General features: G+C 71.9%; 55 protein-coding genes, 1 tRNA gene and 2 pseudogenes (1 of these 58 cut by a window edge). 31 read left to right on the top strand and 27 right to left on the bottom strand.

The features are described from left to right. Positions 1 to 119: the beginning of a nucleotidyltransferase family protein gene (locus ACIA3K_RS25710; protein ID WP_396804239.1), read on the bottom strand. It extends 463 nt beyond the left edge of the window; only the first 119 of its 582 coding nucleotides appear in the window; it begins with the start codon at positions 117 to 119; its stop codon lies beyond the left edge, outside the window. A 116-nt stretch (positions 120 to 235) separates the two neighbouring features. On the opposite strand from ACIA3K_RS25710, the gene ACIA3K_RS25705 reads away from it, so the two are divergent. The 5 genes from ACIA3K_RS25705 to ACIA3K_RS25685 all read left to right on the top strand — a co-directional run bounded on the left by ACIA3K_RS25705 (position 236) and on the right by ACIA3K_RS25685 (position 5037). Then, the gene (locus tag ACIA3K_RS25705) at positions 236 to 928 is read left to right on the top strand and encodes a TMEM175 family protein (RefSeq protein ID WP_396804238.1); all 693 of its coding nucleotides are present in this window, start codon (positions 236 to 238) and stop codon (positions 926 to 928) included. A 74-nt stretch (positions 929 to 1002) separates the two neighbouring features. After that, complete coding sequence (locus tag ACIA3K_RS25700; RefSeq protein ID WP_355052239.1) at positions 1003 to 1419, top strand: CBS domain-containing protein; 417 nt, start codon at positions 1003 to 1005, stop codon at positions 1417 to 1419. Between the two features lie 340 nt (positions 1420 to 1759). Then, positions 1760 to 2131, top strand: coding sequence for an SCP2 sterol-binding domain-containing protein (locus tag ACIA3K_RS25695; protein WP_396804237.1), 372 nt, complete (start codon positions 1760 to 1762; stop codon positions 2129 to 2131). Next, the gene (locus ACIA3K_RS25690; RefSeq protein ID WP_396804236.1) at positions 2131 to 4191 is read left to right on the top strand and encodes a glycogen debranching N-terminal domain-containing protein; all 2061 of its coding nucleotides are present in this window, start codon (positions 2131 to 2133) and stop codon (positions 4189 to 4191) included. Before ACIA3K_RS25695 ends, ACIA3K_RS25690 begins: the two co-directional genes overlap by 1 nt. Positions 4192 to 4284: 93 nt before the next feature. Then, positions 4285 to 5037, top strand: a complete 753-nt coding sequence (locus ACIA3K_RS25685; RefSeq protein WP_396804235.1) for a lysophospholipid acyltransferase family protein — start codon at positions 4285 to 4287, stop codon at positions 5035 to 5037. 18 nt (positions 5038 to 5055) lie between these two features. Here the strand turns inward: ACIA3K_RS25685 and ACIA3K_RS25680 are convergent, their stop codons facing one another. The 5 genes from ACIA3K_RS25680 to ACIA3K_RS25660 all read right to left on the bottom strand — a co-directional run bounded on the left by ACIA3K_RS25680 (position 5056) and on the right by ACIA3K_RS25660 (position 9403). Beyond that, positions 5056 to 5763, bottom strand: coding sequence for a hypothetical protein (locus tag ACIA3K_RS25680; protein ID WP_396804234.1), 708 nt, complete (start codon positions 5761 to 5763; stop codon positions 5056 to 5058). A 71-nt stretch (positions 5764 to 5834) separates the two neighbouring features. Then, positions 5835 to 6548 (bottom strand): response regulator transcription factor, encoded by a 714-nt coding sequence (locus ACIA3K_RS25675; RefSeq protein ID WP_355052244.1) that lies wholly within the window; start codon positions 6546 to 6548, stop codon positions 5835 to 5837. Beyond that, positions 6521 to 7720, bottom strand: coding sequence for a hypothetical protein (locus ACIA3K_RS25670; protein ID WP_396804233.1), 1200 nt, complete (start codon positions 7718 to 7720; stop codon positions 6521 to 6523). The genes ACIA3K_RS25675 and ACIA3K_RS25670 overlap by 28 nt, the downstream gene beginning before the upstream one ends. Next, the gene (locus ACIA3K_RS25665) at positions 7710 to 8888 is read right to left on the bottom strand and encodes a sensor histidine kinase (RefSeq protein WP_396804232.1); all 1179 of its coding nucleotides are present in this window, start codon (positions 8886 to 8888) and stop codon (positions 7710 to 7712) included. Before ACIA3K_RS25665 ends, ACIA3K_RS25670 begins: the two co-directional genes overlap by 11 nt. Before the next feature lie 119 nt (positions 8889 to 9007). After that, entirely contained in the window at positions 9008 to 9403 is a 396-nt protein-coding gene (locus tag ACIA3K_RS25660; RefSeq protein ID WP_396804231.1) for a VOC family protein, read from the bottom strand. A gap of 124 nt (positions 9404 to 9527) precedes the next feature. On the opposite strand from ACIA3K_RS25660, the gene ACIA3K_RS25655 reads away from it, so the two are divergent. Beyond that, positions 9528 to 10538 carry a hypothetical protein gene (locus ACIA3K_RS25655; RefSeq protein WP_396804230.1) on the top strand — a complete coding sequence of 337 codons (1011 nt, stop codon included), beginning with the start codon at positions 9528 to 9530 and terminating at the stop codon, positions 10536 to 10538. Between the two features lie 6 nt (positions 10539 to 10544). Here ACIA3K_RS25655 and ACIA3K_RS25650 read toward each other — a convergent pair whose 3' ends face one another. From ACIA3K_RS25650 to ACIA3K_RS25635, 4 genes are all read right to left on the bottom strand, one after another. After that, a complete protein-coding gene (locus tag ACIA3K_RS25650; RefSeq protein ID WP_396804229.1) occupies positions 10545 to 11438 on the bottom strand; it encodes a septum formation family protein in 894 nt (297 codons plus the stop codon). Between the two features lie 92 nt (positions 11439 to 11530). Next, positions 11531 to 12556: a hypothetical protein gene (locus tag ACIA3K_RS25645; protein WP_396804228.1), complete on the bottom strand. Its 1026-nt coding sequence runs from the start codon at positions 12554 to 12556 to the stop codon at positions 11531 to 11533. After that, positions 12556 to 13053, bottom strand: a complete 498-nt coding sequence (locus tag ACIA3K_RS25640; protein WP_396804227.1) for a SigE family RNA polymerase sigma factor — start codon at positions 13051 to 13053, stop codon at positions 12556 to 12558. The genes ACIA3K_RS25645 and ACIA3K_RS25640 overlap by 1 nt, the downstream gene beginning before the upstream one ends. Positions 13054 to 13100: 47 nt before the next feature. Beyond that, on the bottom strand, positions 13101 to 13331 hold the full coding sequence (locus tag ACIA3K_RS25635; protein WP_396804226.1) for a GntR family transcriptional regulator: 231 nt from the start codon (positions 13329 to 13331) through the stop codon (positions 13101 to 13103). Positions 13332 to 13840: 509 nt separating this feature from the next. On the opposite strand from ACIA3K_RS25635, the gene ACIA3K_RS25630 reads away from it, so the two are divergent. The 5 genes from ACIA3K_RS25630 (at position 13841) to ACIA3K_RS25610 (ending at position 16603) form a co-directional block, all read left to right on the top strand. Then, positions 13841 to 14146, top strand: a complete 306-nt coding sequence (locus tag ACIA3K_RS25630; RefSeq protein WP_396804225.1) for a hypothetical protein — start codon at positions 13841 to 13843, stop codon at positions 14144 to 14146. A gap of 396 nt (positions 14147 to 14542) precedes the next feature. Further along, complete coding sequence (locus ACIA3K_RS25625) at positions 14543 to 15286, top strand: hypothetical protein (RefSeq protein ID WP_396804224.1); 744 nt, start codon at positions 14543 to 14545, stop codon at positions 15284 to 15286. Between the two features lie 161 nt (positions 15287 to 15447). Next, positions 15448 to 15711, top strand: coding sequence for a GntR family transcriptional regulator (locus ACIA3K_RS25620; RefSeq protein WP_396804223.1), 264 nt, complete (start codon positions 15448 to 15450; stop codon positions 15709 to 15711). A gap of 69 nt (positions 15712 to 15780) precedes the next feature. Then, complete coding sequence (locus tag ACIA3K_RS25615; RefSeq protein WP_396804222.1) at positions 15781 to 16194, top strand: contact-dependent growth inhibition system immunity protein; 414 nt, start codon at positions 15781 to 15783, stop codon at positions 16192 to 16194. A 76-nt stretch (positions 16195 to 16270) separates the two neighbouring features. Next, on the top strand, positions 16271 to 16603 hold the full coding sequence (locus tag ACIA3K_RS25610) for a hypothetical protein (protein ID WP_396804221.1): 333 nt from the start codon (positions 16271 to 16273) through the stop codon (positions 16601 to 16603). Positions 16604 to 16622: 19 nt separating this feature from the next. Here ACIA3K_RS25610 and ACIA3K_RS25605 read toward each other — a convergent pair whose 3' ends face one another. Continuing rightward, positions 16623 to 17186: a dihydrofolate reductase family protein gene (locus tag ACIA3K_RS25605; protein ID WP_396804220.1), complete on the bottom strand. Its 564-nt coding sequence runs from the start codon at positions 17184 to 17186 to the stop codon at positions 16623 to 16625. Between the two features lie 172 nt (positions 17187 to 17358). Here ACIA3K_RS25605 and ACIA3K_RS25600 point away from each other — a divergent pair, with 172 nt between their 5' ends. Then, complete coding sequence (locus ACIA3K_RS25600) at positions 17359 to 17619, top strand: hypothetical protein (RefSeq protein ID WP_396804219.1); 261 nt, start codon at positions 17359 to 17361, stop codon at positions 17617 to 17619. 34 nt (positions 17620 to 17653) lie between these two features. On the opposite strand, the gene ACIA3K_RS25595 is transcribed toward ACIA3K_RS25600, so the two are convergent. The 3 genes from ACIA3K_RS25595 to ACIA3K_RS25585 form a co-directional block, all read right to left on the bottom strand. After that, the gene (locus ACIA3K_RS25595) at positions 17654 to 18034 is read right to left on the bottom strand and encodes a VOC family protein (protein WP_396804306.1); all 381 of its coding nucleotides are present in this window, start codon (positions 18032 to 18034) and stop codon (positions 17654 to 17656) included. An 86-nt stretch (positions 18035 to 18120) separates the two neighbouring features. Beyond that, positions 18121 to 18489, bottom strand: a complete 369-nt coding sequence (locus tag ACIA3K_RS25590) for a hypothetical protein (protein WP_396804218.1) — start codon at positions 18487 to 18489, stop codon at positions 18121 to 18123. A 346-nt stretch (positions 18490 to 18835) separates the two neighbouring features. After that, positions 18836 to 18911 (bottom strand) — tRNA-Arg (locus ACIA3K_RS25585). Between the two features lie 157 nt (positions 18912 to 19068). On the opposite strand from ACIA3K_RS25585, the gene ACIA3K_RS25580 reads away from it, so the two are divergent. After that, positions 19069 to 19752, top strand: coding sequence for a hypothetical protein (locus ACIA3K_RS25580; RefSeq protein WP_396804217.1), 684 nt, complete (start codon positions 19069 to 19071; stop codon positions 19750 to 19752). A gap of 15 nt (positions 19753 to 19767) precedes the next feature. Here the strand turns inward: ACIA3K_RS25580 and ACIA3K_RS25575 are convergent, their stop codons facing one another. Next, complete coding sequence (locus ACIA3K_RS25575; RefSeq protein WP_396804216.1) at positions 19768 to 20820, bottom strand: alpha/beta hydrolase; 1053 nt, start codon at positions 20818 to 20820, stop codon at positions 19768 to 19770. A gap of 192 nt (positions 20821 to 21012) precedes the next feature. Further along, positions 21013 to 21432, bottom strand: coding sequence for an HPF/RaiA family ribosome-associated protein (locus tag ACIA3K_RS25570; protein ID WP_357395295.1), 420 nt, complete (start codon positions 21430 to 21432; stop codon positions 21013 to 21015). 305 nt (positions 21433 to 21737) lie between these two features. On the opposite strand from ACIA3K_RS25570, the gene ACIA3K_RS25565 reads away from it, so the two are divergent. From ACIA3K_RS25565 to ACIA3K_RS25555, 3 genes and pseudogenes are all read left to right on the top strand, one after another. Continuing rightward, positions 21738 to 22454 (top strand): single-stranded DNA-binding protein, encoded by a 717-nt coding sequence (locus ACIA3K_RS25565; protein ID WP_396804215.1) that lies wholly within the window; start codon positions 21738 to 21740, stop codon positions 22452 to 22454. Between the two features lie 218 nt (positions 22455 to 22672). Continuing rightward, positions 22673 to 23647 (top strand): annotated as a pseudogene (locus tag ACIA3K_RS25560) (cobalamin biosynthesis protein); the annotation flags it as partial. 203 nt (positions 23648 to 23850) lie between these two features. Continuing rightward, positions 23851 to 25392 (top strand): cobyric acid synthase, encoded by a 1542-nt coding sequence (locus ACIA3K_RS25555; protein ID WP_396804214.1) that lies wholly within the window; start codon positions 23851 to 23853, stop codon positions 25390 to 25392. Positions 25393 to 25524: 132 nt separating this feature from the next. Here ACIA3K_RS25555 and ACIA3K_RS25550 read toward each other — a convergent pair whose 3' ends face one another. Next, on the bottom strand, positions 25525 to 25926 hold the full coding sequence (locus ACIA3K_RS25550) for a rhodanese-like domain-containing protein (RefSeq protein WP_396804305.1): 402 nt from the start codon (positions 25924 to 25926) through the stop codon (positions 25525 to 25527). Positions 25927 to 26316: 390 nt separating this feature from the next. Here ACIA3K_RS25550 and ACIA3K_RS25545 point away from each other — a divergent pair. From ACIA3K_RS25545 to ACIA3K_RS25530, 4 genes and pseudogenes are all read left to right on the top strand, one after another. Beyond that, positions 26317 to 27020 (top strand): annotated as a pseudogene (locus ACIA3K_RS25545) (uridine kinase); the annotation flags it as partial. Then, a complete protein-coding gene (locus ACIA3K_RS25540) occupies positions 27010 to 28353 on the top strand; it encodes a dipeptidase (RefSeq protein ID WP_396804304.1) in 1344 nt (447 codons plus the stop codon). The pseudogene ACIA3K_RS25545 and the gene ACIA3K_RS25540, both read left to right, overlap by 11 nt. A gap of 71 nt (positions 28354 to 28424) precedes the next feature. After that, positions 28425 to 28631: a hypothetical protein gene (locus tag ACIA3K_RS25535; protein ID WP_030333429.1), complete on the top strand. Its 207-nt coding sequence runs from the start codon at positions 28425 to 28427 to the stop codon at positions 28629 to 28631. Between the two features lie 110 nt (positions 28632 to 28741). After that, the gene (locus ACIA3K_RS25530) at positions 28742 to 30334 is read left to right on the top strand and encodes an ATP-dependent DNA ligase (protein WP_396804213.1); all 1593 of its coding nucleotides are present in this window, start codon (positions 28742 to 28744) and stop codon (positions 30332 to 30334) included. Positions 30335 to 30388: 54 nt separating this feature from the next. On the opposite strand, the gene ACIA3K_RS25525 is transcribed toward ACIA3K_RS25530, so the two are convergent. Next, positions 30389 to 31210 carry an SURF1 family protein gene (locus ACIA3K_RS25525; RefSeq protein ID WP_396804212.1) on the bottom strand — a complete coding sequence of 274 codons (822 nt, stop codon included), beginning with the start codon at positions 31208 to 31210 and terminating at the stop codon, positions 30389 to 30391. Positions 31211 to 31383: 173 nt separating this feature from the next. Between ACIA3K_RS25525 and ACIA3K_RS25520 the strand changes: the two genes are divergently transcribed. Continuing rightward, a complete protein-coding gene (locus ACIA3K_RS25520) occupies positions 31384 to 32781 on the top strand; it encodes a cobyrinate a,c-diamide synthase (protein WP_396804211.1) in 1398 nt (465 codons plus the stop codon). Further along, positions 32778 to 33347, top strand: a complete 570-nt coding sequence (locus ACIA3K_RS25515; protein ID WP_396804210.1) for a GNAT family N-acetyltransferase — start codon at positions 32778 to 32780, stop codon at positions 33345 to 33347. Before ACIA3K_RS25520 ends, ACIA3K_RS25515 begins: the two co-directional genes overlap by 4 nt. A 27-nt stretch (positions 33348 to 33374) precedes the next feature. Here ACIA3K_RS25515 and ACIA3K_RS25510 read toward each other — a convergent pair whose 3' ends face one another. Beyond that, positions 33375 to 35507, bottom strand: coding sequence for a transglycosylase domain-containing protein (locus tag ACIA3K_RS25510; protein WP_396804209.1), 2133 nt, complete (start codon positions 35505 to 35507; stop codon positions 33375 to 33377). Between the two features lie 122 nt (positions 35508 to 35629). Between ACIA3K_RS25510 and cobC the strand changes: the two genes are divergently transcribed. Genes cobC through cobA form a run of 3 tightly spaced genes read left to right on the top strand, consistent with a single transcriptional unit; the run spans position 35630 to position 39076 of the window. Beyond that, on the top strand, positions 35630 to 36712 hold the full coding sequence (gene cobC / locus ACIA3K_RS25505) for an Rv2231c family pyridoxal phosphate-dependent protein CobC (protein WP_396804303.1): 1083 nt from the start codon (positions 35630 to 35632) through the stop codon (positions 36710 to 36712). Further along, complete coding sequence (cobT, locus tag ACIA3K_RS25500; RefSeq protein ID WP_396804302.1) at positions 36712 to 37797, top strand: nicotinate-nucleotide--dimethylbenzimidazole phosphoribosyltransferase; 1086 nt, start codon at positions 36712 to 36714, stop codon at positions 37795 to 37797. The genes cobC and cobT overlap by 1 nt, the downstream gene beginning before the upstream one ends. 31 nt (positions 37798 to 37828) lie before the next feature. After that, a complete protein-coding gene (gene cobA, locus ACIA3K_RS25495; protein WP_396804208.1) occupies positions 37829 to 39076 on the top strand; it encodes a uroporphyrinogen-III C-methyltransferase in 1248 nt (415 codons plus the stop codon). Between the two features lie 370 nt (positions 39077 to 39446). On the opposite strand, the gene otsB is transcribed toward cobA, so the two are convergent. After that, positions 39447 to 42008 (bottom strand): trehalose-phosphatase, encoded by a 2562-nt coding sequence (gene otsB / locus ACIA3K_RS25490; RefSeq protein WP_396804301.1) that lies wholly within the window; start codon positions 42006 to 42008, stop codon positions 39447 to 39449. A 41-nt stretch (positions 42009 to 42049) separates the two neighbouring features. After that, entirely contained in the window at positions 42050 to 43450 is a 1401-nt protein-coding gene (locus ACIA3K_RS25485; protein ID WP_355052272.1) for a trehalose-6-phosphate synthase, read from the bottom strand. 329 nt (positions 43451 to 43779) lie between these two features. Here ACIA3K_RS25485 and ettA point away from each other — a divergent pair, with 329 nt between their 5' ends. From ettA to ACIA3K_RS25465, 4 genes are all read left to right on the top strand, one after another. Further along, positions 43780 to 45456 carry an energy-dependent translational throttle protein EttA gene (gene ettA / locus ACIA3K_RS25480; protein WP_396804207.1) on the top strand — a complete coding sequence of 559 codons (1677 nt, stop codon included), beginning with the start codon at positions 43780 to 43782 and terminating at the stop codon, positions 45454 to 45456. After that, a complete protein-coding gene (locus ACIA3K_RS25475) occupies positions 45449 to 45895 on the top strand; it encodes an acyl-CoA thioesterase (protein ID WP_396804206.1) in 447 nt (148 codons plus the stop codon). Before ettA ends, ACIA3K_RS25475 begins: the two co-directional genes overlap by 8 nt. Next, positions 45892 to 46608: a hypothetical protein gene (locus tag ACIA3K_RS25470; RefSeq protein ID WP_396804205.1), complete on the top strand. Its 717-nt coding sequence runs from the start codon at positions 45892 to 45894 to the stop codon at positions 46606 to 46608. Before ACIA3K_RS25475 ends, ACIA3K_RS25470 begins: the two co-directional genes overlap by 4 nt. A 132-nt stretch (positions 46609 to 46740) precedes the next feature. Beyond that, a complete protein-coding gene (locus tag ACIA3K_RS25465) occupies positions 46741 to 47325 on the top strand; it encodes a YbjN domain-containing protein (RefSeq protein WP_355052276.1) in 585 nt (194 codons plus the stop codon). A 27-nt stretch (positions 47326 to 47352) separates the two neighbouring features. Here ACIA3K_RS25465 and ACIA3K_RS25460 read toward each other — a convergent pair whose 3' ends face one another. The 3 genes from ACIA3K_RS25460 to ACIA3K_RS25450 form a co-directional block, all read right to left on the bottom strand. Further along, a complete protein-coding gene (locus ACIA3K_RS25460) occupies positions 47353 to 47784 on the bottom strand; it encodes a globin (RefSeq protein ID WP_396804204.1) in 432 nt (143 codons plus the stop codon). A gap of 67 nt (positions 47785 to 47851) precedes the next feature. Further along, positions 47852 to 49228, bottom strand: coding sequence for an MFS transporter (locus tag ACIA3K_RS25455; protein WP_396804203.1), 1377 nt, complete (start codon positions 49226 to 49228; stop codon positions 47852 to 47854). Between the two features lie 238 nt (positions 49229 to 49466). After that, positions 49467 to 50525 carry a mechanosensitive ion channel family protein gene (locus ACIA3K_RS25450; RefSeq protein ID WP_396804300.1) on the bottom strand — a complete coding sequence of 353 codons (1059 nt, stop codon included), beginning with the start codon at positions 50523 to 50525 and terminating at the stop codon, positions 49467 to 49469. Between the two features lie 267 nt (positions 50526 to 50792). On the opposite strand from ACIA3K_RS25450, the gene ACIA3K_RS25445 reads away from it, so the two are divergent. Next, entirely contained in the window at positions 50793 to 51329 is a 537-nt protein-coding gene (locus ACIA3K_RS25445; protein ID WP_074313833.1) for an HNH endonuclease, read from the top strand. Positions 51330 to 51394: 65 nt separating this feature from the next. Here the strand turns inward: ACIA3K_RS25445 and ACIA3K_RS25440 are convergent, their stop codons facing one another. Further along, the gene (locus ACIA3K_RS25440) at positions 51395 to 52981 is read right to left on the bottom strand and encodes a DUF6194 family protein (RefSeq protein ID WP_396804202.1); all 1587 of its coding nucleotides are present in this window, start codon (positions 52979 to 52981) and stop codon (positions 51395 to 51397) included. Positions 52982 to 53035: 54 nt separating this feature from the next. Between ACIA3K_RS25440 and ACIA3K_RS25435 the strand changes: the two genes are divergently transcribed. Next, positions 53036 to 53815: a TioE family transcriptional regulator gene (locus tag ACIA3K_RS25435; RefSeq protein WP_396804201.1), complete on the top strand. Its 780-nt coding sequence runs from the start codon at positions 53036 to 53038 to the stop codon at positions 53813 to 53815. On the opposite strand, the gene ACIA3K_RS25430 is transcribed toward ACIA3K_RS25435, so the two are convergent. Beyond that, positions 53761 to 54537, bottom strand: a complete 777-nt coding sequence (locus ACIA3K_RS25430) for a class F sortase (RefSeq protein WP_396804299.1) — start codon at positions 54535 to 54537, stop codon at positions 53761 to 53763. The two genes, ACIA3K_RS25435 and ACIA3K_RS25430, sit on opposite strands and share 55 nt — an antisense overlap. Positions 54538 to 54639: 102 nt before the next feature. Continuing rightward, entirely contained in the window at positions 54640 to 55113 is a 474-nt protein-coding gene (locus ACIA3K_RS25425; RefSeq protein WP_355052325.1) for a hypothetical protein, read from the bottom strand. Positions 55114 to 55387 lie beyond the last annotated feature (274 nt).

The raw sequence follows: 55387 nt of genomic DNA, 5'->3' as shown, positions 1-55387 counted from the left end.
AGCGCGCCCGCGCCGATCCAGGCGTCGGGCAGGCCGGAGTCGCGGACCACCGCCAGCGCCCGGGTCAGCCAGGCGTTGCCGCCGATCAGCTCCCGCAGCTCACGCTCGCCCGTCAACACCTCGTCCACGGTAGGCGGCGTCGCCGGCGCACGCTGCCCCGCGGCACGGGTGCCGGGACCCTCGGCGGGTATACCCGACCGCCGGGTCAGCGCCGGTCCAGGCGGGAAGGGGTGGGATGAGCGTCGGGCGGGGAAGCGACGACGGGGGGCGAGCCCTCGACGGCGGCCCGATCCTGCGCTCGGAGACCTCTCGGCTGCTCGCGTTCAGCGACGGTGTCTTCGCCATCGTCATCACGCTGCTGGTACTCGACCTCCAACCGCCCCGGGTGGGCCGCGGCCAGATGCTCGACGCGCTCGTCGAGCAGTGGCCGGCCTATCTCGCGTACGTCACGTCGTACGTCTTCGTGGCCGTCACCTGGCTGAACCACCGGTCCGCCCTGGCCCGGGTGACCAACAGCGGGAAGGGCCTGCAGTTCTACAACCTGGGCGTGCTGTTCACGACGGCACTGGTGCCCTTCGCGACCTCCATCGTCTCTGAGGCCGTGCGGCAGGGCGACCGGGCGGACGAGCGTACCGGCGTCGCCCTCTACGGCCTGGTCGGCATGCTGCTCGCGGCGAGTTGGCTCGGTCTGTACCACTATCTGTCCCGCCATCACGACCTGGTCGACCCGGCCGTCCCGCGGAAGTTCTTCCGCGCGGAACGGGCACGGGCCGCGGTCGGCATCCTGGGGTACGCGCTGGCGGTGCTCATCGGGCTCGTCACGGATCCGCTGTGCGCGCTGACGATCTTCCTGCTGCTGCCCATGTTCTACACCCTGACCAGCAGTGGTCTCTACGAACTGCGCCGCCTGCGCCGGCCGGCCGGATAGCCGGCCGACCGATGGTGTTACCCCCTGCGGGGCGGCGGGTAGACGGGCCGTGCCGACACCGAGAGGGGAGCACCATGACAACGGTCGGAGAGTTCATGACGACCCGGTTGGTGACGATGGACGGCAACGACACGCTGATCGCCGCCGCGCAGGAGATGCGCGACAGCGCCATTGGTGACGTGGTGGTGACCGATGGCGACAGTGTCGTCGGTATCGTCACGGACCGGGACATCACGGTCCGGGGTGTCGCGGAGAACATGGACCCGGGCTCGACCCGGCTGAACCAGATCACCAGCCGCGATGTGATCACGGTGAGCCAGTACGACGACGCGGTGTCCGCCGCTGACCTGATGCGTACCTACGCCGTACGCCGGCTGCCGGTGGTCGACGAGGGCCGCCTGATCGGCCTGGTTTCGATGGGCGACCTCGCGGTCGAACGTGAGCCGCAGTCGGTGCTGGCCGACATCAGCGCCGACGAGCCGAACAACTGACGCAGGCAGCACAGGAGCGCCGGCCCTCCCGTCCCGGAAGGGCCGGCGCCCCCTGCCCTGCACCCCCGCCCCAACCCGCCCCGGCCCCCACCCCCCGCCCGCCTCGGTCCGGTGATCAAGAGGTTTGCGTCACGACACGCCGAGAGCGGTGACGCAAACCTCTTGATCACCGGGGCAGGGGGGTGGGGAGGGGGGAGGGGGGAGGGGGGAGGGGCGGTCACCCTGATTGGGCGAGGTTGGGTTCCTGGGGTCGGGGGACCCGTGCGGGGACGTGCATCGCGGGACGCGTGGCGCGTCGGGTGTGATCGCTGGGCCCGGCCGACTGGGAGGAGTGGACCCGATGGTGGACGCGACCACGAGGTTCTTCGAGGATCTGGACCGGCGGGGGTACGAGCCTCTGCTGGCGAAGACCTCCGGGACACTGCGGATCGACCTGCACGAGGGGGCGCAGACCCGGCACTGGCTGCTGAAGATCGACCGTGGACGGCTCAACGTGAGCCAGGAGGACAGCGAGGCCGACACGGTGATCGGCGCCAGCCCGATGCTGTTCGACGAGATAGCGGCCGGCCGTGAGCACGGCCTGGCCGCCCTGTTGCGCGGGGACATGACGGTGTCGGGGGACGCCCGGCTGGTGGTGCAGGTGGAGCGGATCTTCCCCGGGTCGCCGGACGCCCGTGGGCCGCGTCGCCGATTCGCTGGGGAGGTGCGGTGATGGGGCAGAGCAACACGATTCGGATCCTGGACGGCAGCACGTTCGTCGTCTGCGAGGACACCGGTGACATCGAGGCGACGCCGAGCGAACCGACCGGGCTCTTCTCCCTCGACACCCGGTTCCTGTCGACCTGGGTGCTGAGCGTCAACGGAGAACGCCTCAACTCGCTCTCGTACGACGACCTGCAGTACTTCGAGTCCCGGTTCTTCCTCGTGCCGGGGATGGCCACCCACTACGTGGACGCGAAGTTGTCGATCATCCGCGAGCGCGCGGTCGGCGGCAGCTTCTGTGAACAGCTCACCATCCTCAACCACGACGAGAAGGCGGTCGATCTGGAAGTACGGATGGACGCCGCGGCCGACTTCGCGGACCTGTTCCAGGTCAAGGACGAGATCCTGAACAAGAAGGGCGAAATCTATACCGAGGTCGAGGCCGACAAGCTGCGCCTGGGCTACCGCCGGGGCAACTTCCGGCGCGAAACGATCATTTCCTCGTCGATGTCGCCGCGCTACGACAACCGGGGTTTCACGTACACCGTTCGCCTGGAACCGAATGAGCAGTGGGAGGCGCAGATCGACGTGCAGACGCGCGCGGTCGGCCCAGGGGACCGGGACCTGCGGATGGGTCTGCGCGTGCACGGCGGCGAGCGGCTGGCCCTGCAACACGACCTGGAGCAGTGGATTGCGGACGCGCCGAAGGTCAACAGTCAGTACGGACGGGTCGCCAGCACGTACCGACGCAGCCTGATCGACCTGGCGGCGCTGCGCTTCTCGCCGCTGTCGCTCGGGGGCGCGACCCTGCCCGCGGCCGGTCTGCCCTGGTTCATGACCATGTTCGGCCGGGACAGCATCCTCACCTGCCTTCAGACGCTGCCGTTCACGCCGCAACTGTCGAAGACGACGCTGCGCATCCTCGCGTCCCTACAGGGCAGCCGGTTCGACGACTTCCGGGACGAGGACCCGGGGCGGATCCTGCACGAGATGCGGTACGGCGAGACCGCCGCCTTCGAGGAGCAGCCGCACTCGCCGTACTACGGATCGGTGGACGCGACTCCGCTGTTCCTCGTGCTGCTCGACGAGTACGAGCGGTGGAGCGGGGACGTGGCACTGGTCAAGGAGTTGGAGCAGGAGTCCCGGGCCGCGCTCAAGTGGATCGACAGCTACGCCGACCTGGTCGGCAACGGCTACATCTGGTACGAGCGCCGCAACACCGAGACCGGCCTGGAGAACCAGTGCTGGAAGGACTCCTGGGACTCGATCTCCTACTCCGACGGCACCCTGCCGCCGTTCCCCCGGGCCACCTGCGAGGTGCAGGGGTACGCGTACGACGCGAAGGTCCGCGCCGCGCGGATGGCCCGTCTGTTTTGGAACGACCCGGAGTTCGCCGACCAGTTGGAGCGGGAGGCGGCGGAGCTGAAGGAGCGGTTCAACCGGGACTGGTGGGTGGACGACGGCGGGTACTACGCGCTGGCCCTGGACCCGGACGGTCGCCAGTGCGACATCCTCAGCTCCAACATCGGTCACCTGCTGTGGAGCGGGATCGTCGATCCGGCGCGGGCCGAGAAGCTGGCGGCGCACCTGGTCGGGCCGCGACTGTTCTCCGGCTGGGGGGTGCGCACGCTCGCCGAGGGGGAGGCCCGCTACAACCCGATCGGCTACCACAACGGCACGATCTGGCCGTTCGACAACTCGTTCATCGCCTGGGGTCTGCGTCGCTACGGGTTCGCCGAGGAGGCCGCCACCATCGCCAACGGCATCCTCGACGCGGCCACCTACTTCGACGGGCGGCTACCGGAGGCATTCGGCGGCTACCCGCGAGAGCTGACCAAGTTCCCGGTCGAGTACCCCACGGCGTGCAGCCCGCAGGCCTGGTCGACGGGTACGCCGCTGCTGCTGTTGCGCACCATGCTCGGCCTCGAACCGCACGACGGCCACCTGGCGGTCGAGCCGCGTCTGCCGGTCGGGATGGGCCGGATCGAGGTCCTGGACATTCCGGGCCGTTGGGGGCGGGTGGACGCCTTCGCCCGAGGTCGGCTCGATCTGCACAGTCTCGCCGACTGAGCCGCGCGAGGCGTACCGGCGGCGGCGCGCCACCCGCGTCGCCGCCGGTACGCCACCCAGGCGATCCCCAGCCGGGCACGGTAGATTCTGCGGATGCCGGAGCTCGTGTACCCGCCCGTTATCGCCGCTGCCAAGACGTGGTTCCGGGTCCTCGACCTGAAGATCACCATCGAGGGCGCCCACCACGTGCCCCGCACGGGCGGGGCGGTGCTGGCCAGCAACCACGTCAGCTATCTCGACTTCATCTTCGCCGGGTTGGGCGCGAACGCCTCGGGTCGGCTCGTCCGGTTCATGGCCAAGCAGTCGGTGTTCGCGCACCGGATCTCCGGCCCGCTGATGCGCGGCATGCGCCACATCCCGGTGGACCGGCAGGCCGGCGCGGCCTCGTTCCGTACGGCCGTCGACGCGCTCAAGCGCGGGGAGGTGGTGGGCGTCTTCCCCGAGGCCACCATCAGCCGGTCGTTCACCGTCAAGGAACTCAAGAGCGGCACCGTCCGGATGGCCCGTTCGGCGAAGGTGCCGGTGCTGCCGGTCGCGCTGTGGGGCACCCAGCGGCTCTGGACCAAGGGCCGTCCCCGCACCCTCACCCGCCGGCACACGCCCATCACGATCCTCATCGGCGAGCCGATTCTGCCGGCGGACTTTCCGGACCCGAACGTGCTGGCCGCCGAGTTGACCACCCGGCTGAGCGCGCTCGTGGAGCGCGCCCAGCGTGAGTACCCGGATGCGCCGGCCGGCCCGGAGGACACCTGGTGGCTCCCGTCTCACCTCGGTGGGAGCGCGCCGACGCCGCAGGAGGCTGCCGCGCTGGACGCCGAAGGAGAGGAACGCGCCCCCAGCGTCTGACGACGGCCGGCGTTCGCGTCAGTGACGCCCGGACGTGCCGTCGGCGAAGCGGTCCCAGGAGCTGGGCTCCGGCCCCGAACGGTAGTAGTCGTCGCGGGAGCGGAACTCCACCGGCAGCGAGCCGGGCAGGGTGATCCGGGTGTCCCCGGCGAGCAGCGCGGGGCCGGCCCGCAGCAGCAGGACGTCGCGCTCCTGGGCGGAGAGGTCCACCAGTTGCGGGCGGGTGAGGCGGAACATGGCCACCGCCCGGCGGACCTGCTGGGCCAGCGCCACGACCTCGCCCGGTGACCCACCCAGGGCCAGCGCCGGCTGCTGGATCGTCCGCAACGCGTCGCAGACGATCATCAGTTGCGGCGGCTCGGCGGGCAGCTCCAGCCGGGACGGCCACTGCCAGCGGATCTGGCCGGTCATCAGGCCGGTCACGCGGCCGGTGGACCGGGGCCGGGGCGCGTCGTCGGCGACCAGCGAGAGCTGTGAGCCGGTGCCCACCCAGCAGATCCGCTGGTCGGTGACGGTCACTGAGACAGGCCCGGGGAGCTGCCAGGCGCATCGTGTCTCGGTCGGCCCGAGCAGGTAGCCCGCCACGAGCAGCCGGTGCCGCCCGAGCACCTTCTCGCCCGCCAGCGGGCGCATGTCGTACCGCCGGTCGAGGGTGGGGCCGGCGTCGTCGTCCGGCGCGTCGAACCGGTGCGGGCCGATGAAGAAGGGGGACGCGTCGGCCTGCATCGTCACGACCTCCCGGTGAACTGGCTGTGCGTTGAGCTTCGCCGATTCGTCGGCCACTGTCATGACGCCCGTTAGGGGGTCGGCCGGTCGTGTGTCGCCTGTGACCGGTAGATGCCGATCTCCTCCGGGCGGACGAGGCCGTCCTCGATCGCACGGGCGAGTAGCGCCGCCTTTGTGGCTGCCGGCCGCCCCGCGCGGGTGTACTTGATCCGCGCGCGGTCGACGTACTGCTTCACGGTGTGCTCGCTGATCTGCATGCGACGCGCCACCGACGCCTTGGACATCGACTGGAACCAGAGCAGCAGGGCCTCCCGCTCCTTGTCGGACAGTGCCGGTCGGTCCGGTCTCGGGTCGCCGACCATCGCGCCGGCCAGCGCCGGAGGCACGTACGGGCGGTCACTCGCCGCGGCCAGCACGGTCGCCACGCAGTGTTCGCGGCCCTCGTGCTTGGCCAGGAACGCCACCGCCCCGGCATCCAGCGCGGCGAGCATGGTCTCCGGGTCGGTGTGCTCCGAGTAGACCACCACCCGCCGCCCGGTGGCGCTCAACTCGGCCAGCTTGTCCAGCGCCATCCGGCCGTGCAGCCGCAGATCGAGCAGGACGACGTCGGCGTCCGGCGCGGCGCGCAGTACCTCGTCCGGGTCGTCCCCGGTGGCCAGCACGGTCAGTCGCGGTTCGCTGGCGAGCCAGGCGCGTACCCCGTCGACGACCACCGGATGGTCGTCGACGATCGCCACCCCGACCGGCCGGTCACCGGTCACCCCGACCACCGGGTCTGCGCCCATCTGATGTCCCCGTCCCGTTCGTAAAGGTGCTGCACCGGCCCGTCCTGGTGTTCGGTGGGCGGGCCGGTCGCGTCCGGCCCCTCCCGGTCCGGTGTGACGAGGCTGACCACCACCTCGTCCGGGCCGGACACCACGGTCAGGCGGGCCCACCCCCGGGCGTCGGCGAGCAGGCTGGTGAGCGGGTCGGCCAGCCGGCGACGGATCTCCACCGGCAGCGGCGGCGGGTTGCCGATGGCGACCAGGTCGATCGGCAGCCCGTTGCGTTCGGCCAGGTCCACGGCGGCCCGTAGCTCGTGCAGGAGCGGGTCGGGCACGTCGTCGGATTCGGCGATCAGGCGACGCAGCCGGGCCGCGGCCAGTACACACCGGCGCTGCACCTCCGGGTCGGCCGGGTCCGCCTCCCCGTCGGCAAGCTCGCCGAGCACCCGCCCGGCCGCAGCGCCCACCAGGGCGAGCCGGTCTCGGCGTTCCTGCCGGCCCTGCTCGGCGGCGGCCCGCTCGGCGGCGATCGTGTGCATCGCCGCGGCTGCGGCGGCCCGGTCCCGGGCCAGGCCGACGATCACCGCGCTGCCGGCGAAGACCGCCACCGGCAGGGTGAACGTGCCGTAGACGTACATGGTGTAGCGGGCCAGGTCGGCCGCGCTCGGCGCGTACGCGAGGACGGCGGCGAGCGCGATCGTCGCGTGGGTGGTCAGCAGCGCGACGAGACCGCCGACCCGTCGCCCCCACAGGGCGAGCACGAAGAACCAGCCGAGCGTGCCCCACACCCAGTTGGCGGCGGTGAACAGGTGTCGTTCGCCGACCGCCGCGAAGACCGCCGCGTCGACGGCGACCAGTAGCCCGGCGAGCGGCCACGGCGGCAGTGGCGTGCCGCGCAGCAGCCGGACGCCGGCCACCGCCCCGGCCACGGCGACCAGCACCCAGCCGCCGAGCACGACCGCCGGTGCGGAGAACTGCGCGCGGGTCGCCAGCACCGCGGGCAGCCCGATCGCGACGTGCCAGGCCAGCGCGATGGCGACGGCGACGATCCGGGCACCCCGGTCGGAGGCCTGGGCGACGGCGGCGGGCGCGGCGAGCACCGGCTGCTCGGGCCCGTCGACCGGGCCGGGTCGAGGCACCGGTAGGGCACGAATCCCGGCGCGGTCCGCCGTCGCGCCGAGGTCAGCCGCCACCGGGCCACTCCAGTCGAATCCGGGTGCCGGCGCCGGGCGCGGAACACACCTCGGCGCGTCCGCCGACCGCCGCCATCCGCCCCTGGATCGACTCGCGCAGACCGTACCGGTGCGCGGGGACGGTGGCCGGGTCGAAGCCGGGGCCGTCGTCGACCACCTCGGCCACGACGGCGACCGCGTCGCGGCTCAGCCGCAGTGTGGTCCGCGCGCCCGGGGCGTGCCGGACCACGTTGGACAGCGCCGCGTAGGCACTCTCGGTGATCGCGTCGGCCACCCCGGCGGGCACCGCGCAGGCGGTCAGCTCCATGCTCACCGGCAGCTCGGGCAGCCGGTCGGGGACCGTGCGTAGCCGCTCGTCGAGCGGCACCGGGCCGTCGCCGGGCGTCGGGCCGCGGTCGGTCAACGCGACGAGGGTACGCAGATCGGCGGCGCACCGCTCACGGAACGTGACCGACGGGCCGGGTACCGCGCCCAGCCCCACCATGGTCAGGGTGCCGAGCAGTGTGTCGTGCAGGTCCCGGTTCTGCTGGCGCTCCGCCTCGCGGGCGGTCCGGGCGACCAGCGCCTCCCGGGTCAGCCGCTGGTGCTCGGCGAACGCGTGGTCGGCCCGACCGATCCGGCGGCGCATGACCCCCGTCATCATCGCGGTGCAGGCCGTCTGCACGAGCAGGGTGGCGGCGTGTGCCCGGGCCTCGGTGACATCGCCGGCCGCCTGCGCGCCCGCCACGTAGGCGGCGGTGACCAGCAGCCCGGCCGGGATCGACCAGCGGGCCCTGGCGGTGGCCTGCGCGTTGATCACCGTGGTGCTGGCGAGCACCGCGATCCAACTGCCCTCGCCGGGCAACACCTCGGGCGCCACCAGGCGCGGGATGAGCAGGCAGGCCACCGCGGTGATCGCGACGTCACCGGCGACCAGCGCCGGCGTGATCCCGTGGCGCAGCGCGCGGACCGCGTACCAGAGCGACCACCCGGTCAGCGCGGCCACGCCGGGCAGCAGCAGGGCCGCGTCCACCGGTGGGGTACGCACCGACAACGCCACGGCGGCGCCGACCAGCCCGCACGTCAGCCGCAGCAGGGCCGGCAGGGTGGTGAAGATGAAACTGAACGCCCCGCCGGCGGGATTGTCCAGGGTGGGCGGTGGCACGGTCGGGGCGGCAGTCGCCGGCATCGGGAGGTGTCCTTCCGACAACGACCCGGTCCCGGGTCCGCACGGCGGAGATCGACATCGGAGAATAGCATGGCGGACGGTCAGCGTTCACCCACCGGATGCGCGGTGTCGCTATGTCGTCACTCTGTGCTGCGAGGCTGGATCAGGTCCCAACGGTTGCCGTACAGGTCGACGAAGACCGCCACCGACCCGTACGCCTCGTGTCGCGGCTCCTCCAGGAATTGCACGCCGGCCTCGACCATCCGGGCGTGAGCTGCGGCGAAGTCCTCGGTGTGCAGGAACAGACCGACCCGGCCGCCGGTCTGGTCGCCCACCCGTGCCCGCTGTTCGGCGTTGCCCGCCCGGGCCAGCAGCAGGGCCGTCTCCCGAGCCCCGGGAGGCCGGACGACCACCCAGCGTGAGCCGTCCGGGCGAGGCGCGTCCTCCACCAACTCGAAGCCGAGCCCGCCGACGTAGAAGTCGATCGCCTCCTCGTACTCGTTCACGAGCAGCGCGACCAGTCCCAGATGTGCCATCTGCCCATTCTGCCGAGCGAAGCTCCGACGGCGGCGGGCGGTGTCACCCATGGTTGGCGACGTCACGCGGGAACCCCGCCGCGCGTCGGCCCGTCTCATCCGTCGGTGGAGAGGTGGTGAGGGGATGCGCCCGGGCGGAACGACACTGGTGGCGGCGCTGCTCGGCCTGGGGCTGTGCGGCCTGGTACTGACCGGCTGTGCCAGCCCGGCCGACCCGCCGAAGGGCCCCGGCCCGGCCGAGATCGCCGAGAAGTGGACCTCCTGCGCCGAGATCGCGCCGCAGGCGGGCGTCATGCTGCCCGTACGCCCAGGATCGGCGACGTCGTCGCCGGCCGGGGTCGAGCCGCGCGCCGGACGGATCGACCCGGCGTTCACCCCGGTCGCCGCCGTGTTGTGCGGCCGGGACGTCGTGCGGGGAGCCGCTGGCGGCCGGGAGCAGGTGGCCGTCGAGCGCCGCGCCGACCACATCGGTGAACTGGTCGCCGCCCTGGGCCTGGTTGACGAGGCACGCGGCCGCGGGGACGTCGCCTGCACCGCTGACATGCTCGTCCCGCCCTGGCTGGCGCTGCTCGACGACCGGGGCCGCTGGTTGCGCCCGTACCTGCCGATGGATGTCTGCGGCAAGCCGCGCCAAGAGGTACGCGCGGCGCTGGACGGGCTGCGGTTGACGACCGTCGACAGCCGTACCCTCGGGGTTGTCGAATCCCCGGCGGCCGAGGCCGCCGGATGCGCGCAGCAATGGTCGGACATGGTGTGGGTGGAGGCCACCATCGGCCGACCCGGCCGCGTGGCGCCGGGCGCCGCGCCGAAGGCCGGGCCGCTGCGGCTCTGCGTCTACCAGGTGCCCGCGTCCGAGCGCGGCGGCGGCAAACCAGCCGGTGACTTCGTGTACGGCCGACCGCTCCCGCCCGAGCGGCAGGCGGACGTGCTGCGGGCGCTGGCCGGCACGCGACCGGCGACCGGGTGCGCCACCCCGGCGTCCCGCTTCGCGGTGCTCCGGCCCGTCGACGACAGCGGGCCCGAGTGGTACGTCGAACTCGACGCCTGCCGGCGCTTCCTGGTGGTGGCACCGCCCGGCGGGTCACAGCTCGGGCAGGGCGACGCCGCGCTGGCGGCCCTGCTGGGACCGAGCTGACCCGGCTCAGCGGATCGGCAGCGCCTTCGTCCCGCCGCCGGCGATCGATCGCTTGACGTTGGTGCCACCGGACCAGTAGTAGCAGCGCACGCCACGGTCGCCGCGCTCCCACAGCGAGCGGTTCGGAAAGCGGTACGAGGTGCCGGTGCGGTAAATCAGATCGCCGTCCACCGGCACCTTCGCGTACCGGGCGATGACCTTGCGGCAGGCCCCGTGGATGGAGTCCTCGTCCCGGGTCGCGTCAGCCCAGGAGCGGTCCGGTGCCATCCAGGTGCCGGCGTACTCGAACTGATGTCCGGCGGTGCAGGCGACCGGCCGCAGCATCTGCCACTTGTCCTCGTTCATGCACCCGTAGTGCAGCGGGGAGCGGCTGGCCAGCGCGTTGCGCAGCGATGCGGCCCGCTGGATCGCCGCGTCGCTCTCGCCGTTCGGGCCGTTGACCTCGTCCAGCTCGAAGATGTCGCACCGGTACCAACGAGCGCCACCCGACCAGGCGGCCGGCGACGGCACCGTGACCTGCACCGACAGTCGGGCATCGCGCCAATCGCCGCCCACGAACTGCATCGCGCGCTTGTCACAGTCGGCGAAGGTCGACCGCAACGTCGCCGACTCCGTCTTGGGCGGCGCGGTACGGGTGGCCAGAGTGCCGGTGAAGGTGCCGACGTGGAAGGTCTCCACCCGGTGGGTCGTCGCGCAGTCGACGGGGGAGTAGCTGGTCAGGTACGACGTGGTCTCTCCGGTGGGGTGACACTCGTCGGCCTTCGGGACGAACTGCTGCGCCGCCGCCATCGGCCGCCAGTCGTCGGCCAGGTCACCATCGGTGCCGGCCGGCGTGCCGCACCCCGCCAGCGCCGCCGTGAGGAACGCAGCCGTGAGCGCCGCCCAGCCGTACCGTCGCATGTGTTTCTCCCCGTGCCCCCGTGTCGAACGCGGGCAGCATATGGCACCGCCACGACGGACCGGCACCGACTTCCGGTGCGGCCTCGTTGGCCTTACCGCCAGGTGTCGGGGCGGACCATGTCGCCGGTCGGCCGGTACCCGCCGAGGATCGCCAGGCCGTCCGCCTCGGTGTAGCCGTTTCCCCAGCCCTTGCGGAACGCCTCGACGAAGCAGGGTTCGACGGTCATCTCCAGGACGTCATCGCCCTGGCGACGGGCCCGGTAGGGACCCGCGACGAGGTCCGCCGAGCTGACCTGGTGGCCCGGAGCGGGTTGTGCCCGGACCGTCAGCCAGCGGCCGGCGTCATCGCCGACGACGAGCGAACCCTCGACGAAGGCGGCCTTCTGCGACCGGCCGAGGGTGACCGAGCATTCGAGCAGCCGTGCGCCGGCCGGCAGCGCTTCCAGGCGGAACGGCACCACGCAGCGGCGGGCACCGTCGAACCGCACCCGGCCCGCCGTGCCGATGGCCTCGTCGCTGGTGGCCGCGTAGGTGTCCAATTGCGCCCAGAGCCCGTCGGCGGGCTGCCAGCGGACGAACCACAGCTTCTGGTCGCCGGACGGATCGAACCAGGCGACCCCTGGCCGGTCGCCGACCCACACGTCGGTCCGGGGCTGCGGCCGGCCGGAAGAGGACAGGGTCTGCGGCAACGCGTCCAGCGCCGCGACGCTACGCGCCAGCGCGAAACGGGCCGCGCCGTCCGGGCCCCGGAACTCGACGCTCTCGGAGCCGCGTCCCGCCCGCCACGTCGCGTATTCGGCACCATCGACCAGCGCGTCCGCCGAGAAGTGCACGGTGGTGGGGTCTGCGCCGACGGCCAGCCCGTTCTGTACGGACGCCTCCGGCAGCAGGAGCGTTGTCGCTGGCGGCATCGAATCGTCGGCGCTGGGGATGGTCAGGCCCACCGCGGCGAGGGCCACACACACCGCCGCCGCGCTCGCGGCGAGCAGCCCACGGCGACGTCGCCGCAGACGACGCCCGTGCTGACGGGCGTGCTCGACGATGGGCGTCGGGTCGATGTCACCACCGGCGCGGTGCGCGAGCGTGGCGGCGAGCCGCCGATCGAGGTCGCTGACCATCAGAGGTCTCCTGCCCGTGCGAGGGTTGGTGCTTCCTGCCGTCTGCGCAGCGTCGTCAGGGCGCGCTTCGCGTGGGTGCGTACCGTGCCGGTCGAGCAGGCGAGGATCCCGGCGATCGCCGCGTCGTCGAGATCCTCGTAGTAACGCAGGACGATCACGGTGCGCTGACGCGCCGGCAGGTCGGACACCAGCCGCCACAGCGCGTCGCGCTCGGCGACGCCGGCGGCCTCGTCCACGTCACCCGCCCGATCGAGTACGGCGGCGACGCTGACCTCCCGGCTGCTACGACGACGCCACCACGAATGGTGGGCGTTGACGAGCATGCGCCGGACGTAGGCATCCGGCTGATCCGTCCGCGAGATGCGCCCCCAGCGGGCGTACGCCCGGGCCAGGACATCCTGAACCAGGTCCTCGGCCCGATGCTCGTCGCCGGTCAGCAGCCGCGCGAGCCGCACCAGCGCCGATGTGCGGGCGAACGCGTATTCCTCGAACGTCACGCCCTATTAACGCCGGCGGCCGGGTCGCCCGTAGACACCCGTTCCGACTACTTGTCGGTGACGTAGGTCCCGCGCTGAGGCACGGTCATGACCAGTCCGCGCTCGCGCAGCAGGCGGACTGCCGCCCGGACCGTGCCGCGGGCGACGCCGTACTCCTGCTGAAGCGTGGACTCGCTGGGGATCGGTCGCCTGGGTGGCAGCTCGCCGGTCTCGATCCGTTTGGCGATCACGTCTGCGAGCTGCACGTACATCGGCGTCGGAGACAGCGGATCGATCACGAAGGAAACCTAGGACACGTCCATGGACGTCTAGACCTCTGGTACGTCTATAGACGTACACATACGTACAGCACTACGGTGATGGCAGAGAGGTTGACAGTCGGTAGGAGGCCGGATGCGAAGGGTTGATTTCGATGACTACCTGCTGTCGACGGCACTGACCCTCGCGCGCCGTCACCGTCCGGCCTGGAGTTGGGAACGTTGGCGTTACATGTGTCGCTGTGGTGCGGACCTGCCCTGCCACTTCCGTCATCGCATCCCCATCAATCGGGGCCACTGGCCGGGCGAGGACCAATGACGCGGCACGGGCCGACCCTGCCGCTCTGGCTGTGCGTGACGTGCGACCGCCCTTGGCCTTGCCGAGCGCGACGAGAGGAACTGCGGAGCGAGTACGCGGAGGCTCCGTGCGCGCTGAAGCTCTACATGGGCATGTGCCTCGCCTCTGCCCGCCGGGACATGAGCTGGGCACCACCGGAGGCCCTGCGGCTCCGCTTTCTCGGGTGGGTGCCGTGACCACGTTCAAGGCCGGTGATGTCGTGCTCATCGGTCCGGAATGTTCGGTGCAGTTCAGCGGGGACAGAACCCTCCGCGTCCGGCTCGTGTCGATCGGTGCCCCCGACCCGTACCACGGCTGGGTGTGGCTGACCGGCTACGTCCTCGACGCGAAGGGCATGGCCACCGGCAAGCGAGAGGTCTTCGTCCGCAGCGCCGGCATCAAGGCTCGTAGCCCGTCGTCACCTGTCGTAGGGCGTGCTCGTTCGTCACGCACCCGGCGCAACGATACAGATCGTCCTGTAACGGTCCTCTCGGCATGATCGACGAGTCGTTCGGTGCAATCTACCCCTGCTAGAGGCAAATCCAGCAGCAGATGCTTCCTCCGCTTCGGTGGTGCTCTCGGCCAGGCCACGAAATCCTGCGAGGCGCGCCAGCGTGACCTCCGGCTGCCTGTCGCGCTAGTGAAGCAGTCTTCTAATGTATGACATTGCTCGGCCAGGCCTGGCGGGGAACCGTCCGGGGCCCTGTAAGTACTCGCCTAAGTCCACTCAACGGCAGGCAACTCAAGGCGAGGGCCAGGCAAAGAAGCGAATCATTCTCATTTTTGTGGGAGAGTGGCATGCTGCACAAGTTGTGACGCGTCATGGGTCATCACTAGTCGACGTGAAGTCGGCTCATCTTGTGAAGGGCTGGCGAAATACACTATGGGACGTTTTGTGGCATGGGCGAAGCAGCCGGCTGTTGTGGCGGTAGTCAGCGTAATTGCCGGCGTGTGCACTGTTATCGCACTGATTGTTGCAATAGCCTCACTCACTCGAGATGAGATGCGCGACGCCAGTTCCGGAGTGACTTCCACCCACACGCCAACGCCATCCTTCGTTCCCACGCCCCTCTTGGAACCTTCTAGCTCGAATTTCGAAAGTGGCAGCGTGGATGTGCCGCCTCCGTCGTCGACCGAAAATTTGTCGGAGGAGCCAAGTATCTCAGTTGGCGAGCCCACGGAGATCTCTTCGAGCCCGTCCCTGGGTTCGAAGGACCTGAGCGAGCACCTAGAGGAGACCGATTGCTGTCCTGACCGTAACGGCGGTTTCGAGAAATTTGCTTCGGTAGTGATGGGCGGACAATCCTACCAACAGTCCGTGCAGTTCACTTGTCGAGGAAAGAATACATACTTCGTGATTCCAGTAGGCGGTTTTAAAGCCCTTAGTTTCTGGCTTGGCATCGATGACAATACACCCTACGCTTCCGGGCGGGCGGCCGATGTTAGCTTCTATTCCAACACAGGTCAGCAGATCGGTGCCAAAAGGACTGCGACCCTAGGAAAGCCTGTAGTGGTGGAAGTCAACCTGCAGGGCGTTGTGCAACTTAAGATTCGTTGCGCTGGCCGCGATCAGCGAACTAACGAGCAGCGTGACGTCGAGCATGTGGCCTTCGGGCAAGCTGCGCTCATCAGTGAATAGGCCGAGTGGCCCCGCCGGAGATATCACCGACTATGGCATGGCGATATTGGACGCACTGAGGCAGCGTTCCGAATTCGCGTTGTCCGCGTGATTTCATGCCGTGACAGTGCCGGGTTCCTCGATCAGCTTGTCCGCGAGCGCGAGGAGCCCGGCGCTGTTCGATGCTTTCACAATACAAATTCGCTTGGCCGAAGACCAGCCGCCGAGCAGTCCCCACGCTCTACCAGCAGTTGGCTCACCTGCTCGCTAAACAGATCGAGGGAGGGCAAGCTCTACCCGGGCAGCCCTTGCCGAGCGAACTTCACTTGCAGCAGACGTACGGCGTGGCGCGCGGCACCGTCCGGATGGTGATGCGGGAGCTGCGCGAACGTGGCCTGGTCGTGACCGTGCACGCGCGAGGCACCTTCGTCGCCGAGCATGGCTGACCAAGGTCGGGCCTCGGTCCCGACGCCGGCCGCGGGGGCACCAGGATCGCGCGGCTTACGCTGATCGCCGTGACGACGATCGAGGAGCTTGAGCGTGACGTTTGGCCGGATCCCGGTCCGGACGACACGTTCCTCATCACGCGGTGCACGGAGCTGCGCCGCAAGCCGTTGGCGGAGTTCACGGTCGAAGACCTCAGGATCATGCTCGGGCAGCAGATCGGTGTGTCCGCCCTGCTGCCTCGTGCTGTCAACGTGCTGCTCCGCGATCCGCTGGCGGAGGGCGACTACTACCCGGGGGACCTGCTCGCCAACGTGCTGCGGCTACCCGGCCCGGCGTGGCTGCGCCTACGAGTGGAACGCAAGCGGCTGGCAACTGTACTGACGGAACTTGTTGCCCTGCCTCCTTTCTCCGATTCCGACCTCAAGCCGCGTGACCCGAACCGCCTCCTTCGTGACGCCATTACGACGTTCATCGGTGGCTGAAAGGCACACTGGCCGGTGCGAAGCCGCCGGGCGGGTCAGGGCAGTTTGGGTCGGGTGAGCGCGAGGAGGTGACGGCATGGACCGGTTCGAGGGTCGCTGCTGGCTGGACTGGTGGGCCAACAGCTCGATCGTGTTCGGCCCCGTCGACGTCGCCGTCGCGATCACCGCCACCGACGCCGGTTGGAACGCTAACGGCCACCTGGTCAGCGACTCCGACGACGACCGCGACGGCTTCGCCTTCCTGTGCGACCTCGATCCCGTCTTCACGCTGCGCTTCGAGGACGACAGCACCGTCGAGGTCAACGTTCATCCCTCGGAGGACTGTCGTCGGTTCACGCTCACCGAATACACCGGGCCGGTACGTCGCTCGGTCGAGCATCACGTCGACCTGAGCCAACACCGCTCCTGACCCCGACAGAGGTGGCACCTCAGATTCTTGTCTCGTACCTGGTCAGCAGCACGCCGCCGGGGAACGTCCGGGTCTCCACCAAGCTCAGGTTCACCCACTTGTCGATGGCGGTGAAGAACGGTCTGCCACCGCCGATCAGGACCGGGTGGGTGACCAGCACGTACTCGTCGATCAGCCCTTCCCGCATGGCCGCCGCCGCGAGTGTGGCGCCGGCGATGTCCAACGAACCGCCGTCGCCGTCCTTGAGCCGGGTGATCTCGGTGACCGCGTCGCCGGTGTGCAGGCGGGCGTTCCAGTCGACCGTGTCGATCGTCGACGAGAAGACGACCTTCGGCATGTCCCGCCAGCGGCCGGCGAACTCGATCGTCGCCGGTGTGGCACCGGGCTGCTGGTCGGCGGTCGGCCAGTGGGAACTCATCGCCTCCCACAGTCTGCGCCCGTACAGCGCCGTGCCGGTCGCCGCCACCCGGTCGGACCACCACTGGAACAGCTCGTCACTCGGCACACCCCACCCGAGGTCGTCACCGGGCGCGGCGACGTAGCCGTCCAGGCTCACGCTCATTCCGAAGGTCAGTTTTCGCATCGTGTCAGCCTGCCGTACGTCAGTCCTCGACGGTTGGACCGGCACAATGCAAGAAGAAGATCCGTCCGCCGCTGGCCTGCGGTGGTGGGGTGTCCCGGCAGGATTCGAACCTGCGGCGCTCTCGTGAGAAGAACATCGCGGATGGTGGCGGTGGGATGCAGGGGGAGCGGCAATGGCCGAGGACGACAACCGCCCGCTGAAGCGGGTCGACAGCTTGGACGACCTGGTCACCTGGCTGCGGTGGCTGGCTGATGATGTCGCTCGCGATCCAGACGGGGTCGAGAACATGACCACAGACCGCTACCTGGAGGCGTGCGCGGCGTTCCTACAGGACCGGAGCCGCCTGCAGAAGCGTGCCGGCCAACCTCTCCCGGCGCAACCGACCTGGCAACTCCTCGCGGACGCCCTGCGTGCCGGCTGCTTCTACGAGTAGACGCCAGGCCTTTCGCCGCAGACGATCGGAGTCGTCAGAGCTGCTGGACGATCTGGATCGGGTTGCCGTCCGGGTCGGCCGTCCACGCGATCAGCAGGCGGTCGAGCCACCGGTGCGGTGCGGCCAGGGCGGGGGCGCCGTTCTTCGTGAGGGCCGCGTACGCGCCGGCGGTGTCGTCGGTCCACAGGATCACCGCCGCCCGCTGACCCTGCGACACGGGATCGAGTCCGTGGTCCTCGCGCGTGGAGGCCGCCGAGGCGATACCGATCTTGTAACCGTCGAGCGTCAGGTCGATGTGGATCGGCTCGCCCTCGGTCGGCACCCGGAAGGTCTCGGTGAAGCCGAGATCGCCATAGAATTCGGCGGCGCGAGGGACGTCCTCGCTGAAGAGAATCACCTGGGGAGTTCGGAACATCGACACGCGGCGAAGCTATCAGCGGACCCGCTGCGCGTCCGCCGCAGGTGGCACGAGCTGCGCGGCGGCGTCCAGGATGCCGACGGTCAGGTTTCCTGAGCGGTAGCGGGGAGCAGGTGTTCCCCCTGCGGGTCGTAGCAGACGAGCCCATGATCGGCCGCCAGTTGCGCTGCTGCCGTTGAGACCTCGTCGGCCCGATTGAAGGGGATCGTGAAGTAGACCATCGGGCCCGACGCCTCGTCGACGAGTCCGTTCGACAGCGGGTAGAGCTCGGCGTCATGGCCGTAGAGGTCGGGCCAGCGTTCCGCGACGGCGGCGACGTAGGCGCGGATCCGGGGCGTGGGCGGCAGCTCCTCGAACTCGAAGTACTGCTGGTACAGGGCTTCGTACACCTCGCCGGCCGCATCGTCGTCGGCGGGCACGTCGCCCTCCCACACCGCTAGGTCGTAACTCATGCGCGGAAGTATGCCGGGCCCCGGTGGCTCGTTCCGCCCGCGATGGACCTGGCTGTACCGTCATTTCTCGAGCCGCAGGCAGGGCAACCAGCGCTAGATGCGGGTCGACAGGGCCGTTAACGTCCCCGAGGTGGACATGGCGGATTTCTGGAAGTTCTTGGAGCGGTCAGCCGAGGAGACGACCGACCCGGCCCGAAGACTGGACTGGTTGGCATACCGGCTCAGGAGCAGTCTGAAGCAGGCCTAGCTGCGGGTCGCAGCAGACAAGGCCGTGCTCAGCCGCAACTCTTGCGGCGCCGGTGATCGACTGGACCGGGAGCGACAGGCCGCTGACCTGGGGTGTCGGTGGTGCGCCCGGCAGGATTCGAACCTGCGGCCTTGGGATTAGAAGTCCCCTGCTCTATCCGCTGAGCTACGGGCGCGCGGCGTGGAAGTCGCGCCAGAAGGGTACCGCCGACCCGCCGCGTCTCGGGTCGATGGGTGCCGCCTCCACGTTGCCGTGCAGAGTCTCACGAGGCGGCTCCGGTCGGCATCCGGGTTCCCGCGAGGAGGCCGGTCGTCTCCCCGTACCCTCGGCTGGTGTTGCTGGACCCCGACGCCGAGAGCAGCGTCGCCTACGAGCTGTGCCAGGTCGTCGGTCGGGCGATTTTGCCCTACCGGGCGGCCGACGCCTACGGCACCGCCTTCTTCTTCCAGGGTGGCGACGACCCGGTGGGGGAGGCGCTGCTGACGGCGGCCGACCTCGTCGGCGCGGCGGGCGGTGAGCTGGGCCTGCGGGCCAGCGTCACCGAGCCGGCGGGCGTCGCGCCGGACGCCGTCGCCCAGGGCGAGATCGTGCCCGGCTGGTCCAGCTTTCCGGGCGACGGGGTCGCGGTGCTGCCGACCGCCGGCCTGCACCGCTACGCGGGCGACGGCGGCTGGCGGTGGCGGGTGCAGCCGGTACCAGCGGGGATCGCCGCCGGGCCCGAGGCCGTCGCCGACGCCAGCTCCGCCTTCGTCCTGGCCCATGGGGTACGAGAGGACGGCTCCCGCCCCCTGGAGGTGGCGATCGAGCGCGTGGTCCGCGACGGGGACGATGTGCGGATCACCACGGAACTACCGCCTGGGTACGTGGGTGCGCCCGTCTTCGCCGTGCAGGCCGACGCCACGGGGGACGTGTCGCTGTACTGCCTCGGCCTGGTCCTGCCCGGCGTCGGCGGGCACCCGGTGGCGACCTTCGACCGGATCGGCGCGGTCCTGTCGGCCGCGCGCGGCGACACCTGAACCCGGCTCGACCGCTCAGTCGCCGACCGCCGTTGCCTCGGCGGTGTCGGTCGACGGGCGGCGGCTGCGCGGCAGCGTGGGCGCATCGGTGTCGGCATCGTCGTCGGCCGGGGCGGTGGGGCCGGCGGCCAGGAACGCCTCGGCCCAGCGGCCGACCTCGTCGAAGACCTTCGCCCGTACGGCCGGGCCGGAGAGCGTGAGGTCGTGCAACCCGCCGTCGAAGCGGGCCAGGGTGACGTGCTGGCCGAGGCGGGGCGCGTACTTCACCATGTGCCCCACGTCCAGCACCGCATCGGCCAGGGTGGCGTTGGCGTGCCACTTCTTGCCCCGGAACGAGCGGGTCGAGCAGGCCAGCAGCACCGGCACCGGGATGTCCAGGCCGGCGCGCAGCCGGCGCTGGCCGGTGCGGATCGCGTTCAGCCAGCCGGCCCGTACCGGGAACCCGCCCAGCGGCTTCCAGGCCAGGTCATAGGTCCACTCGCCGCGGTGCTCGGCGTGCAGGCTCTCGCCGTACACCGTGCCCAGGCCCAACGGCAGAACGCGGTGCGGCGCCCTGCGGCCCAGCCGGGCGACGGCGGCCGCGAGGGGTCGACGGACCGCCCAGGGAGCGTTGAGGTCGAAGAAAGGGCTGTTGAGGACCAGGCCGTCGACGACGCCGGCGTCGCGGCGGGCGTCCGCCCAGAGCGAGATGATCAGGCCGCCGGTGGAGTGGCCCATCACCAGCAGGGTGTCGTGCTCGTCCTCGCCACGGATGATCTCGGCGGCGGCGTCCAGCTCGGGGAAGTAGTCGCTGATGTCGCGGCAGAAGTTCGGCGTCTGGTGCGCGAGCAGACTACGACCGTACTTGCGCAGGTCGAGCGCGTAGAAGTCCCAACCACGCTCCGCGAAGAAGTCGGCCAGATGAGTCTGGAAAAAGTAGTCGACGAACCCGTGCACGTAGAGCACCGCCCGCCCGGTGGGGCGCTCGGCCCGCCGCCGGACCAGGGTCGCGACAACGGGACCTTCGTCGTCGGTGCCCAGGTCGATCGTCCGCCGCTCGTAGGGCAGCCCCAACACGTCCGGTTCCACAACCGCGACGCTACGCCGCCCTGCCTACCCAGCGGTAGCCCCGCCCGCGCCCGCCCCGCCCTCGCCCGCGATCTTGCACTTTCTGTGGCGGCATAACTACTGAAAAGCCGCATATTGGCGTACGAAAGTGCAAGATCGCGGGCGGGCCGGGCGCGTAGGGCGCGTCGGGCGGGCCGGGCGGGGGTGGGTGGATCAGGCTGTTTCCGCGTCGGCGCGGGCCGGGTCCTCGTCGATCGGGTCGATCTCGCCCTGGGGCTGCGGGATGTCGCGCAGGTGCTTGTTGTTGCGCGGCTCCTGCTTGGTCTTGGCGTCGTTGAGCTTGCGACGCAGGTCGTCGCGGACGTCGTTGAGGGCGGCGTGCAGGTCCTCCTCGGTGGAGGTGGTGACGATCTTCTGCCGGCCGGCGATCCAGCACTCCAGCGTGACCTTCTGGCCCCGTGCCTCCCGGTCCTTCACCGACACCTCAAGCTCGGTGGCGTCGGCGTGGAAACCGGCCAGCCGGGCGTCGAGGGTGGCGAACTGCTCGGCGATCCAGTTGCGGTCGCCCTGCGAGAACCCCGCGCCGACCCGCAGGCACTCGCCCACGGTCGCCGGGTTCGCCACGGCGCTCATCGCCGCACCTCGGAAACGGTCGCGGAGCCGAAAGTAGTGATCGTCATGGTGCTGACCTCTCGTCGACGTGGAGCTTGTCGGTGGTGCGTTGATCAAATCCATACCCAGTTCGGTCGGATCCGGAACCGCCCTTGGCCGTTCGGGTGGGTCGGCCGTACCACAACAGGGGCTTGATCAGGGCGTTGTCCACAGGTGGCCCGCTGTCCACAGGTCCGGGTGGCGGCGCTGGCGGTGGTCGTCGACATCGCACAGGCTCGATGCCGAGTCGACTCGAGCTGGCACACCCCCGATCCCCTGGAGGGACGATGTTCGACACGTACGTCACGATTGTCGGCAATATTCTGACGGCGCCCGAATGGCGTCGGACCAAGGAGAGCAACACGCTGGTCGCCAATTTCAAGGTCGCCTCCACCGCACGCCGCCTCGACCGCGACAGCGGCCGTTGGGTCGACGGGAATTCGCTGCGCGTCCGCGTCAACTGCTGGCGCAAGCTCGCCGAGGGCGTCGCCGCGTCGGTGATGGTCGGCGACCCGGTGGTGGTCTGCGGTCGGCTCTACACCCGCGACTGGATCGACGAGGCCGGCACCCACCGCACCCTCTACGAGCTGGAGGCGGTCGCCGTCGGCCACGACCTGTCCCGGGGGCGCGCCCGCTTCCTGCGGAACCGACCGACCATGACCACCAGCATCGTCGAGGACGCCGCCACCGAGAGCCGCGTGCACGGCGAGCCCACCGAGCCGGTACCCGCCGGGGAGGCCCCCGCGCTGCCCGACCACGGCCCGCTCGACGACGACTTCGAGCTGCCCGAGTACGCCTCGCCGCGTACCAGCCCGCTGGGCCACGGCCCGCTCGACGTCGCTTTGGACGACGACGGGCTCACACTCGCGGCGACGGCGGACGACGCCGACCCGGAGGACGACCCCGACGACGAGTTGGGGCCGGTGCCCGACGAGGGCCAGCCGGATGTCCCGTCGTCCGGTCGGGGCCGGCGGGGCCGAGGCCGGGTGCCGCAGCCGGCATGAGTGTCCGGTCCCGAGGCGGCAGCGCGGCCGCCTGAGGCCGACGGCGTACGCGCCGGGGGCACGACGGGGGCGGGGTGGCGGCGCGGCTCGCGTCGTCACCCCGCGTGAGCAGAGCGGGTGGAGGAGAGTTCGGTGGAGTACGGCAGGCGCGGCTGGCTCATGCGGTGCTCGTCTAGGCTGGCCGGCCGGGGGTGGTGAGCGTGCGACGGACAGCACCGGTGGCGAACGCGGTGGGCCTGGTGGCTGGTTACGCCCTGGACCGGTTGCTCGGCGACCCCCGCCGGTGGCACCCGGTCGCCGGGTTCGGCCAGGTGGCCGGCGCTCTGGAGCGTCGCCTGCACCGCCCGGACCGGACCGCCGGGGCGGCGTTCACGGCACTGGCGGTCGGCGGGCCCGTGGCGCTCGGGGTTGCCGCCACGCTGGCCACCCGACACCGGCCGGTGAGCCGCGCGGTCCTCGTCGCCGTCGGCACCTGGACCGTGCTGGGCGGCCGCACCCTGCGACGCGAGGCCGCGATCATGGGTCGGACGTTGCGCGACGGCGACCTGCCCGCCGCCCGGGAACGCCTCGGCAACCTCTGCGGCCGGGACCCGTCAACCCTGGACGAGTCGGAGTTGGCCCGCGCCACCGTCGAGTCGGTCGCGGAGAACACCTCCGACGCGGTGGTCGCCCCGCTGCTCTGGGGTGCGGTCGCCGGCCTGCCCGGGCTGCTGGGTTACCGCGCCGCGAACACCCTGGACGCGATGGTCGGGCACCGGTCGGAGCGCTACGCGCGGTTCGGCACTCCGTCCGCCCGGCTCGACGACCTGCTCAACCTCGTGCCGTCCCGGCTGACCGGGCTCCTCACCATCGCCGTCGCTCCGGTGGCGCACGGCGACCGGGAGCGCGCATGGCGGGTGTGGCGGCGGGACCGCAACGACCACCCGAGCCCCAACGCCGGCCAGTGCGAGGCGGCGATGGCCGGCGCGCTCGGCGTCCGCCTCGGTGGCCGCAACAGGTACTTCGGGCGCTCCGAGGTCCGCCCGTTCCTGGGCGACGGCCCCCGTCCCGAGGCGCGGCACCTCAAGCGGGCCGCGCGTATCTCCGGCGCTGTCGGCCTGGCCGCCCTCGGGCTGGCCGCCGCCTACCCGCTGACCGTCGGTCGCCTCACCGGAGCGGTCGCGCGGCGGGGCGTGCGAGCGGTGACCGGGCGGGGTGCCGGCCCTGTGCCGGCCGAGAAGGCGGTTCAGCGCGGCGCGTGGACAGGCCGCTCGCTGCCCCTCGGGGCGGAGCGTGGCCGATGGGCAGGCCGCCCAGGGCCCGTCGGGGCGGAGCGTGGCCGATGGGCAGGCCGCCCAGGGCCCGTCGGGGCGGAGCGTGGCCGGATCGGCGGCGTCACGGGGCGGGGGAGCGGGCGGTGAGCGGCGGTCTGCTGGTCGCCGGCACCACCTCGGACGCCGGCAAGAGCGTGCTCACCGCCGGCATCTGCCGCTGGCTGCATCGGCGGGGCGTGAAGGTGGCGCCGTTCAAGGCGCAGAACATGTCGAACAACTCGGCCGTCGTGGTCGGTCCGGACGGGCGGGGTGGGGAGATCGGCCGCGCCCAGGCCATGCAGGCTGCGGCGTGCGGGCTCGCACCGGACCTGCGCTTCAACCCGGTGCTGCTCAAGCCGGGCAGTGACCTCGCCAGTCAGGTGGTGCTCCTCGGCGAAGCGGTCGACACGATCACCGCCGGCACCTTCCGGCAGTTGCGACCCCGGCTCGCCGAGACCGCGTACGCGGCGTTGGCCGAGTTGCGCGCCGCGTACGACGTGGTGATCTGCGAGGGCGCGGGCAGCCCGGCGGAGATCAACCTGCGGGCCGGGGACTACGTCAACATGGGGCTCGCCCGGCACGCCAACCTGCCCGCCATCGTGGTCGGCGACATCGACCGGGGCGGCGTCTTCGCGTCGATGTTCGGCACGGTGGCCCTGCTCGACCCGGCCGACCAGGCGCTCGTCGCCGGCTTCGTGATCAACAAGTTCCGGGGGGACCTCGGCCTGCTCCAGCCGGGGCTGAAGATGCTGCGTCACGTGACCGGCCGTCCCACGTACGGGGTGCTGCCGTGGTCGCTCGACCTGTGGCTGGACGCGGAGGACTCCCTCGCCTACGGCCGGGTACTCGGCCGTCCCGCCGCCCCACACGGCACCGAATGGCTGGATGTGGCCGTCGTCCGGCTGCCCCGCATCAGCAACGCCACCGACGTGGAGGCGCTCGCCACCGAGCCGGGTGTCCGCGTGCGTCTCACCGTCGAGCCGGCCGAACTGGCCTCCGCCGATGTGATCGTCCTACCCGGCTCGAAGTCGACCGTCGCGGACCTGGCCTGGCTACGCGAGACCGGTCTCGCCGAGGCGGTCGTCGCCCACGCGGCAGCCGGCAAGCCGCTGCTCGGCCTCTGCGGCGGGTTCCAGATGCTCGGCCGAGCCATCCACGACCGGGTCGAGAGCCGGCAGGGCAGCGTACCCGGGCTCGGTCTGCTGCCCATCGAGATCACCTTCGATCCCCGCAAGACCGTCCGGCAGTCGGTGGGCGCTGGCCCCGGCGACGTGACGGTCCGCGGCTACGAGATCCACCACGGGTACGTCTCGCAGTCCGACCCGGACCTGACCCCGCTGCTGACCGGGGCCGACGGCGCGGGCGAGGGAGCGGTGCTCGGCCCGGTGCACGGTACGCACTGGCACGGGGCGTTCGAGTCCGACGGTTTCCGCCGCTGGTTCCTCACCGAGGCGGCGCGGCTGGCCGGGCGTACCGGCTTCCGGGTCGCTCCGGCCACCAGCTTCGCCGCCGCCCGGGAACGCTCGCTCGACCTGCTCGGCGACCTCGTCGAGGAGCACCTCGACACCGATGCCCTCTGGCGACTCATCGAGACCGGCGCACCCGAGACTCTCCCCTTCATCCCGCCCGGCGCCCCGCCCACCTGAACGCCACCCCCGCGACGGACCACCGACTCCGGCGTCGATCATGGAGTCGTGGTGCCTGATATGTCGCTGATAGTCCCCTCCGTCCGGCACCACAACTCCATGATCGGCGGGGTGCGGTAGCGGGTGGGCGGGTCAGAGGCGGATGTCGGCGGGGCGGTCGCTGGTCGGTAGGCCGGCGGCCAGCCACGCGTCGACGCCGCCGATCATGTCGGTGGCCCGGCGCAGCCCGAGGGTCTGGAGGCTGGCGGCGGCCAGGCTCGAGCTGTAGCCCTGGCGGCACACCACGATGATCTCCCGGTCGTACGCGGTGGCCTCCGGGATGCGCCAGGCGCTGGCCGGATCGAGCCGCCACTCCAGCACCGTGCGGTCGATGACCACCGCCCCGGGAAGGTCACCCTGTTCGCGGCGCTGCGTGTCGGTACGGGTGTCGACAAGCAGAGCGCCACCGCGGACCGCCTCGACGGTCTGCTGTGGAGTAAGTCGGTGCAGCCCGGCGCGGGCCTGTTCGAGCAGGGCGTCGATGCCGGGGCTCATCACGTCTCGGAGCACCACCCGATCATGCCGACTCGGCTACCGGCTCGCGCGGCGAACGGACCGCCCGTCACCCCTCGCCACCCCAATTCCCCCGGACGTGAGAATGGCCGCCCCAACAGGCTCAGCCAGACGTGTCACACGGCCGAGACCGGCGTGATCGACACCGGTTTCCGTGACGTCGGGGTGTCGTGGCCGGCGGGACAGGGCGACATCCGTGAAAGCGAGTTGATCAAGGCTGGCCCGGCGAGCGTGGACTAGCGGCATACTGCGGTCGTGCACGGACTCGTCGCCAGGGGGCCGCTCGGCCGCAAGGGGCCGCCGCTGCGTGAGCCCGGCACCCTTCGACACCGGTACGACGCCGACGGGCCGACCGAGGATTCCGCCGCGCAGGTGGTACCGGTGGCAGTCGTCGAGGCGTACGCCGAGGTGGCGCGCCGGGTGCTCGCGGGCCCGGCGCGGTTGGGGCGGACCCGGCTGGTCGCCGTCGACGGGCCGAGTGGCGCGGGCAAGAGCCGGTTCGCGGCGCACCTCGCGGACGCCCTGGCGGCACTGCCCGGCGGGCGGCCGCCCGTGGTGCACACCGACGACCTGCTCGACGGCTGGGACGACCAGTTGACCTTCTGGCCCCGGCTCGACGGCGAGGTGCTGGCCCGGCTGCGCCGGGGTGAGCCGGGCGCGTACCGGCGGTACAGCTGGGTACGGCGGTCGTTCCTGCCCCGCCCGGTGCCGGTGCCGGTGACGCCGGTGCTGATCGTGGAGGGGGTCAGCGCCGCGCGTGCCGTCGTCCGGCCGGAGCTGGCTCTCGCCGTCTTCGTGACCGTGCCCGCGGCGCTGCGGCTGGCCCGCGCGGTCGAACGGGACGGGTCGGAGATCCTGCCGGAGCTGCGCCGATGGCATGTCGGTGAGCGGGCGCACTTCGTCGCCGACGACACCTGCGCGCACGCGGACCTGGTGGTCGACGGCGCGCCGACGCTGCCGCTCGACGCGTCGCGCTACTTCGTGCGGGTCCCCACGGCGGGTACGGGCTCCGCCGGCCGGCCCGGGTAAGGCCGGCATACGATGCCGGTCATGACCTCACCGATCATGTCCGAGTCCGAGGTGCGGGCCGCCGTCGAGCGGGAGATGCCCGGCGTCCGGGCCGACCTCGAACGCCTCGTCCGCATCCCCGGCATCGCCTTCGACGGCTTCGACCACTCGCACGTCGAGCGTTCCGCCGAGGCGGTCGCCGAGTTGCTCCGCGGCTGCGGCCTGGACGTCGACATCGTGCGTTCCGGCGGGCAGCCCGCCGTGATCGGCCGGCGCGCGGCCCCGCCCGGCGCGCCCACCGTGCTGCTCTACGCCCACCACGACGTGCAGCCCGTCGGCGACCGGTCGCTGTGGGAGTCCGACCCGTTCGAGCCGGTGGAGCGCGACGGCCGCCTGTACGCCAGAGGCGCGGCCGACGACAAGGCCGGCATCATGGCGCACGTCGCGGCCCTGCGGGCGTACGGGGACGCGCTGCCGGTCGGGGTGGTGCTGTTCATCGAGGGCGAGGAGGAGTTCGGCTCCGACTCGTTGGAGCGGCTGCTCGTCGAGCACCGCGACGAGATCGCCTCGGACGTCATCGTGATCGCCGACTCGGGCAACTGGGACATCGGCGTGCCGGCGCTGACCACCTCGCTGCGCGGCATCGTCAACTGTTTCGTCGAGGTACGCACGCTGGACCACGCCGTGCACAGCGGCATGTTCGGCGGCGCCGTCCCGGACGCGCTGACCGCGCTGGTCCGGCTGCTGGCGACCCTGCACGACGACGCCGGTGACGTGGCGGTGGACGGCCTGGTGAGTCGCGAGGGCGCGACCGTCGACTACCCGGAGGACCGGGTGCGCGTCGAGGCCGGACTGGCCGAGGGTGTGCAGTTCATCGGCACCGGTCGGATCACCGACCGGATCTGGACCAAGCCGGCGGTGGCCGTGCTCGGTATCGACGCTCCGGCCACCGGTGAGGCGCCGAACGCCCTGGTGCCGGCCGCGAAGGCCAAGCTCAGCGTCCGCCTCGCTCCGGGCGACGATCCCAAGCGGGCGTACGCGGCGGTGCGCGACCACCTGGAGAAGCACGCGCCGTGGGGCGCGCAGGTGACGGTCACCATCGAGCACGACGGCGACCCGTGCGTGATCGACGCGTCCGGGCCGATGTTCGACGCCGCCCGCTCGGCGTTCCAGGAAGCCTGGGACGGCACCGAGCCGGTGGACATCGGCATCGGCGGTTCGATCCCGTTCATCGCCACGTTCCAGGGGATGTTCCCGCAGGCGGCGATCCTGGTGACCGGCGTGGAGGACCCGCACGCCCGCGCGCACGGTCCGAACGAGAGCCTGCACCTCGGCGAGTTCGCCAAGGTCTGCCTCGCCGAGGCGCTGCTGCTGGGCAAGGTGGCCGCCGCAGCGGCGTGATAACGGCAAGTTTGCGCCTGAACTGCGCGTTTACGGCGTGTCGTCGATGGGATTGTTATAGGGTTTCGAACATGAGTACGAACGAGGTGATGGCCCGGTTGGGGGCCGCCGTCAGCGCACTGGGGGACGTCGACGTCTCCGCGTGGTCCGAGGACACGCTCAACGAACAGCTCGGTGAGCTCTCCGCCGCCCTGGTCGCCCTCGACTCGGTGCTCTCCCGAGTGGCCGGTGAGGTCCGCGCCCGGGGGCTGCGCATCGAGGAGCCCGTCTCCGCCTGATTCCCGCCGCCCCTTGAGTGCCTTGAGGAACAGGGCCAGTGGGCTGCGGCACCGCGCCGACACCGCCCGGGCACGGCAATGCCCGGGCGGTGTCGGAGGTGACTGGCAGGATGAGCTTCGTGCGGTTCATCGACCTGGCGGCCACCTCCGCCGCCGTGGGCGCCACCAGCGGCCGACGGGCCAAGGTGGAGCTGCTCGCCGACGCCCTGCGCCGGCTCGACCCGGCCGAGGTGGAGCCCGGCGCCAGCTATCTCGCCGGTGAGCTGCGGCAACGCCAGACCGGCGTGGGCTACGCGAGCCTGCGTGACCTGCCCGCGCCGGCCGGCGAGCCGACGCTGACCGTGGCCGCTGTCGACGCGGCCATCGCCCAGATCGCCGCCGTGCACGGCTCGGGGGCGCAGGCCCGCCGCCGCGCTCTGCTCGGCGCCCTCTACGCGGCGGCCACCGCCGACGAGCAACGGCTGCTGACCGGCCTGTTCGGCGGTGAACTGCGCCAGGGCGCGCAGGCCGGGCTGCTCGCCGATGCCGTGGCCCGGGCCGCCGAGGTGCCGGTCGCCACCGTCCGCCGTGCCCTGCTGCTCGCCGGTGACCTGCGCGCCGTGGCGGTGGCCGCGCTGCGCGGAGGGGCGGCAGAGCTGGCCGGTTTCGGCCTGCGGGTCGGCCGGCCGCTCGCGCCGATGCTCGCCCAGAGCGCACCCTCGGTCGACGAGGCGCTGGCCGCGACCGGCACGCCGGCCGTGGTCGACGTGAAGCTCGACGGCATCCGCATCCAGGTGCACCGCTCCGGCGCCGACATCGCCGTGTTCACCCGCAGCCTCGACGAGATCACCAGCCGGGTGCCCGAGGTCGTCGCGGCGGTTCGCGCCCTGCCCGGCCGGGAGTTGGTGCTCGACGGCGAGGCGATCGGTCTGGACGAGACGGGCCGCCCGCTGCCGTTCCAGCAGACCTCCAGCCGGGCCGCCCGGCGCACCACACCGAGCACCACCGGCCGTACGCCGGTCGCCCCGGCGGTGCTCGCGGCCGCCGCCAGCACCGGAACGACGGTGCTCACCCCGTACTTCTTCGACCTGCTGCACCTCGACGGTGAGGATCTGATCGACCTGCCCGGCCGCGAGCGGTGGGCCGCGCTCGCCGGCGCGGTGGACGCGTCGCTGCTGGTCGGTCGGATGGAGGTCGACGGTCCGGAGCAGGCCGGCGCGGCGTTCGCCGCCGCCCTCGACGCGGGCCAGGAGGGCGTGGTCGTCAAGGCGCCGGACGCCCCCTACGACGCCGGCCGTCGTGGGGCGGCCTGGGTCAAGGTCAAACCCCGACACACCCTCGACCTGGTCGTGCTCGCCGTGGAGTGGGGCAGCGGCCGGCGCAAGGGCTGGCTCTCCAACCTGCACCTCGGCGCCCGTGACCCGCGCACCGGTGACTTCGTGATGCTCGGCAAGACGTTCAAGGGGCTCACCGACGAACTGCTGCGGTGGCAGACCGAGCGGTTCCTCGGCCTCGCCGTCGAGCGCGGCGACTGGGTGGTCCGGGTACGCCCCGAGCAGGTCGTGGAGATCGCGTTCGACGGGGTGCAGACGAGCACCCGCTATCCCGGTGGAATGGCGCTGCGGTTCGCCCGGGTGGTGCGCTACCGGGACGACAAGTCCGCCGCCGAGGCCGACACCATCGACGCCGTCCGCGCCATCCACGCGGGCCGGGCCACCGGCTGACGCCGGTCGAGATCAGCCCATCGGCTGACGCCGGTCGAGGCTGTCAGGGCGGGGTCAGGCGGAGGCGCTGGGCGTCGGCTCGGCCGCCCGGTCCCGCGGGGACTGCGCCCCGTCGAGGCCGGCGGCCCGGCGTGCCTCGCGGCGGGCCACCCAGCCATAGCCGAAGATCGCCATCGCGGCGAACAGCCACCACTGCACGACGTAGCCGAAGTTCTGCCAGTTGTTGGTGTGCCCGACCGGAACGGCCTTGAACGCCGGGTCGGCGGCCGGGGTCTGCTCGTCCAGCAGCAGGTAGCCGCCGTAGACCGGGTAGGGCAGCTCGCGGGCCAGCCGCGGTACGGCGATGCGGCGCGTCTCCAGCCGTCCGTCGCGGCGGTCCACCGCGCCGGCGCCGCTCTCGGTCTCGTGCACCCGGCCGTTGACCGTGACGTCGCCGCCAGGCGGGGTGGGCACCGCCGGCTGGGCGGTCGCGCCGCCCGGCGCGGGCGGGATCCAGCCCCGGTCCACCAGCAGCGCGGTGCCGTCGGCGAGCACGAGCGGGGTGAGCACCTCGAAGCCCACCCGGCTGTCGACCGTCCGGCCCCGGACCAGGACGGTGTTCGACGTGTCGTACCGGCCGGTGGCGGTGACGCGGGTCCAGACCCGGTCCTTCGCGGGAGCCGGACCTGCGGTGCCGGGGCCACCGGCCGGCGGGCGGAACGCGTCGGCCAGGGGCGCCGGGGCCATCCGCTCGCCCGCGTCGATCCGCTCGTTGATCTCGGTACGACCTCGGTAGCGGTCCAGCTGCCAGTTGCCGAGCCACACCATGACGGCGGCGGCGACCAGCGTCAGCGCGAGGGCGCCCAACCAGCGTGGGCTCAGCAGGAACCGGTACACGGCACCGAGGCTACCCGTATGACCGGGGCCACTCACCGCGACCGGGCCGGGACGGTCCGCCGACCCCCGGTTGGCGGTGCTCGCCCGTCGGTGCGGGCGAGTATCGTCACGCCGACGGATCGACCCCCTCGGTTGTCCGTCGCGTACCCGCCGCCGCCCGCGAGGAGTCGATGATGACCGTCGTGCCGCGCCTGGTGCTCAGCGCGCCGTCCTCCGGGCACGGAAAGAACGCGCTGGCGATCGGGCTGCTCGCCGCCCTGGCCGAGCGGGGTGTCGACGTCGCCGGGTTCAAGCTCGGCCCGGACCACGTCGACGCCGCGTACCTCGGTCTCGCCGCCCGCCGACCGGGCCGGGTGATCGATCCCCGGCTGGTCGGCGTCGACCGGCTCGCCCCGCTGGTCGCGCACGGCGCCGCCGGTGCCGGTCTCGCGGTCGTGCAGGGCAGCATGGGCCTGTACGACTCGGTGGGCGGCCGGCCCGAGCAGGAGTCCACGGCCGCCGCCGCGGCGGCGCTGCGCAGCCCGGTGGTGCTGGTGGTCGACGTGGCCGCGATGGGTCAGTCGGTGGCCGCGCTGGTGCACGGTTTCCGCTCGTACGACGAGCAGTTGTGGTTGGGCGGGGTGATCCTCAACCGGGTGGCGTCGTCGCGGCACGAGAGCATGCTCCGCGAGGCGTTGGACGACGTGGGCGTGCCCGTCTACGGCGCGCTGCGCCGCCAGGACCTGCCGGCCGTGCTGCCGTCCCGCCGGCACGGGGTCGCGCCGGTCGTCGACTCCTCGGCCGACGCCGTCCGCGCGGTGCGTCGCCTGGGTGAGGCCGTCGCCGCGACCGTCGACCTGGAACGACTGCTCGGGCTGGCCCGTTCCGCACCGCCCCTGCCGGCGGTGGCCTGGTCGCCGGGGGACGCGCTCGGTGAGCTGGTCGTGCCGGCGCAGCGTCCGCTGGTCGCGGTGGCGGGCGGTCCGGGTGGCAGCTTCAGCCACCCGGAGACCGCGGAGTTGCTGACGGCGGCCGGGGCAGAGGTGGTCACGGTCGATCCGCTGCGCGACGAGGCGTTGCCCGTCGGCACCCGGGCGCTGGTCGTCGGGGGAGGGCTGCCCGAGGCGTACGCCGAGCAGCTGTCGGCCAACCGTCGGCTCTGCATCGCGGTGGCCGAGTTGGCGCGTACCGGCCGGCCGGTGGTCGCCGAGGGCGCCGGTCTGCTCTGGCTGGCCCGGGAGCTGGACGGGCTGCCGATGTGCGGTGTGCTGGACGCGGTGGGCGCGAGCCGCGACGGTCTGGTGGTGGGCTACCGGGAGGCGACCGCCGGGACCGACAGCGTGGTCGCCGCGAGCGGCACGGTGGTCGTCGGGCACAAGGAGCACCGGGCGGTGCTCACCCCGCGCGCCGGTCAGCGGCCGGCGTGGAGCTGGGACGGCGGCACGCCGGAGGGGTTCGTCTGGCGCAACGTGCACGCCTCGCAGCTCACCCTGCACTGGGCCGGTCATCCGGCGACCGCCGCCCGGGTGGTGGCCGCGGCGGTGGGCGAGCCAGCAGCCGAGGCGGTGTCACCGCCGGTGGTGCCGGCGTGATCGGTGAGTTGGCGGTCCGCCGGTTTCCGGCGTTGACCGTCTCCACCCCGCGAACGGAGGTGCGCCGGCTCACCGCGGCCGACGCGGCGGCGGCCGGCGAGATCTTCGCCGACAAGCTGACCCGGCGTTGGCTGCCGTTGCCCGGAGACTCCGGCCCGATCGACGGGCACGCCTGGTGCACCGACCTGGCCCGGCAGCGACGCGACAGCGGCGAGGGCGACCACTACGCGGTGATCCGCCGGGAGGACGACCAGGTGGTCGGCTCCCTCTGGACCCGGCGTACCGACTGGGGCGCCCGCCTCACCGAGGTCTCCTACGCGATGGCCCCCCACGCCCGGGGCTTCGGCCTGGCCGCCGAGGCCGTGGACGCGGTGGCCATCGCGTTGATCCTGGAGCACGGTTTCCAGCGGGTCGAGCTGCGGGTCGCTCCCGGCAACCTGGCGTCCCGTCGGGTCGCCGAGAAGGCCGGCTTCACCTACGAGGGCCTGTTGCGCAACGCCGGCTTCGTCGGCGGTGGCCGGGTCGACCTCGAAGTCTGGTCGTTCGTGGCGGCGGACCTGCGCTGATCCCCGCCGTCAGGCAGGCCCACGTCGTCACCCGACGATGGCGTCCGAGGGCGGCGTGAACTGGCGGGTCGGTGTGCCCTTGAGGCCGTCGCGCAGGGTTTGTGCCACCGCCGCGATGGGGATCTGGGACTGCCCGTCACCGACCGCGTTGAACGGATTGTCCGGGTCGGAGATGAAGCTCGCCGCGGCCAGTTCCGGTGTGAACCCGACGAACCAGGCGGACCGGGTGCTGTCGGTGGTACCCGTCTTGCCGGCGACCGGGCGGCCGACCGTACCCCGGACGCTGTCGGCCGTCGACCAGCCGCCGCAGCCCCCACGTGCCGGGGTGTCCCCGGTCGGGCAGCGGGCGGCGTCGGTGGCCGCGCGGGCGGCGTCGGCGCTGACCACCTGGCGGCAGCGGGGCTTCGCCACCTCCCGCTGGATGCCGCCCGGCGTGGTGTACGTGGCCGGCGTGCCGTCCCGGTTCATGATCGCCTGCACGGGTATCGCCTCGCAGTAGCGGCCGTCGGCCGCGATGGCCGCGTAGGCGTTCGCCATCTCCAGCGGGGTGGCGTCGGAGACGCCGAGGGTGAACGCGCCCCACTTGTTGGCCTTGCCCGGTGACGCCTGCTCCCGGTCGACGTCGGTGCGCCAGCGCAGGCCGAGCTGTTCGGCGAGCCGGACCGCCTTCTCCGCGCCCACCTTCTCCTCCAGCCACACGAAGTACGTGTTGACGGACTTGCCGAAGCCCGACCACATGGTCTGCTGGCCGGTCATCGCGCCGCTGGCGTTCGACGGCGCCCAGCCGTCGTAGACGGACGACTTGTAGCGGTACGGGGCGTTGAACGAGGTGGACAACGTCATCCCCGAGTCCAGCGCGGCCAGCATCGGGAACATCTTGAACGTCGATCCGGCCTGGTAGCCGGGCAGGTCCCCACCGCCGAGCAGCGGCGCCACCGTGTTCGGGTAGTTGGCCTTGACCTTCGGCCCGGCCTCGGGATTGGAGCTGGGTGGATTGTCGGCCAGATCCAGGGAGTAGTTCCGGTTGACCGCCATCGCCTTGACCCGCCCGGTGCCCGGCTCGGAGACCACGATGCCGTTGGCGAAGGGGCTGCCGGTGCCCTCCTTCGCGCCGACGTTCTTCTCGGCCGCCTCCTGGACCTTCTGGTCGAGGCTGAGCACGATCCGGTAGCCGCCCCGGCGCAGCTTGTCCATCCGTTCGAGCGGGTTGCTGCCGAACGCCGGTTGCGCGCTCCACCAGTTCTTCACGTAGTCGCAGGCGAAGCCCCAGCTCTGGTACTTCTCGATGATCGAGGCGCAGTCGCTCGGTGGGGTGGTGAGCTTCAGCCGGATCGGCTCGGACTTCGCGGCGGCGGCCGAGTCGGGGGACATGTAACCGAGCTGGCTCATCCGGTCCAGGACGTAGTTGCGCCGCCCGGTGGCCTCCTTCTGGTCGGAGTCGGCGGGGTCGTACTCGGAGGGGGACTTGACGAGCCCGGCGAGGGTGGCCGCCTCGACCGGGGTGAGGTCCTTCGGGGTCTTGGAGAAGAAGATCTCGCTGGCCGCGTAGATGCCGTACGCCCGGTGACCGAAGTACGCCGAGTTCAGGTAGCGCTCCATGATGTCTTCCTTGCTCATCTCCTTCTCCAGGTCCAGCGCCATGCGCATCTCCTTGACCTTGCGCAGGCTGGTCTGCTGGGTGGCCTCCTGGACCTCCTTCGGGGTGGTGGCGCTGTCCCGCAGGGCCATCCGGACGTACTGCATGGTCAGCGTCGACGCGCCCTGGGACACCCCGCTGGAGTGGGCGTTGGCCACGAAGGCGCGGGCCACGCCCTTCGGGTCGACGCCGTGGTGCTGGTAGAAGCGGGAGTCCTCGGCGGCGACGATCGCCTGCTGGATGTTCGGCGACATGTCCGACAGCTTCGTGTACTGCCGGTACTCCTCGTAGAACATGGTCAGCACGGTCTTGCCGTCCGGGGCGTACAGGTAGGAGGTCTCGGCGGGCAGGGCTTTGGTCAGCAGCCGGGTCTTCTGCTCCGTGGCGTGGGCGGTGGCCTTCGCGCCGAGCCCGGTGAGGGCGACCAGCGGGTAGGCGGCGGCAGCGATCACGATGCCGGCGATGAGTCCGGCGCGCAGAAGAGGAACGAAACGACCGGCGGCAGCAAGGGGTCGGTTGCTCACGTCGCAAAGTTATGACATTTCCGATTCGTACATGAGAAGAACTCATAAACCCGCGAGGTGGTGACATGGCTTACGTCGACATCGACTGTCCCGCCGGCCACCTTCCCGGCAGGATCGCGGACATGCGTGATCAGCCGTGGGGGGTGTCGCCGTTCGTCGACGCCGAGCCCGACCTGGCGCACCACGGCGACGCCGAGGCCAGCGCCGGGTTGGTCGACCTCGCCGTCAACGTCCGCCGGGCGCCGCTGCCGGCCTGGCTGGCCGAGCCGATCGCCGCCACCCTCACCGACCTGGCCCGCTATCCGGACCCGGCCCCGGCCCGCGCCGCCGTCGCCGCCCGGCACCGGCGTCACCCGGACGAGGTACTGCTCACCGCCGGGGCCGCCGAGGGTTTCGTGCTCATCGCCCAGGCGCTGCGCGGCGTGCGCCGGCCCGTGGTGGTGCACCCGCAGTTCACCGAGCCGGAGGCGGCGCTGCGGGCCGCCGGGCACACGGTCGAGCGGGTCCTGCTGGACCCCGCCGACGGCTTCCGCCTCGACGAATCCCTGGTGCCCGCCGACGCGGACCTGGTCATGATCGGCAACCCGACGAACCCCACATCGGTGCTGCACCCCGCGCGGACCATCGCCGCGCTCGCCCGTCCCGGCCGGGTGCTGGTCGTCGACGAGGCGTTCGCCGACACCACGGGCGGCGCGGACACCGGCGAACCGGAGTCGCTCGCCGAGCGGCGCGATCTGCCCGGGCTGCTCGTCGTGCGCAGCCTCACCAAGACCTGGGGCCTGGCCGGCCTGCGGATCGGCTACCTGCTCGGCGACGCGGCCCTGCTGTCCCGCCTGGCCGCCGTCCAGCCGCTCTGGGCCGTCTCCACGCCCGCGCTGGCCGCCGCCGAGGCCTGTGCCACGCCCGTCGCGGTCCAGGCCGAACGCGCGATCGCCGCCGAACTCGCCGCCGACCGCGACCACCTGGTCGCCCGCCTGTCCGACCTGCCGGGCGTACGCGTCGCCGGCCGCCCCGCGAGCGCGTTCGTCCTGCTGCGCCTGCCCGACGCGACCCGGGTACGAGCCACCCTGCGCGACCAGGGCTGGGCAGTGCGCCGGGGCGACACCTTCCCCGGGCTCGGCCCGGACTGGCTGCGGGTGGCGGTACGCGACCGAGACACCACCGACGCGTTCATCGCGGTGCTGCGCGAGATCATGGAGGCATGATGCTGGAGACCACGACGTCGGCGATCCGGCCCCCGGACGAGGCGGCGATGGCCGCCGCCCGCGAGCTGCACGGTCGGCTGACCAAGCCGGCGGGCTCGCTGGGCCTGCTGGAGAACCTGTCGGTACGCCTCGCCGGGCTGGCCGGGACCTGCCCGCCGCCGGTGCCCGAGCCCGCCGCCGTGGCGATCTTCGCCGGTGACCACGGGGTGCACGCCCAGGGAGTCACCCCGTGGCCGCAGGAGGTCACCGCGCAGATGATCGGCAACTTCCTGGCCGGTGGCGCGGTCGTCAACGCGTTCGCCCGGCAGGCCGGCGCGTCGGTCACCGTCGTCGACGTCGGGGTGGCCCACCCGCTGCCCGCGTCCACCGGCTCGGCCACGCCCGCGTCGGAGCTGGGCGCGCCGCGGCTGATCGACGCGTCCGTGCGCCGCGGTACCCGTGACCTGTCGGTGACCGCCGCGCTCACCCGGGACGAGGCGCTGGCGGCGGTCCTGACCGGCGTACGCGTCGCCGACGAGCTGATCGACGCCGGCGCCGGCATCCTGCTCACCGGGGACATGGGCATCGGCAACACCACCCCGGCCGCCGCGCTGATCGCCGCGTTCACCGGCGTCGACCCGCTCGACTCCACGGGTCGGGGCACCGGTGTGGACGATGCGACGTACGCCCACAAGGTGGCCGTGGTGCGGGCCGCGCTGGCCCGGCACACGCCCGACCCGGCCGACCCGCTGGGTGTCCTCGCCGCCGTCGGTGGCCTGGAGCACGCCGCCCTGGCCGGGCTGATCCTCGGTGCCGCCGCCCGTCGTACGCCGGTCCTGCTGGACGGGGTGATCGCGGTGTCCGCCGCGCTCGCCGCCGCCGCGTTCGCGCCGGACGCGGTCGCCGCCATGGTCGCCGGACACCGCTCGGCGGAGCCCGGCGCGACGGTGGCGTTGCGACACCTCGGCCTCGACCCGCTCATCGATCTGGGGCTGCGCCTCGGCGAAGGCACCGGTGCACTGCTGGCGCTGCCGGTGGTCACCGGCGCGGTCCGGGTGCTGCACGAGGTCGCCACGTTCGACTCGGCCGGCGTGGCCGAGAAGTGACCCCGTCCAACGAGCGGTCCGGTGGTGCCGGATGAGCGCAAACCCGTACCCCCTTGGTCTGCGGCTCGACGGACGGCGGGTGGTCGTGGTGGGTGGCGGGGCGGTCGCCACCCGGCGCGTGCCGGCGCTGCTGGACGCCGGCGCGGACGTCCTGCTGGTGGCACCGGAGCTGACCCCGGCGTTGCAGGCCCGGGTCGACGCGGCCCGGCTGCGCTGGGTGCCGCGCCGGTTCGTGCCCGAGGACCTGGACGGGGCCTGGCTGGTCCAGGTGGCGATCGACGATCCGATCGCGGCGGCCGCGGTCAGCGCCGTCGCGGACGAGCGGCGGATCTTCTGCGTACGCGCCGACGACCGGACGGCCGCCACCGCCTGGACTCCGGCGGTGACCCGGCAGGGCCCGGTCACCGTGGCGGTGCTCGGCGGTGGTGACCCTCGACGGGCGATGACCGTCCGCGACGCCATCCGCGACCTGCTCGCCGTGCGCCTGGCAGCGGGCGAGAGCGCCCCGCCGCAGAACCGGGCCGACGGCGCAACCGGGACGGACGGTGCGACCGGCGGACGGGTGGCTCTCGTCGGATCCGGGCCGGGTGACCCGGAACTGATCACCGTGAAGGGTTGGCGGCTGCTCGCCGAGGCGGACGTGGTGGTCGCCGACCGGCTGGTGCCCGGCCTGCTCCTGGACGAGCTGCGCCCCGACGTCGAGCTGGTGGACGCCTCGAAGATCCCCTACGGCCCGTCCCGGGCCCAGGAGGAGATCAACCAGATCCTGGTCGACCGGGCGCTGGCCGGCGCTGCCGTGGTGCGGCTCAAGGGTGGCGACCCGTACGTCTTCGGTCGGGGCGGTGAGGAGCTGCTGGCCTGCGCGGCGGCCGGTGTGCCGGTGACCGTCGTGCCGGGGGTGACCAGCTCGATCGCCGCGCCGGCCGCGGCCGGCATCCCGGTCACCCACCGCGGGGTGGCGCACGAGTTCACCGTGGTCTCCGGGCACGTCGCGCCCGACTCGCCGGCGTCGCTGGTCCGCTGGGACGCCCTCGCCGGTCTGCGCGGCACCCTGGTGATCCTGATGGGGCTCAAGAACCTCGCCGCCATCACCGAGACGTTGATCGCGCACGGCCGACCGCCGGGCACGCCGGCCGCCGTCGTCCAGGAGGCCACCACGGGCGCCCAGCGGGTGCTGCGGTCGACACTCGACGCGGTCGCCGCCGACGCGTCGGCAGCCGACCTCCGTCCACCAGCCGTCGTGGTGGTTGGCGACGTGGTGGGTGCGCTCGACGTCTGACGGGTGGCGCGGGCTACACCGGGCCCGCAGTGGCTCCGAGTCGTGCGGGGGCGCGCAGCGTGCCCCCGGATGTCTTCGGGCGCGCAGTGAGCTCCCGGGTGCTGCGGGCGAGGGAGACCGACTGGTCCGTGCGCGTCCTTTGCTCTGCTTCAACCGACGCAACACCGGGCGGCCGTTTGTGTTGCCTGGGGGGAAGCAGAGCAAAGGACGCGCAGAGGACGAGCGGGGGGGGGCGATGGCGGGGCGCGAGGGTGGTGACGGCGGCGCTCGGGTGACCAGTACCCGTCCGGGCGGGCGAGTTGAGGCGCCTGGCGAACGAATGACGGGCCGGAGCAGCGCTGCTCCGGCCCGTCATCGAACTGACTCGCGTCTACTGCTTGAGCATGTTGTCCAGCAGCAGGGCGCAGCGGATCAGGCCGAGGTGGCTGTACGCCTGCGGGTGGTTGCCCAGGCCGCGCTCGGCGAGCGGGTCGTACTGCTCGGGGAGTAGGCCGGTCGGACCGGCGGTCAGCACCATCTGCGCGAACAGCTCCTCCGCGTCGGTGCGGCGGCCGGTGCGCAGGTACGCCTCGATCAGCCATGCCGTGCAGATGTGGAAACCGCCCTCGCGGCCGGGCAGGCCGTCGTCCCAGTGGTACCGGTAGACGACCGGGCCGCTGCGCAGGTCCGCCTCGATCTTCAGGACCGTGGACAGGAAACGCGGGTCGTCACCCGGGAGCAGGCCGGAGAGGCCGATCCAGAGCGACGAGGCGTCCATGTCCTCGTCCCCGTACGCGACGCTGTACGCCTCGACGTCGTCGTGCCAGCCGTGCTCCAGCACGTTGGCGCCGATCCGGTCGCGTAGGTCCGTCCACTCGGGCCGGTCCTCGCCGCCGTGCTGACGCATCACGTGCAGCGCCCGGTCGACGGTCATCCAGCACATCACCTTGGAGAAGACGTGGTGCCGGGGTGGCAGCCGCGCCTCCCAGATGCCGTGGTCGGGCTCGTGCCAGCGGCGGCGGACCGCCTCGACCATGTTCTCCAGGACCCGCCACTCGTCGTCGCGGACCGAGCCGCGGGCGTCGGCGACGGCCGCGATCAGGTCGGCGATGGGGCCGAACACGTCGAGCTGGAGTTGGTGGTTGGCGAGGTTGCCGACCCGGACCGGTCGGGAGCCGGCGTACCCGGGCAGCGTGTCGATGACCGCCTCGGCGCCCAGCTCGTACCCGTCGATGGTGTAGAGCGGGTGCAGCCGCTCCGGGTGGCCGCCGGTGCGCTCGATGCAGCCGTCCACCCAACGCAGGAACGCCTCGGCCTCGTCGATGGAGCCGAGGTCGACGAGCGAGCGGGCGGTCAGCGCGGCGTCGCGCAGCCAGCAGTAGCGGTAGTCCCAGTTGCGGACGCCGCCCAGCTCCTCCGGCAGGGAGGTGGTGGCCGCGGCGAGGATCGAGCCGGTCGTCTCGTGGCAGAGCCCGCGCAGGGTGAGGGCGCTGCGCGCGACCAGGTCACGGGAGGTGGACGGCAGCCGCAGCGAGGCCACCCAGTCCTTCCACGGCTGCTCGGCGGCGGCCTGCCGCTCGTGGATCGGCACCCGGTGGTGCTCCAGGCTGTGCGTGCCGAAGCGCAGCTCCAGCACGACCTGCCCACCAGCGGCGGAGAGGTCGACGACCGCCTTGGCGGTCTCGTACCCACCGTCGTTGTTGACCTGCCACTCCACCCCGGGGGAGTAGAGGGCGACCGGTTCGTTCGAGCCGAGCACCAGCAGGCCGTCGCCGACGGGCTGCAACTGCACGGCCACCTGGCCGAACTCGGGGCGCGGCGCGAACTCCACCCGGACCCGGCCGTTGCCGCTGAGGACCCGGACCAGGGTCGAGTCGCCGGTGACCACGGCGGGACCGTCCGGCGTCGTCTCACGGGCCGGCTTGTCCAGCCAGTCGGTGACGGTGAGCCCGGACCACCGGGTCTCGACGGTCATCGTGCCGGAGCGGTAGCGCTGGCCCAGCGGGATGCCGCCGCGCTCCGGGGCGATGCTGAAGTGACCGGCCGGGCTGCCGCCGACCAGGTCGGCGAAGATCGCCGCCGAGTCCGGCTTGGGGTGGCAGAGCCAGCTCACCTTCGCCTCGGGGGTGAGCAGGGCGACGGTACGACCGTTGGCCAGCATCGAGTGCCGCTCGATGGGCACCGCCCGCTCGCCGAACAGCCAGTGTCGGCGGGTCTCCAGCAGCAGCCCGAGCGCCCGGGCGGCCTCGATGGGCTCGGCCACCCGGAAGCTCGCCTTGGTGTCGCCGGGACCGATCTTGATACCGAGGTCCGGCCCGTGCAGGTTGCCGAAGGCGTTCTCGTCGGTGACGTCGTCGCCGATGAAGAGCACCGCGCTCGCCGAGAGCTGGGTCCGTAGCTGGTCGACGGCCGTGCCCTTGTGGGTGGCCACCACGGACAGCTCGATGACCTCCTTGCCCTGCGTCACGGTGACGCCGTCGAAGGCGGCCGGGCCGTTGCGGACGGCCTCGATGGCGGCGGCGGCGACCTGCGGGTCGACGCCCCGGGTGTGCACCGCGACGCTGGCCGGCTTGCGTTCGAGCCGGATGCCCGGGTGCTCGGCGGCGATCTCGCGCAGCGCGTTGCGCACCTGGGTGCGGACCGCGACCAGCTCGGGTGAGAGGCGCTCGACGAAACCGATGTCGAATTCGGAGCCGTGGCTGCCGACGAGGTGTACCTCGCTGGGCAGCCGGGAGAGCGCGGCCAGGTCGCGCAGGGCGCGGCCGGAGACCACGGCCACGCTCGTCTGTGGCAGCGCCGCGAGCGCGCGGATCGCGGCCACCGACTCGGGCAGCGGTACGGCGGTGCTGGGATCCTCCACGATCGGCGCGAGTGTGCCGTCGTAGTCGCAGGCGATCAGGAGCTGCGGGACCCGGGCGATCCGGCCGATGGCGGATCGCAGCTCGGGGTCCATCACCCCGGTGGCGATCGCCGTTCCGTCGGTGACGGCCGTGTTCACGCGGCCTCCGCCTCGGAAACTCCCAGTTCGGAGAGGAAAGACTTGGCCCAGTGCCCCACGTCGTGGGTACGCAGGTGACGTTGCATTGTCCGCATCCGGCGGCGTGCCTCGGTTTTCTCCACGTGCACTGCCCGGAGCAGGGCGTCCTTCACCGCGTCCGGGTCGTGCGGGTTACAAAGGAATGCCTGGCGCAGCTCCGTTGCGGCGCCAGCGAACTCGCTGAGCACGAGCGCACCGCCCTGGTCGGCACGGGATGCGACGTACTCCTTGGCCACGAGATTCATGCCGTCTCGCAGCGGAGTCACCATCATCACGTCCGCAGCAACGTACATCGCGGCCAGTTCACTGCGACTGTACGACTGATGGAGGTAATGCACGGCAGGCACGCCGACTCGGCCGAATTCGCCATTAATCCGACCAACCTCGCGCTCCACCTTGACCCGAAGTGCCTGGTAGTGCTCGACGCGCTCGCGGCTCGGCGTGGCCACCTGCACCATAACGGCGTCCGGAACTGTCAACTTTCCGTCAGCAAGCAACTCGCGGAACGCCTTCAGGCGCAACTCGATGCCCTTGGTGTAGTCGAGCCGGTCCACGCCCAGGATTATCGTCTTCGGGTCGCCCAGCTCGGCGCGGATCTGCTTGGCCCGCGCCTGGATCGCCGGGTCGGCCGCCATCCGCTCCATCTCCTGCGTGTCGATGGAGATGGGGAAGGCGCCCGCCTTCACCTGCCGGCCGTCGACCTGGATCATCTGACCCTCGTACCGGAGCCCGAGCAGGTGCCGGGCCAGCCGGACGAAGTTCTGCGCGGCCAACCGCTGCTGGAAGCCCACCAGGTCCGCGCCGAGTAGACCGCGCAGCAGCTCGGTGCGGAACGGCATCTGCATGAACAGCTCGATCGGCGGGAACGGGATGTGCAGGAAGAAGCCGATCCGCAGATCCGGGCGCAGCTCGCGGAGCATGGCCGGCACCAGCTGGAGCTGGTAGTCCTGCACCCAGACCGTCGCGCCCTCGGCCGCGACGTCGGCTGCGGCCTCCGCGAACCGGGCGTTGACCAGCCGGTACGCCTCACGCCAGCGACGCTTGTACGCCGGAGTCTCCACCGCGTCGTGGTACAGCGGCCAGATCGTCGCGTTGGACTGGCCCTCGTAGTAGCGCTCCAACTCCTCGGCGCTCAGCGGGACCGGGTGCAGCCGGATGCCCTCCAGGTCGAACGGCTCGGGGGCGGCGCCGGTGCCGCCGGCCCAGCCCACCCAGGTGCCCTGGTGCTCGGCGAGTACGGGATGCAGCGCGGTGACGAGCCCACCGGGGCTGCGTCGCCACTGCCGTCCCTCGGGTGTGCTCACCTCGTCGACCGGCAGACGGTTCGCCACTACGACAAAGGAGCTACGGACGGTCACGATCGGCCACCTCCGGGTACTGACGGGTCCACCGCGATGAGCGTACTGAGCGTAGCTGCGGTGTCTGGGCCCCCGTGCCGGAGTCTCCTACCCGCCCCGTGTGCGGTGAATCCTGAAGGTGATCTTGTCGACAGCCCGACGGTCAGGGGCGGCGCGGCTCGCCGGCGTACTCCTGGGGCGGGGTGATGTGGGCGAAGCGCGTCGTACCTGTCAGGATTGACGATGGCGTGCGCGTGGCCGGCTCCCGGCCGGCGGCGGCGGGCGGAGGTCCCAGCCCGCGCCGCGCCGCCCACTCAGGCGACAGCAAACCGACGGAGGTAGCCCGCACCGTGGCCCAGTACATCTACGTCCTGGAAAAGGCGCGCAAGGCGCACGGCGACAAGGTCGTGCTCGACAACGTCACGTTGAGCTTCCTGCCGGGGGCCAAGATCGGTGTGCTCGGCCCGAACGGCGCCGGTAAGTCCAGCCTTCTCAAGATCATGGCAGGGCTGGACAAGCCGAGCAACGGCGAGGCCCGGCTCATGCCCGGCTACACCGTCGGCATGCTCGCCCAGGAGCCCCCGCTCAACGAGGCCAAGACCGTGCTCGGCAACGTCGAGGAGGCGGTCGCCGAGACCAAGGCCAAGCTGGAGCGGTTCAACAAGATCGCCGAGCAGATGGCGACCGACTACTCCGACGAGCTGATGGAGGAGATGGGCAAGCTCCAGGAGGAGCTCGACCACCTCGACGCCTGGGACGTCGACTCCAAGCTCGAACTGGCCATGGACGCCCTGCGCTGCCCCCCGCCGGACGCCGACGTGACCCAGCTCTCCGGTGGTGAGCGTCGCCGGGTCGCGCTCTGCAAGCTGCTGCTGGAGGCCCCCGACCTGCTGCTGCTCGACGAGCCCACCAACCACCTGGACGCGGAGAGCGTCTCCTGGCTGGAGCAGCACCTGGCCAAGTACGCCGGCACCGTCATGGCGATCACTCACGACCGGTACTTCCTCGACAACGTGGCCAACTGGATCCTCGAGCTGGACCGTGGCCGGGCCTACCCGTACGAGGGCAACTACTCCACCTACCTGGAGAAGAAGGCCGCCCGGCTGGCCGTCGAGGGCCGCCGCGACGCCAAGATGAAGAAGCGCCTCACCGAGGAGCTGGAGTGGGTCCGCTCCAACGCCAAGGCCCGGCAGACCAAGTCGAAGGCGCGCCTCGACCGGTACGACGAGATGGCCACCGAGGCGGAGAAGACCCGCAAGCTGGACTTCGAGGAGATCCAGATCCCGCCGGGCCCCCGCCTGGGCAGCACGGTCATCGAGGCGAACAAGCTCAGCAAGGGCTTCGGCGACCGGCTGCTGATCGACAACCTGTCGTTCTCGCTGCCGCGCAACGGCATCGTCGGCATCATCGGCCCCAACGGCGTCGGCAAGACCACGCTGTTCAAGACCATCGTCGGGCTGGAGGAGCCCACCGCCGGTTCGGTCCGGGTCGGCGAGACGGTCTCGCTGTCGTACGTCGACCAGAACCGCGAGGGCCTCAACGGCGACAAGACCGTCTGGGAGGTCGTCTCCGACGGTCTGGACTACCTGATGGTGGGCAAGGTCGAGATGCCGTCGCGGGCGTACATCGCCGCGTTCGGCTTCAAGGGGCCGGACCAGCAGAAGCCGACGAAGGTGCTCTCCGGCGGCGAGCGCAACCGGCTCAACCTGGCGCTGACCCTGAAGATCGGCGGCAACGTCATCCTGCTCGACGAGCCGACGAACGACCTGGACGTCGAGACCCTGTCCAGCCTGGAGAACGCGCTGCTGGAGTTCCCCGGCTGCGCCGTGGTGATCTCCCACGACCGGATGTTCCTGGACCGGGTCGCCACGCACATCCTGGCCTGGGAGGGCGACGACCAGGACCCGTCCAGGTGGTTCTGGTTCGAGGGCAACTTCGAGGCGTACGAGAAGAACAAGATCGACCGCCTCGGCGCGGAGGCCGCCCGACCGCACCGGGTGACCTACCGCAAGCTGACCCGTGACTGACCGGTTCGTCTACCACTGCACGCTGCGCTGGTCCGACCTGGACGCGTACGGACACGTCAACAACTCGCGCTTCCTCACGCTGTACGAGGAGGCGCGGGTGGCGTTGATGTTCGCCGGCGGCCGGGCCTGGGGAGTGGGCTCGTTCGCCGACGGGGTGGTGATCCGCCGACACGAGGTCGACTACCTGCGCCCGGTCGACTACGCGCTCGGACGGGCCACCGCGGAGGCCGCGCCCACGGTCCGCATCGAGCTGTGGGTGGAGGAGATCAAGGCGTCGCGGTTCACCGTCGCCTACGAGCTGTACGACGGTGAGGTGCTCGCCAGTCGCGCCCGCTCGGTGCTGGTGCCGTTCGACCTGACGCGTCAGGTGCCCCGGCGGATCACCGTCGAGGAGCGGGACTTCCTGCTGACGTACGCCCCGCAGGGCGGCGGATCATGACGGGACCGGAACGGGTGGTGGCGTCGCCGTCCGGCCACGGCCTGGCCGGCGTGGCCGACGCGGGTGCCTTCCTGGCCCGGCTGGTCCGGCTGGACCCGGCGGCGCCGGTGCGGCTGCGGCCGGCCGGCGCTCCCGGGCGGGTCGTCCTGTGGGCCCGGCTGCCGTGGCAGGTGCTGGTCGCCTGCACGGTGGCCGGCGACGCCGCCGGGGACGTCACCGTGGGCGCGGCCGACCTGCTGGCCGAGCTGGGACGCGGCGGTACCGCGTTGCCCGAGCGCCGGGACGCGCAGTGGCGGTGGCCCCTGCCGCCGGCGCGCAGCGAGCCGGTCGAGGTGCTGCCCGGCGTCGAGATGCGCCGGATCGCGGACGCGGCGGCGGGCACCCTGCGTACGGCGAGTGCCGAGGGAGTGGCGGGCCGGGCGGTGGGTCAACGGGCCCTGCGCGACGCGCTGCTCGACCACGTGGCCGTGGTGGTCACGCCGGACGATCCGCCGGGCCCGCCGGTCGAGGTGCCGCAGCGACTGGTGCAGGGACTGGTCCGGATGGGCTTCCTCGGCGCGGTCGACGAGCCGGGTGCTCCGTTGGCGAGCGCCGGAGTGCGGGTAAGGGTCGCCGGACGTTGGGTGGGCCTGGTGGGACCGTACGGAGCGGCCTGGTTGCAGAAGGCCACCGATCTCGCCGTGACACCCCTCTCTACTCGTCCGAAAGGATGACCCCCATTCATTCTTCTGGGCCGGTGGGGTCGTTGGGGGGGTGCTTCAACCCGGCTGTCCGGGTACCGTCCATCCTCGGATCCAACGCACCGTAGGCGTCTGGATCCGCTGGGGAGTGAGGTGCGACGAGCGATGCCGTGGTGGTCATGGCGCCCCGGTCCCGCCGACGGCGGTGATCCGGAAACCCGAAGCGGGATCACAGTGGAGAGCGCGGTCCGGGTCGGGCCGCCGAGTCCTCGCCAGCCGGGGGACGACTGCCCGGGCAGCGACCGACCCGTACTGGCCGAGATGGCGGCCACCATCGAGCCGGTGAGCCTGCGCCGGGTCTGTGACGCACTCGACCTGCTCGACGTGCGTTACCTGGCCGACGGTGACGGCAACCTGCTGGCCATGTGGGAGCGCCACGCCGTGCTGGTGACCCTTGAGGGTCCGGAGGACGAGATCCTGGTGATGCGGGCCCGCCCGCACGCCACGGTCCCGCCGGACTGGGCCGACCGGGCATACCGGGTGGTCAACGAGTGGAACCACACCCGCCGCTTCTGCAAGGCGTACATCGGCGATCCGACCGAGCGCGGGCAGCTACCGATCTACGCCGAGCTGCAGGTCCCTCTCGGCGCCGGTACGCACGACGCGCTGCTGGTCGAGATGCTCGACTGCGGCGCGGCCGTGGCCACCAGCTTCGTGGACTGGCTGCACGACGAGGGCGCCCTGCTCTGAGACGGCCCGCACGCCCGGTGCGCGCCGTCAGGCGCGCTCGGCCGGGTCCTCCATGGCGTTGACCATGAAGTACGCGGCCCGCTCCAGGTAGTCCCAGAGGGCGACGGCGAGCTGCGGTTCCAGGTCGAGCCGGTCCACCGCCTGGCGCATGTGCCGCAGCCAGGCGTCCCGCTCGGCCACACCGATGCGGAACGGGGCGTGCCGCATCCGCAGTCGCGGGTGACCGCGCTGCGCGGAGTACGTGTTCGGTCCACCCCAGTACTGCATCAGGAACAGGGTCAACCGGTCGGCCGCCGGGCCCAGATCCTCCTCCGGGTACATGGGTCGCAGCAGCGGGTCGCTGGCGACGCCGATGTAGAACTCGTCCACCAGCCTGCGGAAGGTGGGCTCGCCGCCGACCGCTTCGAAGAGCGTCATCGACGCGTCGGGACGGTCGGATTCACCTGCGGGGTTCACCATTCCATCCTGCCAGGTGCGCCAGCCGTGGACCCGACCCGGAGGCCGTGCGTCGGCTCACCCCTGTGGATCACGTGACCGCGTGCCGACGGTGGCCTCCGGTTGCCCGGGGGTCGGTGAGCGCGGTCGTCCCGTTGACGGCGACGTCGCCCACCGCGCGGGCCTGCGCGACGTTGGCGGCCGTAGCTGCCGCCACCGCCTCCTCCACCGTCTGCCGGCTCGGCCAGCGCAGGGTGGCGACAGCCATCAGCAGCACCCCGGCGGCGCTCCAGAGGCCGACCACCACCGGGAGGGGGAACCGTTCGGCGAGCAACCCGGTGACCAGCACGGCGGCCCCCTGGATGACCTGCACGCCGGTGGCCATCACGCCGAACGCGCGAGCCCGGAACCCGTCCGGCAGGGCCTGGACGAACAGCCCGTTGGCCATCGGGAGCATGCCGGCGACCGCGAAGCCGCACAGGGCGGCCAGCAGCGCCACCACCAGCGGTGGCGGATCGAACAGCGCGGGCACCAGTGCCAGCGGGGCGAGCACCGCGAGCGGGCGCATCAGGGCCAACCGGCGGGCCGGGCCGAACAACCGGCTCACCAGCAGCCCGCCGAGGATGAAGCCCACCGGACTGGCGACCATGATGACGGCCTGCGCGGTACCGGCGGCCATGCCGCTCCTGGCGTCCTCGTTGGCCCAGGCGGCGGCCAGCCCCTCCGGGACGATCGAGAAGAGCATCGCGCTGAACACCAGCACCGCGATGGCCCGCAACACCGGCGTACGGAAGACGATCCCGAAGCCCTCGGCGGTCTCCCGCAGCAGGTGGCCGCGGTGAGCGGTGGCCATCGCGGCGTGCTTCTGGACGCCGAAGCGCAGCAGCAGCGCCGAGAGGCCGAAGGTCGCGGCGTTGAACAGCAGCGCGACGGTCGGGTCGATCGAGGCGAGGGCGGCGCCGAACAGGTAGCCGACGACCTGAGCGGCCTGCGCGACGCTGCCGTTCAACGAGAGTCCGACCACCAGCCGGTCTCCGGTGAGGATCTGCGCCATCAGCGCCGACTTCGCCGCCTGGCTGGGCGGGTTGGCCAGCGTGGTGGCGAAGAGGAGCACCAGCACCACCGGGACCGGCAGACCAGGGAGGGCGATGAGCAGCATCAGCACCATCCGGATGACGTCACACGCCACCATCACCCGCCGGTACGGGTGCCGCTCGGCCAGCGCGGCGAGCAGCGGACCACCGAGCAGCCACGGCAGGTAGCTCACCGCGAACGCGGCGGCGGAGAGCGCGACGGACCTGGTCTGCTGGTAGACGAGGAGGGTCACGGCGGCCTTGGCGACGTAGTCACCGATCCAGGACAGCGACCCGGCGGTGAAGACAGCCCGGAACTCACGTTGGGCAAACACTTCGCGAAAAGTGGCCGGACCTTCCGCGGAAGGTCGCTCGTCGGGCACCGTCGCCTCCATCGGGCCCCCGGGGCACGGCTGCTTGTGGCCGCCGGGCCGGGAACACTCGTCAGATCTGTCGGATCAGCGAGGACGTGACCGCGCTCCAGCGGGAACGCGTGCTTCGGGATTCTGCCCGATCGTCCGAGGACTAGCTAGGGCGAACGGATCGTTCGTCGCATCCCCGACTGAACGAACGGACGATACTCCAGGGGCCGGGTGGACCGCGACCCCTGGATTGCCGGCCAGTGCCACCGGGTCAGGTGGCGCCACCCTGACCGGTCTCACCCTCCGGCAGGGGCCGGCTCGGCACACCGGGATAGATGCGGGCGGCGGCGATCTGCGCGGTGATGCCCGAGTTCTCCAAGGCCTCCGCCAGCCTGCGCCGCAGTTCCCGGGCCACCGCGAACTGGCCGTCGGCAGTCGTCTTGACCACCGTGCGGATCACGGCGCCGTCCACCGTCATCTGCTCGACGCCCAGCACCTCCGGTGCCTCCACGATCTCCGGCGACAGGTCCGGGTCCACCGCCACCGACGCGGCGGCCGTACGCAGCACCGCGCTGGCCTCCTCCGTACCGCTGAAGCCGATCGGCAGGTCCACCACCACCAGCGCCCAGCCCTGGCTCTTGTTGCCCACCCGGATGATCTCGCCGTTGCGGATGTACCAGAGCACGCCACGTCCGTCCCGGACCGTGGTGACGCGCAGCCCGACCGACTCCACGACGCCCGTCGCCTCGCCGAGGTCGACGTTGTCGCCCACGCCGTACTGGTCCTCGATGAGCATGAAGAGACCCGCGATCAGGTCCTTGACCAGGCTCTGCGCGCCGAAGCCCAGGGCGACGCCGGCGATGCCGGCGCTGGCCAGCAGCGGCGCCAGGTCGAAGCTGAACTCGCGCAGGATCATCAACAGCGCGATGCCGAAGACGAACGCCGTGGTCAGGCTGCGCAGCACCGAGCCGATCGCCTCGGCCCGCTGCCGCCGCCGCTCCGGCACGAACTCGGTCGGGTCGACCGCCGCCGTGGGCACCCGCTCGCGCAGCGGCCGCAGCATCGTCGGCACCGCGCCGTCGGTGGTCGTCCGGACCAGCCGGTTGATCGTCCGGTGCAGCGCCCAGCGCGCCACCATCGCCAGCGCCAGGATCAGCAGCACCCGCAGTGGCTTGAGCAGGATCCAGTAACTGCCCTCGGCGAACCACGCCGAGCGGGTGATCCCGTAGATCCACTCGCAGGATGTGCTGCCCTGACAGTTCACCGATACGGCGTCGGGCAGGGCAAGGGGCGTCACGTCGGCGGCACTCACCCTGTCTTCGTACCGCAACACCTCCGGCCGGCCGCCGCCGACCCACCAGCCGGGTGAGATGCGCCGGAGCGCCGGATCGGACCGGGGCGAACCGGCCATCGTGACAGGTGCGGAAAAGAGCTTCACATCCGACCCCGGATTAGTACGTGCAATCCGGGGTCCGATCAGGGACTATTGGCGCAACGGACGTCGGTGATCGAACGGGCGTCGACGGTGTGGGCCCCCGTGCCCAACTCCGGTCGGCGGCGGGTTCGCAGCAGCCGCTGAACCGGGAGGGTGATCGCGATGCCTGACATACGACCCACGGTGGGCTCCGGCGCGCTGGTTCTCAACGCCACCTACGAGCCGCTGTGTGTCGTGTCGGTGCGTCGCGCCGCGATCCTCGTCCTCTCGGCCAAGGCCGTCTGCGTCGCCGACGGCGACGGCATCCTGCACAGCGCCCGGGACGCGCTTCCGGTTCCGTCGGTCGTGCGACTGACCCGCTTCGTCCGGGTGCCCTACCGCACCCACGTCGGGCTGTCCCGCCGTGCGATCTTCGCCCGGGACGGTTGGCGGTGCGCCTACTGCCGGGGCCCGGCCGAGACCATCGACCACGTCTTCCCACGTAGCCGGGGCGGCCGGCACGCCTGGGAGAACGTGGTCGCCGCGTGCGCGCGGTGCAACCACACCAAGGGCGACAAGACCCCGGCCGAGCTGGGTTGGCGGCTGCACGCCCTGCCGGCCGCGCCGAAGGGCACCGCGTGGCGGGTCCTCGGGCACCGCGCTCCGGACCCGCGCTGGGCCGACTGGCTCGACCTGCGCGAGCCCGAAGCGGCCGCCTGACCCGTACCCGTGCGGGCCCGGCTGCACCCGGCGCGCCCGGCGGCCCAGGACGGCCGGCGTCGGGCTCAGTCCCTCTGGGCGGCGGCCCGGCGCGACGCGCGCTCGTGCCGGTCGACCGCCCGCCGGTACGCGATCGCGAGGAGCCGGTCGACCTCGGGCAGCATCTGCGGACCCGGCATCACGATGCTGGCGAAGCCGTACAGCGCGTAGCCCGGGTGCGGCGTGAGGGTGTCCAGCCGGGCGTAGTCGAAGTCGTCCCGGTGCTCCTCGAAGGCAGCCGGCGCGAAGCCGAACGCCCTTTCGAACTCGGCCCGGCCCAGCTCCAGGTTGAGCCGGAAGACGCCGGGGCGGTCGAGCTTCCCGGCCTCGTCGAAGTCGGGCACGTCGTGCTCGACGATGGTGGCGAACGGTTGGCGGCGGTCCGGCCCGACGTGGAAGAAGCGGTCACCCCACGCGGCCTCCGGTGACCCGTTCTCCGCGCTCGCCACCACCTGTTCGACGCCGGGCAACGCGCGGATCCGCTCGGCGAGCACGGCCGCGTCGACGCCGGTCGGGATGTGCAGCACCGCGTCGGCGTTGTCGATGGTCGCCTGGTCCAGCGGGAAGTAGCGGTAGTCGTGCGTCCTGCGCTCGGCCGGCGCGATGTCGGTCGTCGGGACGTACCCGGGGAGGTCGCCCCGCTGCTGGAGCCGACCCTCGTAGGTCGATGCGGCGGGCGCGTCGATGCCGAGCGCGGGACTCGCGCCGAGGGCGCCGACCACCACCGCGTACCGCTCGCCCAGCAGCGCCCCGACGATCGCGCCGGCGCCGGCCCACGACACCGTCGCACCACCGATCGTCATGGTGGCCGGATGGCGTTGCAGGTGCGTGTTGTGCGCGAAGACCAGCGTCGGTCCCCGGTCGGCCTCGACCGCCCGGATCGCGAGCAGGTTCTCGGCCATCAGCGCGTCCCGGACCCCGGCCAGGCGCGCGAACCGTTCCTCCTGCGCGAGGTCGGTCGCCGCGGCGGCGTGGTACCGCAGCAACGCGACCGCGGACGTGGCGTGCACGTGGGCCGCCCGCCAGCCCGCGGACCGGCGGTGCGCCTGGAGAAACAGCTCGGTCAGCAGGTCGTCGGCGAGAACCCGCAGCCGCTGGGCGTCCGTCGAGCGTCCGACGGACCGGCCCGCCTCCCACACGGCGGCCGTGTCGCTCCACCGGGCCTCGTCCCCGACCAGGTCGTCGATCTCCGCCGACCGGTCCAGCCCGAGGAAGTCGCACACGAACGTCAGGTGCCGGCGCGGGCTCGGGGCGCCCTCGATCTCCAGCGGCGCGTCGAAACCGTGGAACCGCAGGCGCTGCCCGGCGGGTCGTCCGGCGTTCCACTCCCGCATGCGCAGCAGCAGGTCACGGTTGGCCGGGGCGGCGCCGAAGCCGTGACTGAACCCCTCGGCGAGCGCGCGGTCCAGCGGCACGCCTCCGCCGTCCACGAACTCGTCGGCGAGCAGCCCGGCGGCCCGGTCGCTCTCCACCGCGATGGAGCGGTAGCCGTGCTCGGCCAGCGTCAGGAAGGCGTCGTTACGGATCTGGAGGAAGGCGGACTCACCATGCGTCGGCTCGCCGATCGCGAGCAGGGTCGGTGAGCCGCCGAGCAGGTCGAGAAGAGTGGTCATTGCATCGACCGTATCGTTGAACCAGCGGTTGAGACTTCAGAGTGAGGGAGCACGGTGATCGCCACAAAACCCTCAAATCACGGGGTACGCCGGCCGATCGACCTCGCCCGGCGGCACGGGCTGTCGGCGCAGGCCGTCCGCAACTACGAACGCGACGGTGTGCTGCCGCCGGCCGAGCGCACCGTCAGCGGGTACCGCCGGTTCACCGAGACGCACGCCCGCGCACTCGACGCCTACCTCGCCCTCGTCGCGGGCCACGGTCACGCGGCCGGCGGCGACATCATGCGCGCCGTCAACCGGGGCGAGCTGGACACCGCGTTGCGGGCGATCGATGACGGCCACGGCCTGCTACGACGCGACCGGGAGACCCTCGACGCGGTCGAGGTGGCGGTCAGCACGCTCACCGCCACGAAGCCCGCGCCGCAGACCCGGCGGGCCGTACCGATCAGCGCGCTCGCGCACCGGCTCGGCGTACGACCGGCGACGCTGCGCAAGTGGGAGTCGGCCGGAATCCTGCGACCGGAGCGCGACCGGGTCACCCGCCACCGCGTCTACTCGCCCGACGACGTCCGGGACGCCGAACTCGCCCACCTGCTGCGCCGGGGCGGGTACCGGCTGAGCCACATCGCGGACGTGCTGCGTCGCGTACGGGACGCCGGCGGCGCCGAACCACTGGCCGCGTCGCTGGCCCAGTGGCGCGGACGGCTCACCGAGCGCGGCCGGGCCATGCTCACCGGGGCCGCCCGGCTCGCCGCGTACCTCGACCACGGCGCGGGAGGTCACCCGCCACGGGCCTCGACCAGCGAGGCGAAGACCACCAGGTTGTCCGAGTAGCCGGTCTCACCACCCACCCACCGGCCGCCGCAGGTGATCAGTCGCAGGCTGGGACGGCTGAAGTCGCCGTACACCTCGTCCACCGGTAGCCGATCCTTGCTGAACCGCTCCACCGAGTCCACCTCGAAGACCGCCACCCGGCCGTCGGCGCGGGTGATGTCGACCCGGTCGCCGGAGCGCAGTTCCCGGAGCCGGTGGAACACGGCCGGCCCGGTGGTCGTGTCCACGTGCCCGACGATCACCGCCGGCCCGTACTGCCCCGGGGTGGGGCCCTGGTCGTACCAGCCGGCCTCCTGGGCGCGGGCCACGTCGGGCACGGCGATGGTGCCGTCCGGTGCGATGCCCACGTCGTGCAGCGGCGCCCGCAGGTCGATCGTGTCGATGGCGAGGGTGGTCGGTGGGCTGGCCGGCAGCACCGGGAACTTCTTCGGCGGCGGCCGCAGACCCGCGCTGATCCGATCCGGCAGCAGACTCACCCCGGTCACCCGTTCGACGCCGAGCATCGCCACGATCAGCACCATCAGCGTGGCGATGACCAGGACCGGCACCCCCGGACCGTCACCGCCCAGCCGCCGGCGGGCCAACGGCGGTCCGCCGGGACGGCGCGGCGGTAGTGGGCGCGCGTCCGGGTCGGTGGTGACGACACTGGCGGAGACCGCCTGCCCGGCGACCCGCCGCAGCCGGCCCGAGGCGCGGGCCACCAGCCGACCGGTGGCGCGCAGCGTCCTCGCGGCCCGGACGCGGGCCGTACGGTCCGGCCGCGTGGAGCGGGCAGGGCCATCCGGCCGCGTACGCGCGGATCTGCGGGTCATGGCAGCTCCGGGTCAGGAGCCGGCTCCGGGCCGACGCCGACCGCCCATCATGCCGAGCGCGACCGCGGCGGCCACCAGTGCCACGCCGCCGAGGACCAGGACCGAGCCGGTTCCCCGGCCGCCGGCGGTGCCGCCGCCCCCGGTCGCCGGCCCCTTGCTGGGCGAGGCCATGTTGAGCACGGTCAGCATCGTCTGCGCGGTCTGGTTGTTCTGGCAGCGCAGGTCGACCTGGTAGTCACCGGGCTCCTTGTTGCCCGGAACGGTGACCTCCCCCTTGAGGAAGCCGTTGTCCGGCCTGAGCATGACGTGCCCGAACGCGTCGGAGCGTACGTTCGCCTGCCGATCGTTGTTGTTGTCGCAGCTCGCGCGGATCGTGACCCGGCTGCCCGCCGGGACGCTGTTCGGTGTCACTTCGACGAAGGTGTTCTCACCCGCGTGGGCCGGCGTGACCGACAGCAGGACGAACGCCCCGATGAGTCCGACCAGTGTCAGAGCGGACGAGAGCGCGCGGTTGATCGTGCGAAGACCCTGCATGATTTCCCCCCAACCGGCGACGACCGCCGGAACCCTCCCCTGGGCACGCGCGCTGCTTTCCCCCCACCCCAAAGGCAAACCCCACCCCCCACCCCCACCCCCACCCCCACCGCGTCCACGCCCGCCCCTCCCGCGCAGTCGATAAATGCGGTGTGGTGGCCCCCCACAGGGGGCATTTTTAACAAACATCCCCCCCCAACAACAATTATCACCCCGGGGGGTGGCC

It is taken from the genome of Micromonospora sp. NPDC051543, assembly GCF_044454415.1.
Lineage (GTDB): Bacteria > Actinomycetota > Actinomycetes > Mycobacteriales > Micromonosporaceae > Micromonospora.
The sequence above is the reverse complement of the archived record's forward strand: the minus strand, read 5'-3'. Positions and strand labels throughout refer to the sequence as shown.

What these genes read in the sequence shown, in the direction of transcription:
- ACIA3K_RS25645 (WP_396804228.1), bottom strand. Translation starts at nt 12,556, where the DNA reads ATGGTCAGCGACCTCGATCGGCGGCTCGCCGCCACGCTCGCGCACCGC.
- ACIA3K_RS25705 (WP_396804238.1), top strand. Translation starts at nt 236, where the DNA reads ATGAGCGTCGGGCGGGGAAGCGACGACGGGGGGCGAGCCCTCGACGGC.
- ACIA3K_RS25675 (WP_355052244.1), bottom strand. Translation starts at nt 6,548, where the DNA reads ATGGGCGCAGACCCGGTGGTCGGGGTGACCGGTGACCGGCCGGTCGGG.
- otsB (WP_396804301.1), bottom strand. Translation starts at nt 42,008, where the DNA reads ATGGACCCCGAGCTGCGATCCGCCATCGGCCGGATCGCCCGGGTCCCG.
- ACIA3K_RS25610 (WP_396804221.1), top strand. Translation starts at nt 16,271, where the DNA reads ATGGACCGGTTCGAGGGTCGCTGCTGGCTGGACTGGTGGGCCAACAGC.
- ACIA3K_RS25655 (WP_396804230.1), top strand. Translation starts at nt 9,528, where the DNA reads ATGCGCCCGGGCGGAACGACACTGGTGGCGGCGCTGCTCGGCCTGGGG.
- ACIA3K_RS25460 (WP_396804204.1), bottom strand. Translation starts at nt 47,784, where the DNA reads ATGGTGAACCCCGCAGGTGAATCCGACCGTCCCGACGCGTCGATGACG.
- ACIA3K_RS25470 (WP_396804205.1), top strand. Translation starts at nt 45,892, where the DNA reads ATGACGGGACCGGAACGGGTGGTGGCGTCGCCGTCCGGCCACGGCCTG.
- cobT (WP_396804302.1), top strand. Translation starts at nt 36,712, where the DNA reads ATGCTGGAGACCACGACGTCGGCGATCCGGCCCCCGGACGAGGCGGCG.
- ACIA3K_RS25660 (WP_396804231.1), bottom strand. Translation starts at nt 9,403, where the DNA reads ATGGCACATCTGGGACTGGTCGCGCTGCTCGTGAACGAGTACGAGGAG.
- ACIA3K_RS25540 (WP_396804304.1), top strand. Translation starts at nt 27,010, where the DNA reads ATGTCCGAGTCCGAGGTGCGGGCCGCCGTCGAGCGGGAGATGCCCGGC.
- cobC (WP_396804303.1), top strand. Translation starts at nt 35,630, where the DNA reads ATGCGTGATCAGCCGTGGGGGGTGTCGCCGTTCGTCGACGCCGAGCCC.
- ACIA3K_RS25680 (WP_396804234.1), bottom strand. Translation starts at nt 5,763, where the DNA reads ATGCAGGCCGACGCGTCCCCCTTCTTCATCGGCCCGCACCGGTTCGAC.
- ACIA3K_RS25690 (WP_396804236.1), top strand. Translation starts at nt 2,131, where the DNA reads ATGGGGCAGAGCAACACGATTCGGATCCTGGACGGCAGCACGTTCGTC.
- ACIA3K_RS25465 (WP_355052276.1), top strand. Translation starts at nt 46,741, where the DNA reads ATGCCGTGGTGGTCATGGCGCCCCGGTCCCGCCGACGGCGGTGATCCG.
- cobA (WP_396804208.1), top strand. Translation starts at nt 37,829, where the DNA reads ATGAGCGCAAACCCGTACCCCCTTGGTCTGCGGCTCGACGGACGGCGG.
- ACIA3K_RS25440 (WP_396804202.1), bottom strand. Translation starts at nt 52,981, where the DNA reads ATGACCACTCTTCTCGACCTGCTCGGCGGCTCACCGACCCTGCTCGCG.
- ACIA3K_RS25570 (WP_357395295.1), bottom strand. Translation starts at nt 21,432, where the DNA reads ATGAGCGCCGTGGCGAACCCGGCGACCGTGGGCGAGTGCCTGCGGGTC.
- ACIA3K_RS25535 (WP_030333429.1), top strand. Translation starts at nt 28,425, where the DNA reads ATGAGTACGAACGAGGTGATGGCCCGGTTGGGGGCCGCCGTCAGCGCA.
- ACIA3K_RS25565 (WP_396804215.1), top strand. Translation starts at nt 21,738, where the DNA reads ATGTTCGACACGTACGTCACGATTGTCGGCAATATTCTGACGGCGCCC.
- ACIA3K_RS25595 (WP_396804306.1), bottom strand. Translation starts at nt 18,034, where the DNA reads ATGTTCCGAACTCCCCAGGTGATTCTCTTCAGCGAGGACGTCCCTCGC.
- ACIA3K_RS25695 (WP_396804237.1), top strand. Translation starts at nt 1,760, where the DNA reads ATGGTGGACGCGACCACGAGGTTCTTCGAGGATCTGGACCGGCGGGGG.
- ACIA3K_RS25620 (WP_396804223.1), top strand. Translation starts at nt 15,448, where the DNA reads ATGCTTTCACAATACAAATTCGCTTGGCCGAAGACCAGCCGCCGAGCA.
- ACIA3K_RS25445 (WP_074313833.1), top strand. Translation starts at nt 50,793, where the DNA reads ATGCCTGACATACGACCCACGGTGGGCTCCGGCGCGCTGGTTCTCAAC.
- ACIA3K_RS25550 (WP_396804305.1), bottom strand. Translation starts at nt 25,926, where the DNA reads ATGAGCCCCGGCATCGACGCCCTGCTCGAACAGGCCCGCGCCGGGCTG.
- ACIA3K_RS25530 (WP_396804213.1), top strand. Translation starts at nt 28,742, where the DNA reads ATGAGCTTCGTGCGGTTCATCGACCTGGCGGCCACCTCCGCCGCCGTG.
- ACIA3K_RS25650 (WP_396804229.1), bottom strand. Translation starts at nt 11,438, where the DNA reads ATGCGACGGTACGGCTGGGCGGCGCTCACGGCTGCGTTCCTCACGGCG.
- ACIA3K_RS25685 (WP_396804235.1), top strand. Translation starts at nt 4,285, where the DNA reads ATGCCGGAGCTCGTGTACCCGCCCGTTATCGCCGCTGCCAAGACGTGG.
- ACIA3K_RS25605 (WP_396804220.1), bottom strand. Translation starts at nt 17,186, where the DNA reads ATGCGAAAACTGACCTTCGGAATGAGCGTGAGCCTGGACGGCTACGTC.
- ACIA3K_RS25700 (WP_355052239.1), top strand. Translation starts at nt 1,003, where the DNA reads ATGACAACGGTCGGAGAGTTCATGACGACCCGGTTGGTGACGATGGAC.
- ACIA3K_RS25665 (WP_396804232.1), bottom strand. Translation starts at nt 8,888, where the DNA reads ATGCCGGCGACTGCCGCCCCGACCGTGCCACCGCCCACCCTGGACAAT.
- ACIA3K_RS25455 (WP_396804203.1), bottom strand. Translation starts at nt 49,228, where the DNA reads ATGGAGGCGACGGTGCCCGACGAGCGACCTTCCGCGGAAGGTCCGGCC.
- ACIA3K_RS25600 (WP_396804219.1), top strand. Translation starts at nt 17,359, where the DNA reads ATGGCCGAGGACGACAACCGCCCGCTGAAGCGGGTCGACAGCTTGGAC.
- ACIA3K_RS25520 (WP_396804211.1), top strand. Translation starts at nt 31,384, where the DNA reads ATGACCGTCGTGCCGCGCCTGGTGCTCAGCGCGCCGTCCTCCGGGCAC.
- ACIA3K_RS25590 (WP_396804218.1), bottom strand. Translation starts at nt 18,489, where the DNA reads ATGAGTTACGACCTAGCGGTGTGGGAGGGCGACGTGCCCGCCGACGAC.